At 60.0% G+C, this 56,442-nt stretch carries 55 protein-coding genes, 1 tRNA gene and 1 riboswitch (1 of these 57 only partly in view); of the genes, 31 read left to right on the forward strand and 25 right to left on the reverse strand.

Going from position 1 to position 56,442, the window contains the following annotated elements; all coding sequences use genetic code 11:
* Positions 1–159: 159 nt before the first annotated feature.
* The gene (locus tag MOV63_RS12750) at positions 160–696 is read right to left on the reverse strand and encodes a GcrA family cell cycle regulator (protein WP_247034057.1); all 537 of its coding nucleotides are present in this window, start codon (positions 694–696) and stop codon (positions 160–162) included.
* Between the two features lie 408 nt (positions 697–1,104).
* Between MOV63_RS12750 and MOV63_RS12755 the strand changes: the two genes are divergently transcribed.
* From MOV63_RS12755 to MOV63_RS12765, 3 genes are all read left to right on the forward strand, one after another.
* Positions 1,105–2,301, forward strand: coding sequence for an aspartate aminotransferase family protein (locus MOV63_RS12755; RefSeq protein ID WP_247034058.1), 1,197 nt, complete (start codon positions 1,105–1,107; stop codon positions 2,299–2,301).
* Between the two features lie 54 nt (positions 2,302–2,355).
* Positions 2,356–3,273, forward strand: a complete 918-nt coding sequence (argF, locus tag MOV63_RS12760; RefSeq protein WP_247034059.1) for an ornithine carbamoyltransferase — start codon at positions 2,356–2,358, stop codon at positions 3,271–3,273.
* A 213-nt stretch (positions 3,274–3,486) separates the two neighbouring features.
* Positions 3,487–4,476 carry an Hsp33 family molecular chaperone gene (locus tag MOV63_RS12765; protein WP_247034060.1) on the forward strand — a complete coding sequence of 330 codons (990 nt, stop codon included), beginning with the start codon at positions 3,487–3,489 and terminating at the stop codon, positions 4,474–4,476.
* Between the two features lie 38 nt (positions 4,477–4,514).
* On the opposite strand, the gene MOV63_RS12770 is transcribed toward MOV63_RS12765, so the two are convergent.
* The 3 genes from MOV63_RS12770 to MOV63_RS12780 all read right to left on the reverse strand — a co-directional run bounded on the left by MOV63_RS12770 (position 4,515) and on the right by MOV63_RS12780 (position 7,951).
* Positions 4,515–6,101 (reverse strand): tannase/feruloyl esterase family alpha/beta hydrolase, encoded by a 1,587-nt coding sequence (locus tag MOV63_RS12770; protein WP_038539453.1) that lies wholly within the window; start codon positions 6,099–6,101, stop codon positions 4,515–4,517.
* A 112-nt stretch (positions 6,102–6,213) separates the two neighbouring features.
* Complete coding sequence (gene apaG / locus MOV63_RS12775) at positions 6,214–6,606, reverse strand: Co2+/Mg2+ efflux protein ApaG (protein WP_038539456.1); 393 nt, start codon at positions 6,604–6,606, stop codon at positions 6,214–6,216.
* 160 nt (positions 6,607–6,766) lie between these two features.
* A complete protein-coding gene (locus MOV63_RS12780; RefSeq protein ID WP_247034061.1) occupies positions 6,767–7,951 on the reverse strand; it encodes an O-succinylhomoserine sulfhydrylase in 1,185 nt (394 codons plus the stop codon).
* 44 nt (positions 7,952–7,995) lie between these two features.
* A riboswitch (SAM riboswitch) is annotated at positions 7,996–8,074 on the reverse strand.
* A gap of 73 nt (positions 8,075–8,147) precedes the next feature.
* Between MOV63_RS12780 and MOV63_RS12785 the strand changes: the two genes are divergently transcribed.
* Both MOV63_RS12785 and MOV63_RS12790 read left to right on the forward strand, forming a co-directional pair.
* Positions 8,148–9,242, forward strand: a complete 1,095-nt coding sequence (locus tag MOV63_RS12785; RefSeq protein WP_247034062.1) for a 2'-deoxycytidine 5'-triphosphate deaminase — start codon at positions 8,148–8,150, stop codon at positions 9,240–9,242.
* 53 nt (positions 9,243–9,295) lie between these two features.
* A tRNA-Gly gene (locus MOV63_RS12790) sits at positions 9,296–9,369 on the forward strand.
* Positions 9,370–9,640: 271 nt separating this feature from the next.
* Here MOV63_RS12790 and MOV63_RS12795 read toward each other — a convergent pair.
* The 9 genes from MOV63_RS12795 to MOV63_RS12835 form a co-directional block, all read right to left on the reverse strand.
* Positions 9,641–11,371 carry an ABC transporter substrate-binding protein gene (locus tag MOV63_RS12795; protein ID WP_038583558.1) on the reverse strand — a complete coding sequence of 577 codons (1,731 nt, stop codon included), beginning with the start codon at positions 11,369–11,371 and terminating at the stop codon, positions 9,641–9,643.
* Positions 11,372–11,445: 74 nt separating this feature from the next.
* Positions 11,446–11,727 carry a DUF2160 domain-containing protein gene (locus MOV63_RS12800; protein ID WP_151040729.1) on the reverse strand — a complete coding sequence of 94 codons (282 nt, stop codon included), beginning with the start codon at positions 11,725–11,727 and terminating at the stop codon, positions 11,446–11,448.
* A gap of 16 nt (positions 11,728–11,743) precedes the next feature.
* Positions 11,744–12,571, reverse strand: a complete 828-nt coding sequence (locus MOV63_RS12805) for a carbohydrate ABC transporter permease (RefSeq protein WP_247034063.1) — start codon at positions 12,569–12,571, stop codon at positions 11,744–11,746.
* A 16-nt stretch (positions 12,572–12,587) separates the two neighbouring features.
* On the reverse strand, positions 12,588–13,454 hold the full coding sequence (locus MOV63_RS12810) for a carbohydrate ABC transporter permease (RefSeq protein WP_247034065.1): 867 nt from the start codon (positions 13,452–13,454) through the stop codon (positions 12,588–12,590).
* Between the two features lie 3 nt (positions 13,455–13,457).
* The gene (locus tag MOV63_RS12815; RefSeq protein ID WP_247034066.1) at positions 13,458–14,528 is read right to left on the reverse strand and encodes an ABC transporter ATP-binding protein; all 1,071 of its coding nucleotides are present in this window, start codon (positions 14,526–14,528) and stop codon (positions 13,458–13,460) included.
* 11 nt (positions 14,529–14,539) lie between these two features.
* A complete protein-coding gene (locus tag MOV63_RS12820) occupies positions 14,540–15,610 on the reverse strand; it encodes an ABC transporter ATP-binding protein (protein ID WP_247034067.1) in 1,071 nt (356 codons plus the stop codon).
* Positions 15,611–15,650: 40 nt separating this feature from the next.
* Positions 15,651–17,165 (reverse strand): glycerol-3-phosphate dehydrogenase, encoded by a 1,515-nt coding sequence (glpD, locus tag MOV63_RS12825; protein ID WP_247034068.1) that lies wholly within the window; start codon positions 17,163–17,165, stop codon positions 15,651–15,653.
* 101 nt (positions 17,166–17,266) lie between these two features.
* Positions 17,267–18,049 carry a DeoR/GlpR family DNA-binding transcription regulator gene (locus MOV63_RS12830; RefSeq protein WP_247034069.1) on the reverse strand — a complete coding sequence of 261 codons (783 nt, stop codon included), beginning with the start codon at positions 18,047–18,049 and terminating at the stop codon, positions 17,267–17,269.
* A gap of 106 nt (positions 18,050–18,155) precedes the next feature.
* Complete coding sequence (locus MOV63_RS12835) at positions 18,156–19,034, reverse strand: aldo/keto reductase family oxidoreductase (protein ID WP_247034070.1); 879 nt, start codon at positions 19,032–19,034, stop codon at positions 18,156–18,158.
* A 96-nt stretch (positions 19,035–19,130) separates the two neighbouring features.
* Between MOV63_RS12835 and MOV63_RS12840 the strand changes: the two genes are divergently transcribed.
* From MOV63_RS12840 to MOV63_RS12850, 3 genes are all read left to right on the forward strand, one after another.
* Positions 19,131–20,039 (forward strand): LysR family transcriptional regulator, encoded by a 909-nt coding sequence (locus MOV63_RS12840; RefSeq protein ID WP_247034071.1) that lies wholly within the window; start codon positions 19,131–19,133, stop codon positions 20,037–20,039.
* Between the two features lie 141 nt (positions 20,040–20,180).
* Positions 20,181–20,756, forward strand: a complete 576-nt coding sequence (locus tag MOV63_RS12845) for a cysteine hydrolase family protein (RefSeq protein WP_247034073.1) — start codon at positions 20,181–20,183, stop codon at positions 20,754–20,756.
* A 245-nt stretch (positions 20,757–21,001) separates the two neighbouring features.
* Entirely contained in the window at positions 21,002–23,125 is a 2,124-nt protein-coding gene (locus tag MOV63_RS12850; protein WP_405029330.1) for an EAL domain-containing protein, read from the forward strand.
* A gap of 25 nt (positions 23,126–23,150) precedes the next feature.
* Here the strand turns inward: MOV63_RS12850 and MOV63_RS12855 are convergent, their stop codons facing one another.
* From MOV63_RS12855 to MOV63_RS12880, 6 genes are all read right to left on the reverse strand, one after another.
* Complete coding sequence (locus tag MOV63_RS12855; RefSeq protein WP_247034077.1) at positions 23,151–24,773, reverse strand: PAS domain-containing sensor histidine kinase; 1,623 nt, start codon at positions 24,771–24,773, stop codon at positions 23,151–23,153.
* A gap of 181 nt (positions 24,774–24,954) precedes the next feature.
* Positions 24,955–25,710 (reverse strand): glycosyltransferase family 2 protein, encoded by a 756-nt coding sequence (locus MOV63_RS12860; protein WP_247034079.1) that lies wholly within the window; start codon positions 25,708–25,710, stop codon positions 24,955–24,957.
* A 294-nt stretch (positions 25,711–26,004) separates the two neighbouring features.
* A complete protein-coding gene (locus tag MOV63_RS12865; RefSeq protein ID WP_038539647.1) occupies positions 26,005–26,442 on the reverse strand; it encodes a hypothetical protein in 438 nt (145 codons plus the stop codon).
* 208 nt (positions 26,443–26,650) lie between these two features.
* Complete coding sequence (locus tag MOV63_RS12870) at positions 26,651–28,219, reverse strand: SpoVR family protein (RefSeq protein WP_247034080.1); 1,569 nt, start codon at positions 28,217–28,219, stop codon at positions 26,651–26,653.
* Entirely contained in the window at positions 28,216–29,493 is a 1,278-nt protein-coding gene (locus MOV63_RS12875; protein WP_247034082.1) for a YeaH/YhbH family protein, read from the reverse strand. The genes MOV63_RS12870 and MOV63_RS12875 overlap by 4 nt, the downstream gene beginning before the upstream one ends.
* A 186-nt stretch (positions 29,494–29,679) precedes the next feature.
* A complete protein-coding gene (locus MOV63_RS12880; protein ID WP_038539656.1) occupies positions 29,680–31,623 on the reverse strand; it encodes a PrkA family serine protein kinase in 1,944 nt (647 codons plus the stop codon).
* A gap of 308 nt (positions 31,624–31,931) precedes the next feature.
* On the opposite strand from MOV63_RS12880, the gene MOV63_RS12885 reads away from it, so the two are divergent.
* The 14 genes from MOV63_RS12885 (at position 31,932) to visR (ending at position 45,026) form a co-directional block, all read left to right on the forward strand.
* The gene (locus tag MOV63_RS12885) at positions 31,932–32,498 is read left to right on the forward strand and encodes a DNA-3-methyladenine glycosylase (RefSeq protein ID WP_247034084.1); all 567 of its coding nucleotides are present in this window, start codon (positions 31,932–31,934) and stop codon (positions 32,496–32,498) included.
* A gap of 464 nt (positions 32,499–32,962) precedes the next feature.
* Positions 32,963–34,570 (forward strand): globin-coupled sensor protein, encoded by a 1,608-nt coding sequence (locus MOV63_RS12890; protein ID WP_247034086.1) that lies wholly within the window; start codon positions 32,963–32,965, stop codon positions 34,568–34,570.
* Entirely contained in the window at positions 34,570–34,863 is a 294-nt protein-coding gene (locus tag MOV63_RS12895) for an STAS domain-containing protein (RefSeq protein ID WP_038539662.1), read from the forward strand. The genes MOV63_RS12890 and MOV63_RS12895 overlap by 1 nt, the downstream gene beginning before the upstream one ends.
* 2 nt (positions 34,864–34,865) lie before the next feature.
* A complete protein-coding gene (gene cheY1 / locus MOV63_RS12900) occupies positions 34,866–35,231 on the forward strand; it encodes a chemotaxis response regulator CheY1 (RefSeq protein ID WP_038539665.1) in 366 nt (121 codons plus the stop codon).
* A gap of 16 nt (positions 35,232–35,247) precedes the next feature.
* Positions 35,248–37,524, forward strand: coding sequence for a chemotaxis protein CheA (locus MOV63_RS12905; RefSeq protein ID WP_038539668.1), 2,277 nt, complete (start codon positions 35,248–35,250; stop codon positions 37,522–37,524).
* A 6-nt stretch (positions 37,525–37,530) separates the two neighbouring features.
* Positions 37,531–37,998: a chemotaxis protein CheW gene (locus tag MOV63_RS12910; protein WP_038539671.1), complete on the forward strand. Its 468-nt coding sequence runs from the start codon at positions 37,531–37,533 to the stop codon at positions 37,996–37,998.
* Complete coding sequence (cheR, locus tag MOV63_RS12915) at positions 37,995–38,903, forward strand: protein-glutamate O-methyltransferase (RefSeq protein ID WP_247034088.1); 909 nt, start codon at positions 37,995–37,997, stop codon at positions 38,901–38,903. The genes MOV63_RS12910 and cheR overlap by 4 nt, the downstream gene beginning before the upstream one ends.
* The gene (cheB, locus tag MOV63_RS12920) at positions 38,900–39,940 is read left to right on the forward strand and encodes a protein-glutamate O-methylesterase CheB (RefSeq protein ID WP_038539676.1); all 1,041 of its coding nucleotides are present in this window, start codon (positions 38,900–38,902) and stop codon (positions 39,938–39,940) included. The genes cheR and cheB overlap by 4 nt, the downstream gene beginning before the upstream one ends.
* On the forward strand, positions 39,941–40,330 hold the full coding sequence (locus tag MOV63_RS12925) for a response regulator (protein ID WP_007759259.1): 390 nt from the start codon (positions 39,941–39,943) through the stop codon (positions 40,328–40,330).
* Positions 40,327–40,884 (forward strand): chemoreceptor glutamine deamidase CheD, encoded by a 558-nt coding sequence (cheD, locus tag MOV63_RS12930; protein WP_247034089.1) that lies wholly within the window; start codon positions 40,327–40,329, stop codon positions 40,882–40,884. The genes MOV63_RS12925 and cheD overlap by 4 nt, the downstream gene beginning before the upstream one ends.
* Before the next feature lie 29 nt (positions 40,885–40,913).
* Positions 40,914–41,303 carry a hypothetical protein gene (locus tag MOV63_RS12935; RefSeq protein WP_038539684.1) on the forward strand — a complete coding sequence of 130 codons (390 nt, stop codon included), beginning with the start codon at positions 40,914–40,916 and terminating at the stop codon, positions 41,301–41,303.
* A 163-nt stretch (positions 41,304–41,466) separates the two neighbouring features.
* A complete protein-coding gene (gene fliF / locus MOV63_RS12940) occupies positions 41,467–43,137 on the forward strand; it encodes a flagellar basal-body MS-ring/collar protein FliF (protein ID WP_038539686.1) in 1,671 nt (556 codons plus the stop codon).
* A gap of 412 nt (positions 43,138–43,549) precedes the next feature.
* Positions 43,550–44,266, forward strand: coding sequence for a transcriptional regulator VisN (visN, locus tag MOV63_RS12945; protein ID WP_244447468.1), 717 nt, complete (start codon positions 43,550–43,552; stop codon positions 44,264–44,266).
* Positions 44,267–44,279: 13 nt separating this feature from the next.
* A complete protein-coding gene (visR, locus tag MOV63_RS12950) occupies positions 44,280–45,026 on the forward strand; it encodes a transcriptional regulator VisR (RefSeq protein WP_051899639.1) in 747 nt (248 codons plus the stop codon).
* 43 nt (positions 45,027–45,069) lie between these two features.
* On the opposite strand, the gene MOV63_RS12955 is transcribed toward visR, so the two are convergent.
* From MOV63_RS12955 to motA, 6 genes are all read right to left on the reverse strand, one after another.
* Positions 45,070–45,504 (reverse strand): hypothetical protein, encoded by a 435-nt coding sequence (locus MOV63_RS12955; protein WP_038539694.1) that lies wholly within the window; start codon positions 45,502–45,504, stop codon positions 45,070–45,072.
* 5 nt (positions 45,505–45,509) lie between these two features.
* A complete protein-coding gene (gene flhB / locus MOV63_RS12960; protein ID WP_038539697.1) occupies positions 45,510–46,589 on the reverse strand; it encodes a flagellar biosynthesis protein FlhB in 1,080 nt (359 codons plus the stop codon).
* Positions 46,590–46,802: 213 nt separating this feature from the next.
* Positions 46,803–47,855, reverse strand: a complete 1,053-nt coding sequence (gene fliG / locus MOV63_RS12965) for a flagellar motor switch protein FliG (RefSeq protein WP_038539700.1) — start codon at positions 47,853–47,855, stop codon at positions 46,803–46,805.
* Positions 47,856–47,883: 28 nt separating this feature from the next.
* Complete coding sequence (fliN, locus tag MOV63_RS12970; protein WP_247034090.1) at positions 47,884–48,483, reverse strand: flagellar motor switch protein FliN; 600 nt, start codon at positions 48,481–48,483, stop codon at positions 47,884–47,886.
* A gap of 73 nt (positions 48,484–48,556) precedes the next feature.
* A complete protein-coding gene (locus tag MOV63_RS12975; RefSeq protein WP_038548690.1) occupies positions 48,557–49,507 on the reverse strand; it encodes a FliM/FliN family flagellar motor switch protein in 951 nt (316 codons plus the stop codon).
* Positions 49,507–50,376, reverse strand: a complete 870-nt coding sequence (gene motA / locus MOV63_RS12980) for a flagellar motor stator protein MotA (protein ID WP_038539704.1) — start codon at positions 50,374–50,376, stop codon at positions 49,507–49,509. Before motA ends, MOV63_RS12975 begins: the two co-directional genes overlap by 1 nt.
* A gap of 200 nt (positions 50,377–50,576) precedes the next feature.
* Between motA and MOV63_RS12985 the strand changes: the two genes are divergently transcribed.
* The 9 genes in view from MOV63_RS12985 to flgA are tightly spaced (at most 53 nt apart) and all read left to right on the forward strand, a layout consistent with a single transcriptional unit that may run on beyond the window.
* Complete coding sequence (locus tag MOV63_RS12985) at positions 50,577–51,356, forward strand: DUF1217 domain-containing protein (RefSeq protein WP_247034091.1); 780 nt, start codon at positions 50,577–50,579, stop codon at positions 51,354–51,356.
* Position 51,357: 1 nt separating this feature from the next.
* Entirely contained in the window at positions 51,358–52,095 is a 738-nt protein-coding gene (flgF, locus tag MOV63_RS12990) for a flagellar basal-body rod protein FlgF (RefSeq protein WP_038539710.1), read from the forward strand.
* A gap of 22 nt (positions 52,096–52,117) precedes the next feature.
* Entirely contained in the window at positions 52,118–53,515 is a 1,398-nt protein-coding gene (gene fliI / locus MOV63_RS12995) for a flagellar protein export ATPase FliI (protein ID WP_247034092.1), read from the forward strand.
* A 7-nt stretch (positions 53,516–53,522) separates the two neighbouring features.
* A complete protein-coding gene (locus MOV63_RS13000) occupies positions 53,523–54,095 on the forward strand; it encodes a hypothetical protein (RefSeq protein WP_038539713.1) in 573 nt (190 codons plus the stop codon).
* Between the two features lie 53 nt (positions 54,096–54,148).
* A complete protein-coding gene (gene flgB, locus MOV63_RS13005) occupies positions 54,149–54,535 on the forward strand; it encodes a flagellar basal body rod protein FlgB (RefSeq protein ID WP_038539716.1) in 387 nt (128 codons plus the stop codon).
* Between the two features lie 4 nt (positions 54,536–54,539).
* A complete protein-coding gene (gene flgC / locus MOV63_RS13010; protein WP_038539720.1) occupies positions 54,540–54,959 on the forward strand; it encodes a flagellar basal body rod protein FlgC in 420 nt (139 codons plus the stop codon).
* The gene (locus tag MOV63_RS13015; protein WP_038583646.1) at positions 54,956–55,294 is read left to right on the forward strand and encodes a flagellar hook-basal body complex protein FliE; all 339 of its coding nucleotides are present in this window, start codon (positions 54,956–54,958) and stop codon (positions 55,292–55,294) included. Before flgC ends, MOV63_RS13015 begins: the two co-directional genes overlap by 4 nt.
* Positions 55,295–55,311: 17 nt before the next feature.
* Positions 55,312–56,100 carry a flagellar basal-body rod protein FlgG gene (gene flgG / locus MOV63_RS13020; protein ID WP_038539731.1) on the forward strand — a complete coding sequence of 263 codons (789 nt, stop codon included), beginning with the start codon at positions 55,312–55,314 and terminating at the stop codon, positions 56,098–56,100.
* 20 nt (positions 56,101–56,120) lie between these two features.
* Positions 56,121–56,442 carry the 5' portion of a flagellar basal body P-ring formation chaperone FlgA gene (gene flgA / locus MOV63_RS13025; RefSeq protein WP_038539734.1) on the forward strand. The gene runs 161 nt beyond the window's last position, so the window shows 322 of its 483 coding nt (coding positions 1–322); the start codon lies at positions 56,121–56,123; the stop codon falls past the right edge of the window.

Genomic DNA, 56,442 nt, shown 5'->3' on the forward strand with positions numbered 1-56,442 from the left:
ACCCTCGAGCGTCACCATCTCAAGAGCCGTCTGGCAAGGGGCAGGTTTCTTCAACATGTCCCAATGAATCACAAACCCCCGGACCACGCCAGGGGTTTGTCAGCAGTCTGAGCGGGCCTTGAGCCCGCCTTCGATTTCGCCCTCGTGTCGCGCCGCCGCTCAGACCCGAGCGGCAACTTTGCGGCGCTCGTTGACCGGCTGGTAGGCGAGCTTTGCGTGGTAACCGCAATAGGGCGATGCATCCGGGGATTCACAGCCGCAGAAGTGGAAGTCTTCCTTGAGCGGGTCGCCGACCGGCCATTTGCAGGTGCGCTCGGTGAGTTCCGTCAATGCAAGGCGGCGGGAGATCGGCACGACTACGTTGGAGGCGGGACGATATTCCATCTCCTGGTAGGGTTCGATCTCGATCTCTTCCTTGACCATCGTCGCGCCGACGGCGCGGGTAACGGTCCGGGTCGTGACCCGCGACGCATAGTTCGGAGCCCGCGGCGCCGATGTCGTGCGCTTGGCAGCCGATGCGCGGCCGGTCGCAACCGTACCGCCTGCTTTCGCCCGGCCCGGCAGGCTGAGACGATGCACCTTGCCGATCACGGCATTTCGGCTTACGCCACCAAGTTGTGCTGCGATCTGGCTGGCGCTCAGGCCCTCCGACCACAATCTTTTGAGCTTCTCGACACGCTCGTCTGTCCAGTTCATGCCCGTTCTCCGCCTTTGAACGTTGCTGGCATGCAGAATCCTTCCACCTTTGCTGCGAAAATCATTTCGCAGCACCCACTATATCTATGCTTGAGGTGACTAGTTCCGCCGCATGCAGTCTAGTAATTGATCATTAACCTAGTGTGAGGCTGACTCCGTGGCAAGAGTCGGAGGAATCTGCGGGATTCGATTTCGTGGTTTTCCCCAACTTGCTGTGATGGAGAGTCATTTTTGTCACAGAAGCCAGTACCTGTCGGTTTCCGGTCGAAACACGCGTAAAACGCCGAGCTTTGTTGACATTGGCGGCCTAAACCCCGATAGTGCCCCCGCCGCCCAGTGGGCGGCATTTTTGGTTTTTCTGGCCGGTTTTGTCGGCCTTTTTTGACTGCCTAGAGGAGTGATGTCGCCATGGCTGAAGCCGCGCTTTTCGACACGTTTGCCCGGGCTCCGCTGCGTTTTGAACGCGGCGAGGGCGTATGGCTTGTGACGGAAAGTGGAGAGCGATATCTCGACTTCGGCGCGGGCATCGCCGTCAACTCGCTCGGTTACGGCCATCCGCACCTCGTCGGCGCGCTGAAGGCACAGGCCGACAAGGTCTGGCACACATCAAACCTCTTCGAGCAGCCCGGCCAGGAGACGCTGTCGCGCCGCCTCGCCGACAACTCTTTCGCGGATAAGGTGTTCTTCACCAATTCCGGTGCGGAGGCGCTCGAATGCGCCATCAAGACCGCGCGCCGCTACCAGTTCGTGAAGGGCCATCCGGAACGCTTCCACATCGTCACCTTCGAGGGCGCCTTCCATGGCCGCACGTTGGCGACCATCGCTGCCGGCGGCCAGGCGAAATATCTCGAAGGTTTCGGCCCCAAGGTCGAAGGCTTCGATCAGGTGCCGTTCGGCGATATGGACGCTCTGAGGGCTGCGATCACCGATGCGACCGCCGCGATCCTCATCGAGCCGATCCAGGGAGAGGGCGGCATCCGGCCGGTTCCAAAGGAATTCCTGGCTGCGCTGCGGCAGATCTGCGACGACAACGGCCTGCTGTTGATCTTCGACGAGGTCCAGACCGGCGTCGGCCGCACCGGCAAACTGTTCGCCTATGAATGGACGGGCGTTTCGCCCGACATCATGGCGCTCGCCAAGGGCATCGGCGGCGGGTTCCCGCTCGGGGCCTGCCTTGCCACGGCGGAAGCCGCCTCCGGTATGACAGCTGGCACCCACGGCACCACCTACGGCGGCAACCCTCTGGCCATGGCGGTCGGCAATGCCGTGCTCGACGTGATCTTGGGGGACGGCTTCCTGGAAAATGTCCGCGACGTCACGTTGGTCTTGCGGCAGGGGCTAGCCAGCCTCAAGGATCGTTTCCCCAGCGTCATCGAGGATATCCGCGGCGAAGGCCTGCTGCTCGGCGTGAAGGCCAAGGTGCCGGCGGGCGACTTGGTTGCCGCCATGCGCGGCGAACATATGCTGGCCGTTCCGGCCGGTGACAACGTGGTGCGTCTCCTGCCACCGCTCACAGTCACGGCGGAGGAAGCTCGCGAGGGTCTCTCCCGCATCGAGAAAGCGGCGGAAAAGCTCTCCGCCTCGGAAATGAAGAAATCGGCCTGAGCGGGCAAAAAGGGGGATGCCGTTGTAGGTTTCCCGCGTCACAGGGAACATCACATGGCATCTCCCAAGCATTTCCTCGACCTTTCCGCCGTTTCCCCGGCTGATCTGCGCAGCATTCTCGACGACGCGAAGACCCGCAAGCAGGCCACCAAGGCCGGCACGGCGGAAAAGCCGCTGGCGGGCAAGATGCTGGCGATGATCTTTGAAAAACCTTCCACCCGCACCCGCGTATCCTTCGATGTCGGCATGCGCCAGCTCGGCGGCGAGACGCTGTTCCTGTCGGGCACCGAAATGCAGCTCGGCCGCGCCGAGACGATCGGCGACACCGCCAAGGTTCTGTCGCGTTACGTCGATGCCATCATGATCCGCACCACGGATCACGCCCGTATGCTGGAGCTTGCCGAACACGCGACCGTACCGGTCATCAATGCCCTGACCGACGACACGCATCCCTGCCAGATCATGGCCGACATCATGACTTTCGAAGAGCATCGCGGACCGATCGCCGGCAAGACGGTTGCCTGGACCGGCGACGGCAATAACGTGCTGCATTCCTTCGTCGAAGGTGCTGCCCGTTTCGGCTATCGGATGAACATGGCTGTGCCGATGGGTTCGGAACCCGCCGACAAGTTCCTCAACTGGGCGCGCAACAACGGTGGCAACATCATGCTTTGCCATGATGCCGAAAAGGCGGTTGCCGGCGCCGATTGCGTCGTCACCGACACCTGGGTCTCGATGAACCAGGAGCACAAGGCGCGCGGCCACAACGTCTTCCAGCCCTTCCAGGTCAATGCCGACCTGATGAAGCGGGCCGACAAGGAGGCGCTGTTCATGCACTGCCTGCCGGCTCATCGCGGTGAGGAAGTTACCGACGAGGTCATCGACGGCCCGCAGTCGGTGGTCTTCGACGAGGCTGAGAATCGCCTGCACGCGCAGAAATCCATTCTCGCCTGGTGCTTCGGCGCGATCTGAACGCAATGTCCCGGACGGTGCGGATGTGAAGAGCGGCGGCGATCGAACCTTGATTTCCGCCCCGCAATCCCCCATCTGTCGGCTTTCAACAATACGCCGTCTTCTGGACTGGCGTTTCAACACACATCGTCGACGTCTTTTCCTCCGGCCAGCGGTTCCGCTCGGGCTGGCGCTTGTGTAAAGGTTTTTGGGTCGGCGCGAAGGAGTGAAGGCATGGCGGAAGCGACTGTGGAACTCAATGAACTCGACTTTGCCGGAGATGACCGGGTCGTTCCCTTTCAGGTGGACGGTCTCGACGTGCGTGGCCGGGCGGTCCAGCTCGGGCCGCTGCTCAACTCCATCCTTAGCCGCCATGATTATCCAGGCCCGGTCGCGCGGCTGCTTGCCGAGGCGATCGTCCTGACCGCTCTGCTCGGCACATCGCTGAAATTCGATGGCAAGTTCACGGTGCAGACCAAGGGCGACGGTCCCGTCGACCTGTTGGTCGCGGATTTCTCGACGCCCGACAGTCTTCGCGCCTACGCCCGCTACGACGAGGAGGCTCTGGCGGCCGCCGTCACGGAAGGCAAGACTTCGCCGGCCGACCTCCTGGGGCACGGCGTACTTGCCTTCACCATCGACCAGGGCCGCGGCATGCAGCCCTATCAGGGCATCGTGCCGATGGACGGCTCATCGCTGGAGGAGATCGCCGGCGTCTATTTCCGCCAGTCGGAGCAAATCCCGACCAGGGTGCGCCTCGGCGTTGCCGAGCTCTTCGATCGCGATGCCGATGGTAAGCCGCGCCACAACTGGCGGGCAGGTGGTCTGGTCGCGCAGTTCCTGCCGCAGGCACCCGAGCGCATGCGGCAGCCGGACCTGCATGGCGGCGACGGCGATGAGCGCGATTTCGAATTCCCCGAGGACGATTCCTGGGCCGAAGCCCGCACGCTGGTGGAAACGATCGACACTGACGAGCTGACCGACCCGCGGGTTGCGATCGAGCGTCTGCTGTTCCGCCTTTTCCACGAGCGCGGCGTCCGGGTTTACGCGCCGCACCCGGTGTTCGACCGCTGCAGCTGTTCGCGCGACAAGATCAAGGGCGTCCTCTCGGGTTTTTCCGCCGAGGAGATTGAGGCAAGCGAGGAAGACGGCGAGATCGCCGTCACCTGCGAGTTCTGCTCGACCACCTATCGCTACAAGGCGGATGAATTCGCTGCAGCCTGAAAATCAGACGGCGGGAGTTTCCTCCCGCCGCTTTCGTTTCAGGGCATCTTGCATTCGAAGTTCGCTCCATCCTTCACATCGCCGTTGCCGGAGTATTTGGCCGATTGCGGGTAGGGGCAGAGCGGCCGGGTCATCGCCTGTTTGCCATCTTTGATCTGGCTTGCCTGGATCACCGTCGGCGCTTTGCCGTTTTCCACCCAGTCCATCAGCGGCGTGAAGGCGTCGAAGACATCGGTGCCGTAGCCCGCGGTGCAATGGAACATGCCGGGCACCATGAACAGCCGGTAGAATTCCGCGGTCCGATCGGCACCCATCTGCTTGCGGACGGCTTCATAATAGTTCACGCCCATCATCGGGTTCAGCGCCGGATCCGACCAGCCGAAATAGGTGATCATCCGCCCGCCGCGTTTTTGGAACTCGCTGAGGTCGGGATTGGTCGCGTCGACGATCTCTCGGATCGCGCCGATCTTCGGATATTCGGCATCGAAGTCGAAGGTTTTCCAGTCGATCGCCTTTCCGGAGGCGGGCAGCATCGCCATGTTCTTGACGAAGGTCTCGCCATAGGCCAGCTGCCGGCTTGGTCCCTGTTCGGACACCATCCACATGTCCCAGCCGCTGACCCCGCTCGGATCGACACCCTCGGTGCCGAACTGCACGCCGGGGAAAATCGTCTCTCCCTTGATCTTCACACCGCCCGCCAGCGCCTTCAGCGTGTCCACCTGCGCAGGCGTGAAGCAGTCCGAACCGCCGGCCTCGCAGGTCTTCAGGTCCTTGGCCGGATCGAAATTGCATTGGCGCGGATCGGCGATCAGCCCATCCTTGGCACCGTCGATCGCATCGCATTTGTCCATAACCGCCTTGGCGAGCACCGGAAGCTGGGCGCGGCTGATCGGCGCCTTGAGGAGCGCTCGCGCATTCCAGACGCCCCAGATCTGCGTATTGGTGAGATCGAGGACCGGCGCTCCAGCGAGAATGCCATCGAAATCGCCCGGATAGCGTTGCGCCGCCATCAGCCCCTGGCGTCCGCCGGTCGAGCAGCCGTCCCAATAGGAGAAGGAGGGATGCCGGTCATAATAGCGTGCGGCGATCGCCTTGGCCGTGTCGACCGTCACATGCACGGCTCGTGATCCGTAGTCGATCAAGAGGCCGAGGTCCTGTGCAAAATCCCCGAGCTTATAGGTGACCGCATCATGGCCGGTATTCTGCTGGACGGTGAGAAAGCCTTTCGTAAGTGCGGCATTGCGGGTGGTGATCCGCGACGCCGCGGCAAGGTCTTCGCCGGCATACCCGCCATTGCCGAACATGTAGAGCCGGCGGTTCCAGTTGTCCGGAAGGGTGATTTCGAAACGGACCTGCGGCCGGATATAGCCGGTCACCTGGCAATGGCCCGGCACGTTTCCGACGCTCGCGACATGCGTGGCTTTCAGCGTCGCGACCTCGGCAAAGGATTGGCTGTTCAACATACCGCAGGCGATCTGCGGCGAGACCGTGGCGGAAGCGAAATCCGGCCGGTCCTTCTGGTCGATGAAACTGCTTTTGTTTTGTGCGAGCGCCGGCGTAAAGGCCGTAAGCGTCGTGAACGCGCAGGACGCCAGCAGAATGACCGGCAAAGCGGAACGTGCCATCAAGTACTCCTCCCAAAGACCGTTTGACGGTGCCAAGATGCCGCAGGAGGAAAGGGGTAACAAATAGAAAAACCGCCGCCACCCATAACCTGTAGGTTGTCGGCAGCGCCGTCTAGTTGAGGACGCGCATCAGGCCTGGTGAATCCAGCGAGAAAGCCGGGATCGTCACCTCGAAGGTTTCGCCGTCGTCGGTCTGCATGTCGTAGTGGCCGAACATCAGGCCGGACGGGGTGTCGAGCGGACATCCTGAAGAATACTCGTAGCTGTCGCCGGGCTTCAGCCGCGGCTGCTCACCGATGACACCAGGCCCGTCCACTTCGTCGACGATTCCGTTCTGGTCGGTAATGTTCCAGTAGCGATGCACGAGCTGCACAGTGAGCGTCGAATGGTTTTCGATGACGATACGATAGCCCCAGACATAACGGCTCTCTTCCGGATTGGATTGCTCCTCCAGATAATAAGGCTCGACGGCGACATCGATATCTCTTGTCCGGGCGCGATACATGCGACACCTCAACAAATCCAACTTGGTTCGATATTGTACAGAGGCGCCGCAACGTCAAGAATTCTCGCGGTTTGAACAACCAAGTGTGGGCATTAGTTGAAGTTAAGGATAACCGGGATGGTGAATATCTGATCGATCCACCACCCCGCAAAGCCAATGCTTACATGCCGGCCTTTGAAAGCGCCCGAGCGAAATCCTCGATCAGGTCGTCGGTATCCTCGATGCCGGCCGACAGACGCACGGTGCCGGGCGAGATGCCGAGTTCGGCACGGGCCTCGTCCGTCAGGTTCTTGTGCGTCGTGGTCGCCGGATGGGTGATCAGGCTCTTGGAATCGCCGAGATTGTTGGAAATCCTGACGATCTCCAGCGCGTTCTGCAGCTTGAAGGCCGCGTCCTTGCCGCCCTTCAGTTCGAAGCAGACGAGCGTCGAGCCGGCCTTCATCTGCCGGGCGATGATATCGGCCTGCGGATGGTCCTTGCGGCCAGGATAGATGACCTTTGCGACCTGCTTCTGCTCGGCGAGGAAGTCGGCGATCTTCGAGGCGCTCTCGGTCTGCTGCTTGACGCGCAGCGGCAGGGTTTCGATGCCCTTCAGCAGCGTCCAGGCATTGAACGGCGACATGGCCGGGCCCGTATGACGGAAATAGTCGTGCAGGTTCTCGTCGATCCAGGCCTTGTCGGAGAGCACGACGCCGCCGAGGCAGCGGCCCTGGCCGTCGATATGCTTGGTGGCCGAATAGACGACGATATGCGCGCCGAGTTCCAACGGCTTCTGGTAGAGCGGGGTCGCGAACACGTTGTCGACGACGACCTTGGCGCCGATCTGGTTGGCGAGCTTGGCGACACCGGCAATGTCGACCACTTCGAGCGTCGGATTGGTCGGGCTTTCCAGGAAGAACACCTTGGTCTTCGGCGTGATCGCCTTTTCCCAGTTCTCGAGGAAGCGGCCGTCGACCAGCGTGCATTCGATGCCATATTTCGGAGCGAGCGTCTCGACCACCCAGCGGCAGGAGCCGAACAGGGCGCGGGCCGCGACGATATGGTCGCCGGCCTTCAGCTGGCAGAGGATCGCGGCGGTAACGGCAGCCATGCCGGATGCTGTGGCGCACGCATCTTCGGCGCCTTCCAGCATGCACATGCGCTTTTCGAACATGTCGTTGGTAGGGCTGCCGTAACGGGCGTAGATGAAGCCGTCGGTCTCGCCCTTGAAGCGGGCTTCCGCCGCTTCCGAGGTGTCATAGACGAAACCCTGGGTCAGGAAGATCGCTTCCGACGTTTCGCCATATTGCGAGCGCAGCGTGCCGCCGTGTACGAGTTGAGTTGCCGGGCGCCAATTCTTAGTCATGCGTGTTCCCCATTCAGAACAAAAAAACCGGTCGCATAAGCAGACCGGTTTCGCACCCGGTCTTTTTAGCCACTTATTTAACGTGGCTGCAAGCCGACCGGCCAAATCACCACGGGATAAGAGTGGCATAGCGCCGCGTCCCGCTTGCGTCAATGGCTCGCATTTGGTTTTGTCGCCTCGTAAACTTGAGAGAGACATGATGGCTCGCGAAACAGGAATTTTGGCAGACCGCGCGATCGCGGCGCTTTTCGACAGTGGACGGCTGATTTCCGAACGTGAACTGGACCGGGACCAGGTCCAGCCGGCAAGCCTGGACCTGCGCTTGAGTGCCAAGGCTTTTCGCGTCCGCGCCAGCTTCATGCCGGGCCCGACGAGCCTGGTCTCCGATAAGCTCGATCGGCTGAAGCTGCACGTTATCGATCTTTCCGAAGGCGCCGTGCTGGAAACCGGCTGCGTCTATATCGTGCCGCTGATGGAGCGGCTCGATCTGCCGGCCAATATGTCTGCCTCCGCCAATCCGAAAAGCTCCACCGGCCGGCTCGACATCTTCACCCGCGTCATCACCGACTACGCCCAGGAGTTCGACAAGATTCCGACCGGTTATTCCGGGCCGCTCTATCTCGAAATCTCGCCTCGTACGTTCCCGATCGTGGTGCGCCGCGGCTCGCGCCTGTCGCAGATCCGCTTCCGGGTCGGCAATGCGCTGCTGAGCGAGCCCGACCTCCTGCAACTCCACAACGACGAGACCCTGGTCGCATCCGCCAAGCCGAATGTCTCGGGCGGTGGAATCGCCCTGTCGATCGATCTGTCCGGCGATAGCGTCGGCCTGATCGGCTATCGCGGCAAACACCACACGGCCGTCGTCGACGTCGACAAGAAGGCGCAGCACGACATCTTCGATTTCTGGGAGCCGCTTTACAGCCGCGGCCGCAACGAACTGATCCTCGATCCGGACGAATTCTATATCCTCGTCTCGCGCGAAGCGGTGCACGTGCCGCCGCTCTATGCCGCCGAGATGACGCCCTTCGATCCGCTGGTCGGCGAGTTCCGCGTCCACTATGCCGGTTTCTTCGATCCGGGCTTCGGCCACGAGGCGGCAGGGGGACGGGGCAGTCGCGCGGTGCTCGAAGTGCGCAGCCACGAGGTGCCCTTCATCCTCGAAGACGGCCAGATCGTCGGCCGCCTTGTCTATGAACACATGATGGAAAAGCCCGAAGGCATGTACGGCACGGGCCTCGGCTCCAACTATCAGGCCCAGGGCCTGAAACTGTCCAAGCATTTTCGCGCCTGACCTCACCTCCGGCTTGACAGGCGAGGCCGTCTGTTGGAAGTCTGAAACCTGACGCGGGTGTAGCTCAATGGTAGAGCAGCAGCTTCCCAAGCTGAATACGAGGGTTCGATTCCCTTCACCCGCTCCAGCTACCCCTTTGTCTTAACCGTAGGCGTCCAGCGATTTTCCCGTGGCTTGGTGGTGGTGCCGGAAGCACGCATCACCAGCCTCCATGTCGCGGAGGCACGGTCGATGGCCGAGGCATGGAGGCGATTTTCGCGAAGGCGTGTCTGGCGCGGAGGCGAGCGGGGCCTATCGGATTGTGTACTGGAGCTTTTCGCGAGCACCGGAGCTTTCACGCGAGCCAGGCATTTTGCAGTCGGTGGTCGCCGGGCGCCTTGAGCGCCCGGCGAACCGGCTTACTTCTTGGTGTCAGCCCAGCTCTTTACGAGTTCGTCGTAGTTGACGGTAACGGGCTTTTCCTTCTCGGCTGCGATCTTGAGCTGCGGAGCGAGGTTGCCTTTCGCGACGGCATCCTTGTTCCAATATGCGAGATCGTGTTCTTCGGCGAGCTTCGGTCCGATGTCGCCCTGGACCTTGGCGCGCTCCAGGCGCTGCAGGACCTTTTCCTGCTCGGAGCAAAGCGAGTCCATGGCCGCCTGGGCGGTCTTGGCGCCCGACGACGCATCGCCGATTGCCTGCCACCAGAGCTGCGCGAGCTTCGGATAGTCAGGCACGTTCGTGCCGGTCGGCGACCACTGGACGCGAGCCGGGGAACGGTAGAACTCGATCAGACCACCGAGTTTAGGCGCGCGATCCGTGAAGCTCTTGTGGCGGATGGTGCTCTCGCGGATCAATGTCAGACCGACATGGCTCTTCTTGACGTCCACCGTCTTCGAGGTGACGAACTGGGCATAGAGCCAGGCCGCCTTGGCGCGGTTGGTGGGCGTGGACTTCATCAGCGTCCAGGAGCCGACGTCCTGATAGCCGAGCTTCATGCCGTCCTTCCAGTAGACCCCGTGCGGAGACGGAGCGAAACGCCATTTTGGCGTGCCGTCCTGGTTCATGACAGGCAGGCCTGCCTTGACCATGTCGGCGGTGAAGGCCGTGTACATGAACATCTGCTGGGCAATCTCGCCCTGAGCCGGCACCGGTCCGGATTCCGAGAAGGTCATGCCCTGGGCGGCGGCCGGTGCATAGGCCTTCAGCCAGTCGAGGTATTTCTGGATGGAGTAGACCGCGGCCGGGCCGTTCGTATCGCCGCCGCGGGCGACGCAGGAGCCGACCGGACGGGATTTCTCGTCGACCTTGATGCCCCATTCGTCGACGGGCAGGCCGTTCGGCAGGCCTTTGTCGCCGTTGCCCGCCATGGAAAGCCACGCATCGGTGAAGCGCCATCCGAGCGAGGGGTCCTTCTTGCCGTAGTCCATGTGACCATAGACCTTCTTGCCGCCAACCTCGCGGCCGGTGAAGAAGGCGGCAATGTCCTCATAGGCGGACCAGTTCACCGGAACACCAAGATCGTAGCCGTATTTCGCCTTGAAATCGGCCTTGTTCTTCTCGTCGTTGAACCAGTCGTAGCGGAACCAGTAGAGGTTCGCGAACTGCTGGTCCGGCAGCTGGTAGAGTTTCTTGTCCGGCGCCGTGGTGAACTTGAGGCCGATGAAGTCCTCAAGATCGAGGCCGGGATTGGTGACGTCCTTGCCTTCTCCCGCCATCCAGTCGGTGAGCGAGCGGGCCTGCTGATAACGCCAATGCGTGCCGATCAGGTCGGAGTCGTTGACATAGGCGTCGTAGATGTTCTCGCCCGACTGCATCTGCGTTTGCAGCTTTTCGACGACGTCGCCTTCGCCGATCAGGTCGTGGCTGACCTTGATGCCGGTGATTGCGGCGAAGGCTTGCGCCAGAACCTTCGATTCATACTCGTGCGTCGTCAGGGTTTCGGAAACGACCTTGATGTCCATGCCGGCAAAAGGTTTCGCCGCATCGATGAACCACTGCATTTCCTTTTCTTGTTCGGCACGGGAAAGCGTCGAGAGTTCGCCGACTTCTTTGTCCAGGAATTGCTTTGCCTCATCCATGCCGGCATAGGCGGAACCGGTCAGAGCCAGCAGCATTGCCGCTGTCGTTGTCATAAGATGCCGTCGCATTTTATCCTCCCAGAGTTTTGCGATTGCAATTTCCGTATCGGGCGGCGGTTTTCCCGCCACCTTTTCAGCTTGCCTTAAACGAAGCGGAAGACGCCGATGGCGTAGACCACTGCAAGGGCAAGAGCCCACCACAGGTTGGGGCCAATCAGCCCCAGCCATGCAAGATGAATGAATGCCGCGCCGAGCAGCGAGATGAAGAGCCGATCTCCCCGCGTCGTCTCGAAACGCAGGATGCCGATCCTGGGCGAACCGCCCGGCGCAAAATATTCCCAGATGCTCATGCCGACGAGCAGGGCGAGGATCGTCAGAAAGAACAGCGCCGTGGGAAGCGTCCAGGCCATCCATGAAAAGTTCATGCGTGGTTCCTCCTTGTCAGACCCGCCCGAGGGCAAAGCCCTTGGCGATGTAGTTGCGGACGAAATAGATGACGAGGGCGCCAGGAACGATCGTCAGCACGCCGGCCGCTGCCAGCACGCCCCAGTCCATGCCGGAGGCAGAAACGGTGCGCGTCATGATGGCGGAAATGGGCTTGGCGGCAGTCGTCGTCAGCGTCCGGGCGAGCAGCAGTTCCACCCAGGAAAACATGAAGCAGAAGAAGGCGGCGACCCCGATGCCCGAGGCGATCAGCGGCATGAAGATCTTCACGAAGAACCGCGGGAACGAATAGCCGTCGATATAGGCGGTCTCGTCGATTTCCTTCGGTACGCCCGACATGAAACCTTCCAGGATCCAGACGGCAAGCGGCACGTTGAACAGGCAATGGGCGAGGGCGACCGCGATATGCGTGTCGATGAGACCGAAGGCGGAATAGAGCTGGAAGAAGGGCAGGGCGAAGACGGCGGGCGGCGCCATGCGATTGGTGAGCAGCCAGAAGAACAGATGTTTGTCGCCGAGGAACCGATAGCGCGAAAACGCATAGGCAGCCGGCAAAGCCGCCAGCACCGAAATCAAGGTGTTCAGCACCACATAGATGATGGAATTGATATAGCCGTTGTACCAGGAAGGATCGGTGAAGATCACCATGTAGTTCCTGAGCGTCGGGTTCTGCGGCCAGAGCGAGAATGCACCAGTGATCTCGGCATTCTCCTTGAAGCTCATGTTGACGAGCCAGTAGATCGGCAGGAGCAGGAAGATGATGTAGATCGTCGAGACCAGCCAGGAGAAATTGCCTGCAGGCTTGTATTTAATCGTCTTCGCCATGGTTTTCCTCCCTCCTTCAGGTGTCTGCGTCGCTGCTGGTCATCACGGTGTAGAAGATCCATGACAGCAGCAGGATGATGAGGAAGTAGACGATCGACATGGCGGCGGCCGGCCCGAGGTCGAACTGCCCGACCGCCGTCTTGACGAGATCGATCGACAGGAAGGTCGTCGAGTTTCCCGGGCCGCCACCGGTCACCACGAAAGGCTCGGTGTAGATCATGAAACTATCCATGAAACGCAACAGGACGGCGATCAGCAGCACCCGCTTCATCTTCGGCAGCTGGATGTAGCGGAACACCGACCACCTGGATGCACCATCGATCTTGGCCGCCTGATAATAGGCGTCCGGAATGGAGACGAGGCCGGCGTAGCACAAGAGCACGACGAGGCTCGTCCAATGCCAGACGTCCATGACGATGACCGTGATCCAGGCATCGAGAGGATCGCGCACGTAATTGTAGTCCACACCGAGCGCCGCCAGCGTGTGGCCGAGGAGCCCGATATCGACGCGGCCGAAAACCTGCCAGATCGTGCCGACGACGTTCCACGGAATGAGAAGCGGAAGAGCCATCAGCACCAGGCAGACCGGAACGCCGATACCCTTCTTCGGCATGTTCAGGGCAATGAAGATGCCGAGCGGAATTTCGAGCGCAAGGATGATGAAGGAGAAAAGCAGATTGCGCTGCAGAGCTTCCCAGAAACGGGCAGAATGCAGGATTTGGTCGAACCAGTCGGTGCCGGCCCAGAAGAACGCGTTGTTGCCGAACGTATCCTGAACCGAATAATTCACCACGGTCATCAGCGGAATGGCTGCCGAAAAGGCGACGAGCAGGAGCACGGGAAGCACCAGAAACCAGGCCTTGTTGTTCCACGTCTTTTCCATGGTTCAGGCCTCCCTGCCAATGCGCCACGAATTGGCATAGATATTCAGCGCAGCGGGATCGAAGGTGACGCGAGGCTCAGCCGGAATCTCTGCATCCTCGGAAACGACAATCGCCATCGGTTGCCCCGCAAGGCTCGCGCGGACGATCCTGCGCCGGCCGATATCTTCGATGCGCGTTATCGTGACAGGCATTCCCTCCCGGCCGATGCGAATGAATTCTGGTCGAATGCCGAGCTCGACCCGGTCTCCAGCAGTAATCTTTGGTGCATGGTCGAGGGCGATTGTCTCACCACCGAGCGTGATCGTGCTGCCATGGACCTCGGCGGGCATCACGTTCATGCCGGGCGAGCCGATGAAATAACCAACGAACGTATGGCTCGGTCGCTCGAAGAGTTCGGCCGGCGTTCCGATCTGAACGATCTGCCCGTCGTACATCACGACAACTTTGTCCGCGAAGGTGAGCGCCTCCGTCTGATCATGGGTGACATAGACCATGGTGAAGCCGAATTGCTTGTGGAAGCGCTTCAACTGGGAGCGGAGCACCCATTTCATGTGCGGATCGATGACTGTCAGGGGTTCATCGAAAAGGATCGCGTTGACGTCGTTGCGGACGAGACCTCTTCCGAGCGAAATCTTTTGTTTCTGATCGGCCGTGAGCCGCTGGGCCTTGCGGTTCGACCAGTCGGAGAGATCGATGATGTCAAGCATCTCGCGGACGCGGCGATCGACATCCGGCTCGGCGATGCCTCGGTTGCGCAAGGGAAATGCCAGGTTGTCGTAAACGGTCATCGTGTCGTAGATTACCGGAAACTGGAAAACCTGGGCGATGTTGCGTTCCTGCGTGGAAAGATTGGTGACGTCGTTGCCATCGAACAGAATACGACCGTGGGACGGCTGCAGCAGGCCGGAAATGATGTTCAGCAGGGTGGTCTTGCCGCAGCCGGAGGGGCCGAGCAGGGCGTAGGCACCACCATCGGCCCATTCGTGATCGACTTCGCGCAGCGCGTAGGCCGCGTCGGATTTCGGATTGGGACCGTAGGCGTGGCGGATGTGATCGAGCGTGATGCGTGCCATGTTCCCCTCCTTCAAGCCGCCGCCGCGATGGCGCGGCCGTCTGTTCCGAAAGCCATCAGATGACGGGTATCCAGGAAGAGCTCGATTTCGGTATCCGGGTCGATGTCGTGGATGCCGGGAGCGAGCATGACCCAGCGCACGCCATTATAGTGCATGTGCACGAAGCTTTCGGAGCCGGTGATTTCCGAGATCTGCGTTTGAGCCTTGAGCCTCGCTGCGTTGCCTGTCTGCGCCGTGAGCCCCAGGTGATGGGGATGAAAGGCGATCGTCACCGGGCCGTCCGGCACACTGGAGAGATGCGACGGCACGGCAAGGCTGTCTGTTCCCTGATACTGGAATGAGCCGCCGGACTTGATCACATCGATGAAGTTAAGTGGGGGATCGGCAAATGTCTTGGCAGTCACGAGGTCTGCCGGGCGACGATAGACCTCGATCGTCGGCCCGAACTGCGTGATCCGTCCTTCCGAGAGTGTCGCCGTATTGCCGCCGAGCAGCAAGGCTTCGGAGGGTTCGGTCGTCGCATAAACGAAGATGGCACCGGATTGCGCGAAGATCTTCGGTAATTCCTCACGCAATTCTTCGCGAAGCTTGTAGTCGAGATTGGCCAATGGCTCGTCCATCAGCACCAGGCTGGCATTCTTGACGAGGGCGCGGGCAAGCGCCGTCCGCTGCTGCTGCCCACCCGAAAGATTGAGCGGCGTCCGATCGAGATAAGGCGTCAATCTCAGCAGTTCCGCCGCCTTGCGGACTTCGCGGTCGATCGTCGTTGCGTCCTTGCCTGCAATCCGCATTGGCGAAGCGATGTTTTCGTAAACGGTCAGGGCCGGATAATTGATGAACTGCTGATAGACCATCGCGACATTGCGCTTTTGCACCGCAATCCCGGTGACGTCGACGCCGTCGAAATACACGGAGCCGCTGGTGGGACGGTCCAGCCCGGCCATCAATCGCATGAGTGACGTCTTGCCCGACAGCGTCGGGCCAAGCAATACGTTCAGCGAGCCGCGATCCAGTGCAAGATTGGTCGGATGAATATGATATTCACCACCCACCATCTTGGCGACGTTGCGCATTTCCAGCATTCGAGTTCCCGTGCCTCCTCACACCGGGAACACATGCCGCTTATCCGGCCATTTTTGCCGGTATAGCGGCCATGTACTCCTCCAGATACTCTTTCTCAGTTTCGCTCAGCCGCAAACCGTCTTTGGTTCTCCTCCAGAGCACGTCCTGCGCACTCATGGCCCATTCCCGGTCGATAAGATATTTGACCTCCGCTTCGTAGAGATCGCCGCCGAAGTGGTGGCCAAGATCCTCCATCTTGGCCGCCCTGTCGAGGATCATCCCGGCGCGGGTTCCATACCGGCGCACCAGTCGCCGCGCATGCCGTTCCTCCAGAAATGGATAGCGTGCCTTGAGTTTCGCTACTTCTTCCTCGTAACCCTGGGCCTCAAAATCGCCGCCCGGCAGGTGGCTCTTCGCCGTCCAGGGCCGGCCTTTTGCTCCGATCGCTTCGGCGATCTTCTCGAGCGCATGTTCCGAAAGCCGGCGATAGGTGGTCAGCTTGCCGCCGAACACGTTGAGCAACGGCGCGCCCTGGGTGTCGTCGAGCTTCAGCACATAGTCGCGCGTTGCTTCCTGCGCCTTTGAGGCGCCGTCGTCGAAAAGCGGGCGAACCGCCGAATAGGTCCAGACGATGTCTGCCGGCCGCACCGGCTCCCGAAAATACTCGCTCGCTGCATTGCAGAGATAGGTCGTCTCCTCTTCGGAGATTTTCACGTCTCTCGGATTGCCGGAATAGTCCCGGTCGGTGGTGCCGATAAGGGTGAAGTCGTTTTCGTAAGGGATCGCGAAAATGATGCGATTGTCCCGGTTCTGAAAGAAATAGGCCCGGGATCCTTCGAACTTCTTTTTCACCACGATATGGCTGCCCTGGACAAGGCGGACATGACGGGCGTCATTGTCGCCGAGCGCTTCGCGGATTACCTGATCCACCCACGGACCTGCGGCATTCACCAGCATGCGGGCCTTGTAGGTCTCTGTCCTTCCCGTGCGGGCGCCGACGGTCTCGATCATCCAGAGGCCGCCTTCCCGACGGGCGGCAACCACGCGGGTGCGCGGCAGGATCAAAGCGCCGCGATCGGCCGCATCCCGAGCGTTCAGCACCACCATCCGGGCATCGTCGACCCAGCCGTCGGAATATTCGAATGCCTTGGTAAAAAGCGGCTTCAGAGGCTTTCCGGCCGGATCGGTACGCATGTCGAGCACGGCCGTCGGCGGCAGCAGCTTTCGACCGCCGAGATGATCGTAGAGAAACAGGCCGAGCCGGATCAGCCAAGCCGGGCGGATACCGCCCTTGTGGTATGGTAGGACGAAGCGCAGCGGCCAGATGATGTGCGGTGCCATCGCCCAGAGGGTTTCGCGCTCCATCAGCGATTCCCGCACCAGCCTGAATTCGTAATGTTCGAGATAACGCAGGCCGCCATGGATGAGTTTGGTGGCGCCGGAGGAGGTGCCCGAGGCAAAATCGTCCATCTCCGCAAGTGCCACGGAATAACCGCGCCCGGCCGCATCACGTGCAATGCCGCAACCGTTGATGCCGCCGCCGATCACGAAGATGTCGTGGATTTCCTCGCCCATCATTCCCCTCGCTGAACCGAAATGGACAGCAATCCACAAACGTTGTGAACCTAAAGTGGATTAAATCGAAAATATTCCGAATGTCAAATGAAACCCCGGGGCTATAAATCCAATTCCTCGTCTTTCGAAGTTTCCACGAGGGCCACACCGTTCACGAGGCATACATCTCGGATCGACGGCGAAGGGCAACGGTCGGTGATAAAGGTTTGAACCTGCGAGATCTGTCCGATGCGCACGGGTGCGGTGCGCTCGAATTTTGTCGAGTCGGCGACCAGGATCACGTGTCTGGCATTGGCGATGATTGCCTGGGCAACCTTCACTTCGCGAAAATCATAATCGAGAAGGGCACCATCCGGATCGATCGCCGAAACGCCGATGATCGCATAGTCGACCTTGAACTGGCGAATGAAGTCGACTGCGGCTTCACCTACAATGCCACCGTCTGACTGACGAACGACACCACCGGCAATGACCACCTCGATTTCGTCCAGAAGGCGCAACCTGTTGGCAACGTTGATGTTGTTGGTGATCACCATCAGTTCTCGATGATTGACCAGCGCCTCGCTGACCGCCTCCGTGGTGGTGCCGATATTGATGAAGAGCGAGGCGTTGTCCGGAATGAGATTGGCGGCGGCGACGCCGATCGCCTGCTTTTCCGCCGCCGCGATCTGCCGGCGCGCGTCGTAACGGACATTCTCATTGCTGCGGGGAAGGGTGGCGCCGCCGTGGATACGGGTCAGAATTTGCTTGTCGCATAGATCATTCAGATCTTTGCGGATCGTCTGCGAGGTTACCGAAAACGTTGCTGCCAAGTCGTCGACGAGGACCCGACCCGCAGTTTTCGCGCGTTCGACAATCTTCGCCTGGCGGTCCGTAATAAACATCCGACCCCTCCGTTTCGCTTTTCTTTCACTTCTAACGAAAGCGCGCGTGAAGGCAAAGGCCGTAGACCGATTTTTCGGGGTCGGATGCGAGTGCGGTCTGAAGTCTTCAGTCGGCGCGGGCGCCGGATACGCCTTCGAGTTCCGTCATCACGGCGTCCGACAGCTGCAGTTCAGCCGCGGCGAGATTTTCACGCAGGTGGGCCACGGACGAGGTTCCCGGGATGAGCAGGATATTCGGTGCCCGACGCAGCAACCAGGCAAGTGCGACCTGCATCGGCGTCGCGCCCAGGCGCTGGGCAACGTCCGACAGGATCGACGACTGGAGCGGGCTGAAGCCTCCGAGCGGGAAGAACGGCACATAGGCGATACCATCGCGAGCGAGATCGTCGATCATGGCATCGTCTTGCCGATGGGCGAGATTATACTGGTTCTGCACACAGACGATCTTGGCGATCCGCTGACCCTCGGCTACCTGCGTCGGCGTCACGTTGCTGAGCCCGATATGGCGAACAAGCCCCTTGCGCTGCAGTTCGGCCAGAGCCGTCAGGGGCGCTTCGATCGAGCCTTCTGCCGGGCCGTGGACATCGAACATGATACGCAGGTTGACGACGTCCATGGCGTCGAGACCAAGATTGCGCAGGTTGTCGTGGACGGCCTGAGTCAGCTGGTCGGCTGAAAATGCCGGGTTCCATGAACCGTCATCCCCGCGCACGGCGCCGATTTTGGTCACGATCACCAGGTCATCGGGATACGGATGAAGCGCCTCCCGGATGATTTGATTGGTCACATGCGGACCGTAAAAATCGCTGGTATCGATATGATCGACCCCAGCCGCAACCGCTTCGCGCAATACCGCCACTGCTGCGTCGTGATCTTTCGGCGGCCCGAACACACCCTTGCCCGCAAGCTGCATGGCGCCGTAGCCGAGCCGTTTCACGTTGCGGTCGCCGAGGATAAATGTGCCTGCCTGATCAATATTCGACATGGGAATATCTCCTGTTCAAGATGATGTGGATATAGGCCTTGAGAGGCCGCACGAAAATCCGCTACAATCGGCACAGGCCGTGCGGAATTTCGAACGATGAAAATCGACCTAGGTGATCTGAATGCTTTTGTGGCGGTGGCGCGCGCTGGTGGGTTTCGCGAGGGCGCGCGTGCCACAGGCAGCAGCGCATCAGGATTGAGCGAGGCGGTGCGGCGGGTCGAGGCGCAACTGGGGGTGCGGCTCCTCAATCGCACGACACGCAGCGTGGTGCCGACGGAGGCAGGGGCAGGTCTCCTGGCTCGGCTGACCCCGGCGCTTACCGAGGTCGACGCTGCCCTCGACGTCATTAACAGGTTTCGCGACAAGCCTGCCGGCGCGTTGCGTCTCAATGTACCGGTCAGCGCCGCCCGATTGGTGCTCCCGGCGATCATCCCGGCGTTCCTCGCGGCCTATCCCGACATACGGCTCGAAATCGTCGCCGATGACAATTTCGTCGACGTGCTGGCTGCCGGATGCGACGCCGGCATCCGCTACGACGAGCGGTTGGAGCAGGACATGATTGCGGTGCCGATCGGTCCGCGGCTGCAGCGCTTCGCGGCCGCGGCATCCCCGGCATATCTCGATCGCCATGGCCGCCCCGATCATCCCCGCGATCTGCTTGGCCATGCCTGTATCCGCGGGCGTTTTACGAGCGGCGCAATGATGCTGTGGGAATTCGAGCGGGACGGCGAAGTGGTGCGGGTCGATCCGACAGGACCGCTGATCGTGCAGGTGGGTGCGGCAACCGATCTTGCCGTCGATGCAGCGATTGCCGGCGCCGGTGTCATATCGCTGTTCGAGGACTGGCTGCGGCCCCATCTCGACAACGGCTCACTCGAACCCGTGCTCGAGCCATGGTGGCAGCAATTCTCCGGTCCATTTCTCTATTACCCCGGCCGGCGGCTCGTACCAGCGCCGCTGCGGGCCTTCATCGATTTCGTTAAGGTTTCGTCCAGCCAACGGTGACGAGCGCGAAGCGCGTATTTAGCGTCAATCGCAGGACATTTCCGATATCGAATCTCCATTCGCCGGCATCAAATCCTGCTGTCCGTCGCCGACCGGAACCACGTTCCAGATCGGGCGTTGAGGAGGCGCGCGGAGAATGAAATGGCTGGCAATTGGATTCATCTTTGCATCGACATGCAGCGGATGTTCGCTGAAGACACCCCATGGCACGTGCCCTGGATGCGCGAGGTATCGCCGCAGATCCAGGAACTATCCGGCCGCCATCCCGAGAATACCATCTTTACCAGGTTCGTGACGCCGACGCGCCCCGAAACGATGGAGGGGATGTGGCGTGTGTATTATGAAAAGTGGCGGATGATGACGCGCGAGCATCTCGATCCGGGCCTTGTCGACCTGATCCCCTCGTTGAAGCTCTTTGTCCCTCCTGCGGGCATATTTGACAAGATGACTTATTCTCCCTGGGTAAGCGGAGAGTTGCACCGAATGCTGCTGAAGAAGCGTATCGAAACCGTGGTCCTGACCGGTGGCGAGACCGACGTTTGCGTCCTCGCCACAGCGCTTGGCGCCATCGATCTTGGGTACCGCGTGGTCGTGCTGAAGGATGCCGTCTGCAGCGGAGCCGACGACACACATGATGCGTCGCTCGAACTTCTGGGAGACCGCTTCTCCGTTCAGCTGCGCATAGCAACCACCGAACAATTCCTGCGAGAGCTGTAGAGTGCTGGTGCGCCTTGGGAATGTTCGTAGGATGAGAGTTCGCTCTGCGGAACTCCCTCCTGCCATGCCGAGCGGCCTGCCCCATTTCATTACCCGGGGTGAGTTCTCTGTCGAGAGATTAACGAGGTGTTGACTAAGTGCTTTAGCGATTTTTAATATTCGTACATGCTATTGGATCCGTGCAGCGCAATGCGGACATGACGTCTTCTGCAGCCTTGGGCAATTCAATAAAGCTGGGATCTGTCATGCTCGCACGCCGACCGAAGGAGAGCCGTGAAGGCTACTCCGTTTTCATTGCCACCTCGCTACTCCTTCTTGTCGCCGTGATCCTTGGCGGCATGGGTGCTCATGTCGTTGACCGCATGCGCAGTTCTGCAAATGCGCTCGATGACAACAGAGCCATATTGGCGGCAGAGGCTGCCGTCTCGTCCTTCAAGGGGAAACTTGCAGCAACGGTGCGGGACAATGCCGTTTGGGATGAGGCCTACAAGGCGATAACGCAAGGGGATCGCGACGCTTGGACTTATGAGAATTGGGGCAAGACCAGCGCGGACTACGCGCTCTATGACGGGGTCGTGCTGACAGCCCCGGCAGGCGGTAAGAGCATCGCCTATCTTAAAGCCAATATAATAGATCCGAACGAATATCTTGGTGCAAAATTTCGTGGGCAAACGGAATCAGCCGCTCGGCCCGGCATGGACCCTACCGTCAACTTCTTCAGAAACGGCGACGATATCATTGCAGTGGCGTCGGAGGCGGTTCAGCCGTTCGGATCGAAGGTTGAGGATTCGCAGTACTATGTCCTCAGCTTCTTCAAGACCCTGACTTCCGAAGTCGTGGCTGAAATGGCCAAGGATCATCAGCTCCCGGAACTCCACATAACCTACGGTCCGGCGGGTGATCTCCTGAATTTGCCGCTCATGGATGTCGATGGAGTTGAAGTCGTGCGTTTGGCTTGGCCAAGCGCCGCTCCCGGGAATACGATTTTCGATGCGGTGCGCCCCTTTATTGCCGCAGCGATTGCCATCCTTGGCGTTTATTTGGTGGGCGTTCTGTATGCAGGCTGGTCAGAAACGCGTCGCTTGAAGAGTTTGGCCGATCGCGCCCGGCATGAGGCCACGCACGATAGTCTCAGCGGTCTCTTGAACAGGCTCGGTCTGATCGAGGGACTGGACCGGCTGATGCAGGCTAACAAGAGCCAGATGCTGGTTTTGCACCTCATCGATCTCGACGGCTTCAAGGCCGTCAACGATGCCTGGGGGCATGCGATCGGCGATCAGCTGATCAGGCTGGTGGCAGAAGCCCTGCGTGATATTCATCCCGACGCCGCTGGTGTCGCGCGATTGGGCGGCGATGAATTCGCTCTTATCCAGCTGGGCTCCACCAACCTCGCCGAGCTCGACGATCAACTTCTTGAACGTCTCAAAAAGCCGTTTCTCATCGAAGGCCGCACGATCGAAATCGGGGCGAGCATCGGGGTTGCTTCCCGTGACGACGCAGAGGATGCGCATGAACTCCTTCGTCGGGCGGACATGGCCCTTTATGAAGCGAAGGAAACGGGCAGGGGATGCGCGGTCACCTATCATCCGGATCTTGACCGCCAGCGCGAGAAGATCGCGGCGTTGGAAAGTGAGCTTCGGCGCGCACTTCAGAAGGATGAGATCCAACCGGTCTTCCAGCCCCTGGCTTCGGCTGCCTCCGGAGACATCACAGGCGTGGAGGCGCTGGCAAGATGGAGGCGCGCGGAAGGAGCAATCGGCCCGGACGCCTTCATACCGTTGGCGGAGAAATGTGGATTGATCGATACCCTGGGCCTCCAGATGCTTCGAAAGTCCATCGTGGCGTCGAAGGCGTGGGCTCCGCTTTCCTTGTCGGTCAATGTCTCTCCGATCCAGCTGTGCAACCCGAACTTTGCGGGGGACGTGCTCGCCGTTCTGGAAGAGGAAGGGTTTGACCCTTCCCGACTGACACTGGAGATCACCGAAGCGGTTCTGATGTCGAACCCTGAGCAGGCGCGGCGCTCCATCACCGCCCTGAAATCGGCCGGCATCCGTTTTGCCCTCGATGATTTTGGTGCAGGTTACGCCAGTATCGGCACGCTACGTGAATTCGGCTTCGACCGGATGAAGATCGATCGCTCCCTGGTCCAAGCCATGGATGACGGCAGCACTGGCCGGAACGTCCTGACGGCCACGATCTCCTTGGCTATGGCGCTCGGAATTCCGGTCACTGCGGAAGGCATCGAATCCGCCGATCAGGCGGACGCCCTTCGAGTTGCCGGTTGCGATCAGCTGCAAGGCTACCTGGTGGGCAGACCCATGGGACGGGACGAACTTGTATCCTGGCTTGCTTCATCGATTGCTGCGTAAAGGGCTCTTCCCGTGACGCGAAGCCCTACGCCGACTGCTGTTGCCTGACTTCTTCGAACGGCAGATCGACCGTGAAGGTCGTGCCTCGGCCCAGAATGCTCCGGACTGAGATCGACCCTCCGTGCAACTCGACAATTTCCTTGACGATATTGAGACCGATCCCCGTTCCCGCGATTCCGGTGGCGCTGCGGGCGCGAAAGTAAGGTTCGAACAGTTTCGGCAGGTCGTCGGCATCCATGCCGATGCCGGAGTCGGTGACGCCGACAATAACTCGCCCACCGTCCTTCCATCCGCTGACATGAATGTCGGAACCGGCGGGTGAATATTTGACCGCGTTCGACAACAGATTGGAAAAGACCCGCTCTATCGCGTCCCTGTCGATCATCTGCAGCGCTGGAATTGCATCGAGATTGTGGCTGATCGTGTGACTTTTGCTGAGTTCGGCTCGGCTTGCGATGCATTGACGAAGTATAGCGCTGAGCGAACTGGCTTGTTTGTTGATGGCAATGGTCCCGGTCTCCAACCGCCCGGCGGCGAGGATGCTTTCCATCAGCTCGACCATGCGGGCGACTGCGCCCTTGATCTGCAAGGCCTTGCCTTCCAGGAACTGTGGAGTCACAGCCATCTTTGTCCGCGTAAGCCGCTGAGCCGCTCCGTCGATCACGGCCAAAGGCGTCCTGAACTCGTGCGATATCATCCCGACGAAACGGCGCTGCAGCGCATTGATACCCCGTTCGTGCTGGAGAAGTCGGTCCAGCTCAATATTCTTTTCCTGAACTTCCGCCGTTCGGTCCAGAACGATCTTTTCGAGCTCGTCCCGATGCTGGCGCAGTCTCCGCTCGCTGGACTGAAGCGCCTTGAGGGCAAGTTGTCGGTCATGGACGTCTTCAAGGAGCCCATACCAGCGGACGACCCCGCCGTTGCCATCGAGCCGAGCTGCCGCGCGGTTCCGATACCACCGATACCGCCCCCTCGCTGTCCCGATCCTGTAGATCATGTCGAACGGTGCGCCGGTCTTGACCGAGGATCCCCATTTGGCAATGACCTCAGGCAGGTCCTTCGGGTGCAAGGTCTTCTCCCACCCGCGCCCCAGGGCTTCGCCGACTTCCCGTCCGGAGGCGTTCTGCCACCCTGGGCCGACCTCGACGACATTCCCCAGCGCGTCGGCTAACCACGGTGTCTGGGGATGCAGCTCAATGAGAGAGCGATAATGTTCCTCACTTGCCCGCAGGACCTTCTCGGCATGGCGGAGCTCCGTAATGTCGGAAATAACGACAATCAGGACCGGCTTCTTCCCCGCAGCCGTTGGCACGAAGGACCGCCGCTTGTGCGTCAGAAGCGTCCGGGCCGAACCATCCGGACCGGTGACATTCTCCTCGAACAGCCGCTCCTCACCGGTAGCCAGCACTCCCGCATCCATCTCTCGGATCCGTTCGGCTTCGCCTGCGGGCAAGAAGTCGCGGTCGGTACAGCCGAGTATGTCGCCGAGGCCGACGCCGAACATCCCGCACGCCTTGCTGTTGAGGAACAGGAAGCGTGACTCTTCGTCCTTGATGATCGTGGGTCTCGGGGCGCCTTCGAAAAGGTCTTCCAAAAGTTCGCGATGAGATGTGTGCAGATCAGGTCCGATGGCGGAGTCTTGGTTCATTCGCAAGGGTCCAGATCTACTCGCGTAATTTGATCGGTGCCTAATGTACAATCGGAGCGTTACCGAATGCTGAAACCAAGGGGGGCTATTTTAGCCGAAGAGAAATCGAAGAGAGACCTGAATATGGCGGTTTTTCACCCATGCCGAATTGCTCAGGACGTCCTTGTCGTGGCACCTAAAATCATTCCTCGACCCAATAGGAAGTCGTATTCTCGATGACTTTTTTGATCTTGCGGTTGTCTCTCCATTCTCGTCCGGTGTCACGGATGACCGGTGTCTGCCGGGGAGAAAAAATATAGTTCTTATGCGGCGCCGCCAACCGCTCCAGTTCTGCGTTGACGCCGGAATAGAATTGTTTTTCCGGATCTCGCGAGGCGTCCATCAGGCCGGAAGCCTGCCGGGCGAAAGAACCGTGAAGAATGGAAGGCGACGTCGTGAATTTCGGAAAAGTCCGAAACAGCGGGATTTTAATGCCGAGAAACCGTGCATATTCGTTTCTCTCGTGAAGATGGCCGTCTTTCGCGATGTTCCAGTTCTGGTCAGCCGTGTGAAAGGATACCTGCATTACGGCGGGATCTGCAAACGGAGCAAAAATCTCCTCGCCGAGATCCGTCAGCGCGATCCAGTCGTCTTCGAGGTGGAACACGTAATCCGACTGCGTATTGGACCAGAGACGCTTGACCGCAGCGCCAAATCCAGGCTCGCTGGGTCTAAAGAAGGAAGCTGACGGAAGGTAGTTCGAGACGACCCGCAGGCACTCGGCCTCATCCTCTTCGGTTCCGAAGATCGGATCCATGTTGACGAGGACATTCGAGACGGAGAAATGAGCAAAGCAGCGCTTTGAAAAACTTTCCAATGTCTGCTCAAGCAAATCCGGCCTTCTGCCGGCAACGATGCACAAATCCAGACTAAAATTCGCCAACGCAGCATATCCCACTGAAACCGGAGCTCTTTAGAGTTCGGTCCAAATACCATAGTGGCGGCAAGGTCGCCACCTTCTGGGGACATGCAGTCCTCTCGCCCACAACGGTGTGGGTTACGACGCAAACTTCTCACGCCGCGCGTGGTCGCAGCGGTCAAAATGGATCGACAAGGGCCGCACCGGCCGCCTCGTTCTTTCAGGACGCGGCATCAACCATCGGCCGTTCCCGCAACGGCAAGCGGCAACGCCGAGGCATCGGGCAATCGCCCAGCAAGGCGCAGTCTGATCGTGTTCGACGAAGCGACAAGGCTACCTTCTGAAGAAAGAAGCCAGGTATGCAAGGGGGCCGCTGGATCTGCGGGTGGCGATGGACCGCACCTGATGGGCGACGGTGCTTGCGCTCACATGCGCTCCGAAGTGGCAGAAGCAGACCAGTTTGTGGATCTGTCGGTCTGACAGTTCAAAAAACCGCCTGGCTTCCCCATAGGTGTCGTCTCTCATCCCCGCGGCGCGCAGCACGGGATCCCCGAACGCGACAGCAATCGCCGTCCCGTCGCCGCGCATGGCGGCCCTTATTTCATCCGGCTGGTATTCGGTTTCCCGAAATGTCGAAAGGGATCGGTCGGGGTTGAGCTCAAGAATCTCGGCCCACCGTTCGAGCCGTTCGCTGCTGGACATCTGGAAGTCGGGATAGCTGCGGTTTATCCTGGCGATAGTCTTCAGCTGATCGACTGCACGTTGCTCCATTACGGCCTCCTATTTGAACAAAATAGATGCCCGTCGCCCAGACGTTATTTTGATCCTGACCGCTTTTGATGTCCAATCACGATTGTCCATCGGCAGGAGATCCGGCCGCTCCTGTAATCAAAGTTGATGAGCGGGGATCAACGTCGCCATAACGTCCCGCCGCGCCTGGAGTTGCCGGATCGGCAGAGACCTGCCTCGTGCGCTGTCGTCAGGAGAAAAGGTCACCCTTATGAAGGATTTCGCGGGGATGGGCGGCATGTTCCTTCACCACCTTCTCGGCGCTGTCGATTTCCTGCAGCATGACGTCGTATCCCCACAGATCCGCCAGATGTTGCAGAACCTGCCGGGTCTCGCTGTCCTCGAGAACCCAGTCGTTCGGCGCCCGGTGCTGCAGGAGAAGGCGGCGGTCGCCGGCGAGATCGACATCGATGATGTCGATCCTCGGATCGGTCCAGCCGATATCGTATTCGCGCGCCAGCTGGCGGCGGACGCGCTTGTAGCCGCGCTCGTCGTGGATCGCCGAAACCAGAATCCCTTCGCTCATCTGCGGATCGTCGTAGAGCTGGAAAAGGCGCCACTTGCGGATCAGGTGCGGGCTCAGGAACTGGCTGATAAAGCTCTCGTCGCGATAGTCGGCCCAGATGCCGCGCAGGACCTGCATCGGATCTCCGCGGCCGGCGATATCCGGGAACCATTCGCGATCCTCGTCGGTCGGCTTGGTCACGATCCGCTCGATATCCTGCATCATGGCGAAGCCGATGGCATAGGGATTGAAGCCGGAGAAACGCCGATCGTCATAGGTCGGCTGGAACACGACATTGGTATGTGATTTCAGGAATTCGAAATAGTTGCCGTCGCTGATCTGCCCGCGGTCGTGCAGCCTTTCCATGATCTGGTAATGGACATAGGTCGCCGTCCCCTCGTTCATCACCTTGGTCTGGCGCTGCGGATGGAAATATTGTGCGACGTGGCGGACGATGCGCAGGATTTCCCGTTGCCATGGTTGCAGCCGGGGCGAGGACTTTTCCAGGAAGTAGAGCAGATTGTCCTGCGGCAGGCCGAGCGCTGCGCGCCGTCTTTCGAGATCGACATCGGCCGCATCGCGTTTGCGGCCCGTCGGCACCGTGCGCCAGAGATCGTTGAACATCTGTTCTTCATGGGCGCGCCGTTCCAGCTGGCGTTTTTCCTCCTGGCGCAGGTCGAGCCTCGTCTTGCCGGCATAACGGTGTACGCCATGCGACATCAGAGCATGGGCCGCGTCGAGGGTCCGCTCGACGGCTGTTTCGCCGTAACGCTCTTCGCAGCGGGCGATATAGCCCTTGGCGAAATCGAGATAGTCGAGAATGCCCTCGGCATCCGTCCACAGCTTGAAGAGATAGTTGTTCTTGAAGAAATGGTTATGACCGAAGGCCGCATGGGCGATCACCAGGGTCTGCATCGTCGCGGTGTTCTCCTCCATCAGGTAGGAGATGCAGGGCGACGAGTTGATGACGATCTCATAGGCGAGATCCCGCATGCCGCGGCGGTAGAAGGCTTCGTGATGGGCGAAATGTTTGCCGAACGACCAGTGCCGGTAAAACAGCGGCATGCCCGTCGACGAATAGGCATCCAGCATCTGCTCGGCGGTGATCACCTCGATCTGGTTCGGATAGACGTCGAGCCCGAGTTCCCCGATCGCGATTTCCTCGCAGGCATCGTGGATACGCTGGAGCGTCGTGAAATCCCAGTCCGCGCCTTCGAAGAGCAGTCGATCCTTCTGCATAGCCGCCTGAGTCATGGCACCGCCTTCGTCTGTGTCGAACGCTTCTGGAAGAGATCGTGGAAGACCGGAAAAATCTCGTTCTTGCGGCAGACCTTGCGCATCGCAAGCGTTGCCGAACCGGACCGGATGCTTTCATAAAGGCGCCAGAGAGGGGAATTCGATACCGAGGAATCGCCACCCTCTTCATCGACCTCAATATAGGCGAAGTACTGGCAGAGCGGCAAAATCTCGTGTCTCAGCAGATGGCCGGCCGGAGCTTCGTCCCGATAGGAGTTGTCGCCATCCGAGGCCTGCGCGGCGTAGATGTTCCATTCGGTGGGGTCGAAGCGTGAAGCGATGATGGAGCGCATCGCCGCAAGTGCGCTCGATACCAGCGTGCCGCCCGTCGCCTGGCCGTAGAAGAAGGTCTCCTCGTCGACCTCCTCGGCCTTCTCGGTGTGGCGGATGAAGACGATCTCGACCTTCTCGTAACGCTGCGAGAGGAACAGATAGAGCAGCAGGTAGAAGCGCTTGGCCAGATCCTTCATGTGCTCCGACATCGATCCGGAGACGTCCATCAGGCAGAACATCACCGCCTTAGCAACCGGCTTCGGCTCGTTGTCGAAACGACGATAGCGAACGTCGAGCGGATCGACATAGGGAATGCGCCGGATCCTGTCCGTCAGCGACTTGAGTTCCGCCTCCAGCGACAGGCGCGTCTCCTCGTTCTCAGATTCGTCGATCTGGCGCTGCAGCGCCTCGATCTCGGCAGGCTTGGGGCGCTTGAGGGCGATGCGTCGCATCATCGCGAGCCGCGTCGTCCGGTCGATGGAGAGATTGGAAGGGGAGCCCGAAATGGAGTAGCCGGCCCGCACTGGGCTCATCTCCTCGGTCTCGCTGAGCCGTCGCTTGGCGAGTTCGGGCAGTTCGAGGTCATCCAGAAAAACCGAGAGGAATTCTTCGCGCGTCAGAACGAAGCGGAAGCCGTCTTCACCATCGCCCTGGCCGGCCTCCTTGGGTCTGCCGGCACCCTGGCCGGGTGGGCGGGGAATGATATCGCCTTCGACGAAGGCCCGGTTGCCGGGCAGGACATGATCCGTAATCCCGCCTTCGGCCCGGCGAAAACTCGGCTCGCCCATGCCGCCGATCGGGAGGCTGACTTCGCCGCCATCGAGTACATCACGGATACTGCGGCTTTGCAGGGATCGCCTGACTGCTTGCTGCACGGCGTCCTTTGCGCGCCGCAGAAACCGCTGTCGATTTTCCAAACTTTTACCGCGCGGGTTCAGCCGCCGGTCGATGATGTGCATGTTGGCTCCTGCATGAGCATTAGGGTCTGTACTCAACTAGGTTTCGGACGCCGCACAACCCAGTATGCCACAATCCTACGTCCTGTCGTCACACACAATGATGGAGATGACGTCCACCTTTGTGTGTTTAAGGAACTGAACGGTTTTCTTGCATGCTGCGTTCCAAATCCTAATTGAGTACAGACGCTAACCTGCCTGTTTGACCCGCATGTACCACTCCACCAGACGGCGAACCTGTCTTTCGGTGTAGCCGCGCCCCGTCATGCGCGACACGAACTCGCTGTGTTTCTTTTCTGTTTCGCCGTCCTTCTTCGACCCGAAGGAGATCACCGGCAGGAGATCCTCCACCTGGGAGAACATTCTTTTCTCGATCACTTCCCGGATCTTCTCGTAGCTCGCCCAGGACGGGTTCTTGCCGCCGTTATTGGCGCGCGAGCGCAGGCAGAACTTGACGATCTCGTTGCGGAAATCCTTCGGATTGGCGATGCCCGCCGGCTTTTCGATCTTGGTCAATTCCTGGTTCAGGAGTTCGCGATCGAGAAGCTGCCCGGTATCCGGATCCTTGAAGTCGACGTCCTCGATCCAGGCGTCGGCATAGTCGACGTAACGATCGAAAAGATTCTGACCGTAATCGGAATAGGATTCCAGATAGGCCTTCTGGATCTCGTTGCCGATGAACTCCGCGTACCGAGGAGCAAGGTCTGCCTTGATGAACTCGATATACCGCTTTTCGGTTTCCTCCTGAAACTGTTCGCGGCGGATGGCCTGTTCCAGCACATACATCAGGTGAACCGGATCGGCGCCGATATCCGTCGTATCGTGATTGAAGGTCGAAGCTAGAACCTTAAAGGCAAAACGTGTCGATATTCCGTCCATGCCTTCGTCGACGCCGGCCGCGTCCCGATATTCCTGAACACTGCGGGCGCGCGGATCGGTTTCCTTGAGGCTTTCGCCGTCGTAAGCACGCATCTTGGAGAAGAAGGTCGAATTCTCGTGCTTGCGTAGCCGCGAGAGCACGGAAAACCGGGCCAGCATCTCAAGCGTCGCCGGCGCGCAGGAGGCATCCGCAAGCTCCGAACCTTCGATCAGCTTTTCATAGATATGCTGTTCTTCCGTCACCCGCAGGCAATAAGGAACCTTGATGACGCATATGCGGTCAATGAACGCCTCGTTGTTCTTGTTCGCCTTGAAGCTCTGCCATTCCGCCTCGTTCGAGTGGGCAAGGATGACGCCGGAGAAGGGGATGGCGCCGATATTCTCGGTGCCCATGTAATTGCCTTCCTGCGTCGCCGTCAGCAGCGGATGCAGCATCTTGATCGGCGCCTTGAACATCTCGACGAATTCGAGCACGCCCTGGTTGGCGCGATTGAGCCCGCCGGAATAGCTGTAGGCGTCCGAGTCATTCTGGGAATAGTTTTCGAGCTTGCGAATGTCGACCTTGCCGACCAGCGACGAGACGTCCTGATTGTTCTCGTCGCCCGGTTCGGTCTTGGCGATGCCGATCTGGCGCAGTCGCGAGGGCTGCAGCCGCACCACCCGGAAACGAGTTATGTCGCCTCCGAACTCATCGAGCCGCTTCAGGCACCAGGGGCTCATCAGCCCGCTGAGACGCCGGGTCGGAACGCCGTATTGCTCAAGCAGCATCGGCCCCATGGCGACCGGATCGAAGAGGTTGAGCGGGCTTTCGAAGACCGGACTGATATCGTCGCCGGCCTTCAGCACGTAGATCGGATTGGCTTCCATCAGCAGCTTCAGCCGCTCGGCAAGCGACGACTTGCCGCCACCGACCGGACCGAGCAGGTAGAGGATCTGCTTTCGCTCCTCGAGCCCCTGCGCGGCATGCCGGAAGAAGGAAACGATCCGCTCGATCGTCTCTTCCATGCCGAAGAAACCGGAGAAAGCCGGATAGGCCCGGATGGTGCGGTTCATGAAGATCCGGCCGAGCCTGGCATCCTTGGCCGTGTCGACCATCTGCGGCTCGCCGATCGCCGCCAGCAGCCGCTCGGCGGCGTTGGCATAGGCCATCGGATCTTTTTTACAAATCGCCAGATACTCGGCGACAGACATATCTGTCTCGCGCCGCGCTTCGTAGTTCCTGGTGAAGGCATCGAACAAGGATTCACTCGGCATAGGCTACTCCAGTCAGGGTTGCGCTACTGCTCGACTGCCGCAAAGATTGAAAACGCTGCGGCAATCTATTGAGAATCAAGATGTTTCTAAACCTAATACGACACCCGGAGCGTTTTCATGGCAATGCACAAAAATGTGCGTCCACAAATCCGTGCTGACTTGGCAAACAGCAAGTCGGGGCCTGTTGCATCCCCACCACAACGTCTGCGCAACGCTTCGGGTCTTCCGGAAAGTCGCGTCGTCGGCGGGGAAGACAAGCCCTGCTTCGCCGTCTATGGATGCAACCGGCAGCGAGACGGGCGTTTCTTATGGACCAGCAGTTTTTCGATAGAGGCTCCGTAGAGGTGGCGCGTGATCTGATCGGCGTCGAACTCGATGTCTCCGGCGCAGGCGGCGTGATCGTCGAGACGGAAGCTTATGAGCCGGACGAGCCGGCCTCCCACAGTTTTCGCGGGCCCACGCAGAGAAACGCGGTGATGTTCGGGCCGCCGGGACACGCTTATGTCTACCGTTCCTACGGCATTCACTGGTGTCTGAATTTTGTCTGCCGGCCCGGTAGCGCCGTGCTGATCAGGGCGTTGCAGCCGGTCAGGGGCCTTCAGGAAATGGAGAAAAGGCGCGGTCTTGCCGATCCGCTGCTCCTCTGCTCCGGTCCGGGCCGCCTCTGCCAGGCGCTCGGCATCACCATCGAGCACAACGGCCTGCCGCTGTTTGCGCCACCGTTCGAGTTCACGTTGCCGAAAACACCACCCCTGATCGTCACCGGTCGGCGGATCGGCATCTCCCAGGCTGTCGACCTGCCCTGGCGTTTCGGTCTTTCCGGCTCGCTGCATGTCAGCAAGAAGTTCACCGGCAAGGGTGGCATGGCGCTTTGAGTTAAAGCTTATCCGTTGCAGCCGCTCGCCGATATGGGAGACAAGGCGGGTTGGCCGACGTTCAAGCGGCCAATTGAGAAAAACCGTAACCACCGAGCAATGCCGAAGCGAATACCCTGACAGCGGGTAATATGCGCCTGCCTGAAGCAAAACAGGCATGCTTCTACCTTCCATTAACCTTCAGGCAAGGAATTAACCATACATATTAGAGACCACGGCGAAATGGGATGACTGCGGTCCCCCACCAGGCATGAAGCCGCAAAGCCGTACCGGTCCAATCCGGTATCCGCTCATGAAAATCCAGCAAAGCCCGTGGTGACCGCGTTGCCCATGCCCGACGGATATCGATCCGGTTTGGCGAGCATCCCCCGTTCATCCAGGCGCTGGCTGACAGCAGCTTGCATGCCGCTGATCCTCTCCGGGGATTGGCTTGAATAATTTTGGGGACGGTTTTGGTGCAGGAAATGCCATCGGATCAGGCGCGACGTGGCCAGGCAGGCAGCCTGGGCGAGAGACTGGCATTTGCCGGCCTCGACGGCGAACTGCGCGATCTGCTGCGCCGCTGCCGCCCGCAGCTCGACCGGCATCTGAAGACCGGCCTGCGCGATCTCTTCCACCGCTTTCAATCCTTTCCGGAAGCCGCCCGCAATTTCGAAAGCGAGCAGCAGATCGAACGGCTGCACGACCTGCAGGCCTCCCATTGGGGCGTGCTGACCGATGCCCGCTTCGATGCGCTCTACGCCGAGCGGGTGAAGGTTCTCTCCGACGCCGAGAGCCGGATGGGCCTCGACCCGCGCTGGCACGTCGCCGGCCACGCGGTCATGCTCGAACATCTGATCGCCGGCGCGATCGTCGACCTTGCTCCGAAGTCGCTGCTGCCGGGCGGCCGTAAACGGGAGCAGGAATTGCTCGATCTCGTTGGCGCGATCACCCGCCTTGTCATGGTCGATGTCGAGATCGCCGTCTCGCTCCGCTTCAACGAACAGCGCCAGAAGCACCAGCGCGCGCTCGCCGAGCAGCGCGAAGCCGATCATGCGCAGGCGATCGAAACTTTTACCGACGTCATCACGGCACTCGCCGACCGCGATCTGACGGCAGGTCTTGCCGACGACGTGCCGGATGCCTACCGCGAACTCGCCGATCTGCTCAATCAGGCAGTCGCCGGCATGCGCTCGTCGGTCGAGACGGTCGATGGGCATGGTCAGAAGGCCGGGACGCTGACGCAGGCGCTCACCGAGGGCACTCGCTCCTTTGCCGCCGCTTCGGAAGAACAGTCCACCCGCCTCAGGGAGGCGGCACGCGTGCTCCTCGACGTAACCGCCAGGGTTAAGGGCAGCGCTGCCGAGACGGCCGCCGCCGAAAAGGCCGCCGCCGAGACGCGTCGTTCGGTCGAGGCAAGCGGCGAGGTTGTCGGTCGCGCGATCAACGCCATGGCGGATATCGAATCCTCGGCTGAAAAGATCGGCGAGATCATCGGCGTCATCGACGACATCGCGTTCCAGACCAATCTGCTGGCGCTGAACGCCGGTATCGAAGCTGCCCGTGCCGGGGAGACCGGCCGCGGATTTGCCGTCGTTGCCCAGGAAGTGCGCGCGCTCGCCCAGCGCTCGGCCGACGCAGCACGCGAGATCAAGACGCTCGTCAACGGCACCAAGGCCCAGGTGGATGCCGGGGTCGACATGGTTCACCGCACCCAGGACGCGATCGGCGGCATCGTTCGCCAGGTGTCCGACATCAACGACGCGATCGCCGGTATTGCCCGCGACACCGGCGAACAGGCCGTCGGCCTCGACCGGTTGACCGCAGAGATCGGTTCGGTCAGCGAACACGTCGCCTCGAACGCCAGCCTCGCGTTCCGAGCGGGCGAGGGCGCCGACGAACTCCATACCGTTATCCTGGAACTCGGCCGCACGGTCCGCGAGTTCCGGATCGAGCGGCAGAACCGCTATGCGGATGCGCGCCGCCCTGCAGCTCCAAGACCTCAGCCGACTTTGGTCCCGATCGCGCCGATGGCGACTGAGCGGGCGGATGACGGCGAATACCTCTTTCAGAAACGACAAGGAATAAGCTGATGGCAGCAAAGAAGGCTGGAGCTGGAAGTTTGAAGCTGGCCGCAGTGTTGGACCTCAACGAGGCCTCGAACCTGCATGGCAAGCTGGTCTCCATGCGGGGCAGCGATCTCAAGATCGACGCCTCGGGCGTCGAGCGGGTCGGTGTCCAGTGCGCCCAGGTTCTGGTCGCCGGCGTCAAGGCTTGGGAAGAAGACAAGAAGTCCTTTCTCGTCGAGAAGGCTTCGGATGCATTTCAGAAGACGATGCAACTCATCGGCATTAATAACGAAAATTTGGTTGCTAAGGAGATCTAGCAATGAAGAAGAAAGTACTGACCGTGGATGACTCACGGACGATCCGGAACATGCTTCTGGTGACCCTGAATAACGCAGGCTTTGAGACAATTCAGGCGGAAGACGGCATTGAGGGCCTCGAAGTCCTCGAGGGCTGCAATCCGGACGTCATCGTCACGGATATCAACATGCCGCGCCTCGATGGCTTCGGTTTCATCGAAGGTGTTCGCCGCAACGAAAAATATCGCGCCGTTCCGATCCTCGTCCTGACGACGGAAAGCGATGCCGAGAAGAAGAACCGGGCCCGGCAGGCCGGCGCGACTGGCTGGATCGTCAAGCCCTTCGATCCTGCCAAACTGATTGATGCGATCGAGCGTGTAACCGCCTGAGCCAGGAATTCCCCCGATGGATATGAACGAAATCAAAGAGATCTTCTTTCAGGAATGCGAAGAGCAGCTCGCAGAACTGGAGTCGGGTCTTCTCAAGCTGAACGACGGGGATCGCGACCCCGAAACGGTGAACGCCGTTTTCCGTGCCGTTCATTCCATCAAGGGGGGTGCTGGCGCCTTCGGTCTGGACGACCTGGTTTCCTTCGCCCACGTCTTCGAGACGACGCTCGATTGCGTACGCTCCAACAAGCTCGAGCCGACGCAGGACGTCCTAAAGGTCATGCTCAAGTCGGCAGACGTGCTGGCCGATCTCGTCAGCGCATCGCGTGACGGCGGCGGCGTCGACGAATCGAGAAGCCGCAGCCTCGTCAAGGAACTTGAGGCGCTCGCCCATGGCGGGTCGCCCTCTTCCTCCGGCCACGACGCCCCGAAACCGGCCGCAAAGGCTGCCCCGGCTCCCGTGGCGAAAGTTGATCTTCCCAAACCGAGCGACGACAGCGGCTTTCAGCCGGTCCCCTTTTCGTTCGACGGCTTCGGCGAGGACGATGAGCCGGCAATTGAAGGCTCGGTCTACGAAGTCTCGTTCAAGCCGCGTCGCGAACTCTATTCCAAGGGCAACGAGGCAGCGCTCCTGCTGCGCGATCTGTCCCGTCTGGGAGAGATGAGCATCAATTGCGACACGGACGCTCTGCCGACCCTCGACAAGATGGATCCGGAGGCCTCCTATTTCAGCTGGAAGATCTCGATCCGGACCACCAGGAGCGAAGACGACATCCGTGCCGTCTTCGAATTCGCGGAATGGGATTGCGACCTCGAAGTGAAGCTTGCCGAAGAGGCATCTTCCAACGAGGAACTGCCGATGGTCCCGGTTCCGTTCGATCTGTCGATCCTTGATGACTCCGCTGGTGGAGAAGACGAGGAAAAGACCGCCGAACGAGGCGTTTCGGAAGAAACCGTCGCTGCGGCCGTATCCGCTGCCGAGACCGCAAGCAACGTCTCGAGGACGGCCCGTGCCGCCGAGAGGAAGGAATCGGCTGCCGCGGCAGCTGCCGCCCAGAACAATGCCGCTGCCGCAGCAGCCGGCGCTGGCCAGACGATCCGCGTTGATCTCGACCGCGTCGACCGTCTCATCAACCTCGTCGGCGAACTCGTCATCAACCAGGCGATGCTCTCCCAGAGTGTCGTCGAGAACGACGCGACCGGTACATCGGCCGTCAACATGGGCCTCGAAGAGCTGCAGCAGCTCACCCGCGAGATCCAGGACTCGGTCATGGCGATCCGCGCACAGCCGGTAAAGCCGGTCTTCCAGCGCATGTCGCGTATCGTCCGCGAAGTGGCCGACATGGTCGGCAAGTCGATCCGCCTGGTCACCGAAGGTGAAAACACCGAAGTCGACAAGACGGTCATCGACAAGATCGCCGAACCGCTGACCCACATGATCCGTAACGCCGTCGACCACGGCATCGAGTCGCCCGAAAAGCGCGAGGCCGCCGGCAAGGATCCGGAAGGCACGATCAAGCTGACCGCAAAACATCGTTCGGGCCGCATCCTGATCGAACTTGCCGACGACGGCGCCGGCATCAACCGTGAGCGCGTCCGCCAGAAGGCGATCGACAACGACATCATCGCAGCCGACGCCAACCTGTCGGATGACGAGATCGACAACCTGATCTTCATGGCGGGTTTCTCGACCGCCGATAAGATCTCCGACATTTCCGGTCGCGGCGTCGGTATGGACGTCGTCAAGCGCTCGATCCAGGCGCTCGGCGGCCGCATCTCGATCTCATCGCGGCCGGGCTTCGGCTCGACCTTCACCATGAGCCTGCCGCTGACGCTTGCCGTTCTGGACGGAATGGTCGTCACGGTCGCCGGCCAGACGTTGGTGGTGCCGCTGACCGCCATCGTCGAGACGCTGCAGCCGGAGGCTGCCGCCATCCATTCCTTCGGCGCCAATCAGCGGCTTATCTCGATCCGCAACTCGTTCTGCCCGCTGGTCGACGTGGGCCGGGTCCTCAACTACCGCGCCACCCAGGCCAATCCGGTCGAAGGTGTCGCGCTGCTGGTCGAATCGGAAGGCGGCGGCCAGCGCGCCCTGATGGTCGATGCCATCCAGGGCCAGCGCCAGGTCGTCATCAAGTCGCTCGAGGCAAACTACACGCACGTTCCGGGCATCGCCGCAGCCACCATTCTCGGTGACGGCCGCGTCGCTCTCATCCTCGACGTCGATGCGGTCGTCGCAGCGTCTCGAGGCCAGTCCATGAAACCTGAAATGTCGTTAGCCGCCACGGGTTGAGTTGTTATGTCGTATGCCGTGAAAAATCTGGTCCCGGGAAGCAAGGAGCTGATCGCTTTTCGCATCAGCGATCAGGAATTTTGCGTGAACATCATGTCCGTCCGCGAGATTCGCGGATGGACCCAGGCAACCCCGCTGCCGCATGCGCCCGCCTATGTCATGGGTGTCATCAATCTGCGCGGCGCGGTCCTGCCGATTGTCGATCTTTCGGCCCGGCTTGGCATGAAGGATGCCGAGCCGACGGTACGCCATGTGATTATCGTGGCGCAGATGAAGGCCAAGATTGTTGGTCTCCTCGTCGAGGCCGTTTCCGATATCCTTACGATTACCGACGAGAATATCCAGCCAGTACCGGAAGTCTCCTCCGATCTGGAGAGACAATATGCCCGGGGGATTCTCGCCATCGATAAGCGGATGATCTGCATGATCGAGTTGGACGCCCTCTTCCCCGACCAGGAAAGCGACGCTGCATGAAGCCCTTGGGCGCCATAGAAAGCCGACAATCACCGGATGAGGTGCTCGCAAGCGGAGAATATCCGCTGACGCGCCGCGACCTCACCGACATTTCGGCGATGATCTACTCGGATGCCGGAATCTATCTCAACGATTCCAAGGCCTCGCTCGTCTATTCCCGCCTTTCCAAGCATATTCGGGCCTTGGGTCTGCGCGGCTTCAAGGATTATTGCGTTCTGGTGGCCTCACCCGAAGGTGCCGCCGCCCGCCGCGAGATGCTGTCGCATCTGACGACCAACTTCACCCGCTTCTTCCGCGAAAACCATCATTTCGAGCACCTGCGCGACGAGGTTCTGCCGGGTCTTATCAACCGCGCCAAGAGCGGCGGCCGCGTGCGCATCTGGTCGGCCGCCTGTTCGGATGGGCAGGAGCCCTATTCGATTGCGCTGACCGTACTGTCGCTGCTTCCCAACGCGGCCGATCTCGATTTCCGTATCCTGGCGACCGATATCGACCCGAAGATCCTGGCCGCGGCCCGTACCGGCCTCTACGACGAGAACGCGCTCGAAACGATGACGCCGGCCATGCGCAAGCAATGGTTCCGCGAAGTCGATGCCGGCGGGCGCCGCAGGTTCCAGATCGACGACCGCGTCAAGAAACTGATTACCTTCAACGAATTGAACCTGATGGCGCAGTGGCCCTTCAAGGGCAATTTCGACATCATCTTCTGCCGCAACGTCGTTATCTACTTCGACGAACCGACGCAGGTGAAAATCTGGTCCCGCTTTGCTTCGCTCCTGCCCGAAGGCGGACATCTCTATATCGGCCATTCCGAGCGTGTTTCCGGCGACGCCAAAAACCTGTTCGATAATATCGGTATCACCACCTATCGTTATACCGGTAAGGGCGCGGGGAGAAAAGCATGAGCGCTCCGGCACGAGTCCTGGTCGTTGACGATTCACCCACCATGCGCGGGCTGATTACGGCCATCCTGAATTCCGACCCGGAAGTGAATGTCGTTGGCCAGGCTGGCGATGCGCTGGAAGCACGCGTCGCGATCAAGCAGCTCAACCCCGATGTCGTTACCCTTGATATCGAGATGCCCAACATGAATGGGCTGGAATTTCTCGAAAAGATCATGCGCCTGCGTCCGATGCCGGTAATCATGGTCTCGGCAATGACCCATCAGGGTGCCAATGCGACGTTGGCTGCTCTTGAGATCGGCGCGTTCGATTGCGTCGGCAAACCGGCTCCCGGCGATGTCCGCCCGTTCATGGATCTTGCCGAAAAGGTGAAGGCTGCAGCCCGGTCCGGACCCCGCCGGAATGGGCCGACGCCTTTCATCGCCGCCTCTCCCGCTGCGGAATACCGGGTGGGTCGGAAGGTTGTGGCTATAGGGTCGTCAACTGGAGGTGTTGAAGCTCTTATCGCGGTATTACAAAAGTTCCCGCAAAATTGTCCGCCGACCGTAATTACTCAACATATGCCTTCCACGTTTACCAAAAGTTTTGCCGAACGCCTTAATCGTATCTGCGCTCCTGTGGTGCAGGAAGCCACCGATGGCGCGCGGCTGGAGATCGGCAGGATCTATCTGGCGCCCGGTGGCGAACGACACTTGCAGGTGGTCAATCCGTCGGCGCCATGTTGCCGGCTGATCGAAAAGGAGCCGGTAAACGGTCACAGGCCCTCAGTGGACGTCCTTTTCGACTCGGTCGCCGACCTGGCAGGTCGCAATGCGGTCGGGGTCATCCTGACGGGCATGGGCCGCGATGGAGCTGCAGGTTTGCTCAGAATGCGTAGCGCGGGCGCACGCACGATCGGGCAGAACGAAAAGACCTGTGTGGTCTACGGCATGCCGAGGGTTGCCCATGAAATGGGGGCTGTCGAGCAACAACTGCCGTTAGGCTCCATAGGAGAAGAAGTGTTGAAGTTAACTGCTGCCCGAAAAGAAGGTACCGAATAAATGTCTATCGCTGAAAAAATCAAAGTTCTGATCGTCGACGATCAGGTCACCAGCCGCCTGCTGCTCAGCGACGCCCTGACACAGCTCGGCTTCAAACAGATCACTTCTGCCGGCGATGGCGAGCAGGGCATGAAGATCATGGCCGAGCAGCCGCACCATCTCGTCATTTCGGATTTCAACATGCCGAAAATGGACGGTATCGGTTTCCTGCAGGCCGTTCGCGCCAATCCGAACACGAAGAAGGCCGCATTCATCATCCTGACGGCCCAGGGCGACCGTGCCCTGGTTCAGAAGGCTGCATCGCTCGGCGCCAACAACGTTCTCGCCAAGCCGTTCACGATCGAAAAGATGAAGGCCGCTATCGAAGCGGTGTTTGGAGCATTGAAATGAATGACGCCGCTGCAGTCAGGCGTGTCCATATTATCCAGGGGGAATTTAAGGTCCTGAACGACCCGAATGCTGTTCTCTCCACGATTCTGGGCTCATGCGTGGCTGCGTGTCTTCGCGATCCTGTCGCCGGTATCGGCGGCATGAACCACTTCCTGCTTCCGGGATCCGCCGGTTCCATGGCCTCGGGCGGCGATGCGACGCGTTACGGCGTGCATCTGATGGAACTGTTGATCAATGGTCTTTTGAAGCAGGGAGCCCGGCGAGACCGGTTGGAAGCGAAGATTTTTGGCGGCGCCAAGACAATTGCCAGCTTTTCGAATGTCGGCGAACAGAATGCCGCATTCGCTATGGAATTTCTAAAGGACGAAGGTATTCCGGTGGTCGGCTCCTCAACGGGCGGGGAGCACGGGCGCAAGCTGGAGTTCTGGCCCGTAAGCGGTCGGGCTCGTCAGTATCCGCTGACCGGCGCCGAAACTCAACGGACCGTGGCGATGGAGCAGCGTCCGGTACGCATGCCGACGAAGCCGGTCGAGAGCTCAATCGAGTTCTTCTAAAAAAATCATTTCTCGGGGCGAAGATAGCCATGAACGACATCGTCAAGACGCCAATCGCTCCGTTTGAGGAATCTCTTCCAGAAGTCCTGATGCGCCTGGTCTCGGAGCTTCATGACGTGGCATACCTGATCGAACGGGTCGAGCCGCAGCTTCTGGAACTCGGCGGAGAAACAATCCTGCAATCGCCGGACAGCCTGAAAGTCCTGCAGGGCATCGACCTTGCCGTGCAGAAGACGCGCGGCCTTGCGGAATTCGTCGACACCATCACCGGCGGCATTCCGAGCGAATGGATGGTCGATGTCTCGACCGCGCTCAATCTCGTCAAGCTTGCCGACATGCAGAAGGCGCTGACCAACGGCATGCGCCACGGCCATTCCCAGCCTTTGAGCAAGGCAGCCGGCGATTTCGATTTCTTCTGATCGCCAGCCCTGACATGCATGTTTCGGCCATGATGGCCGATTACCCAGCCAGCCCTCCATAGTCGCCAGAATCCCTGCGCTCGCGAAACGCTCGCACAAGCTTCGCTTTCTAAGGTGCGACTGGGCATGGGCTCGAATACCTAGTTGGCGATGTGGGAACAGAATGAATCTGTTGGCTCAATTTTCACAAGTCTTTAGAAATCTGGCCGGTTTAGGCCAGACGAGACTTATTGCTTTAGGCGCTGTCGGCGTCATTTCAGTTGCGATCGTTATTGCGGCGGCCCTCTTCGTTAACAAGCCGGCTTACGAAACGCTCTATGTCGGGCTTGATAAGGCCGACCTCAACCAGGTGAGTATTGCGCTGGCAGAGGCTAACATGCCTTTCCAGGTCGGTACGGACGGTTCGAGCCTTCAGGTTCCGGCCGGCTCGACGAGCAAGGCGCGGCTTCTGCTGGCCGAGCGCGGTCTACCGAACAGCTCCAACGCCGGTTATGAACTCTTCGACAACGTCGGCTCGCTCGGCCTGACCTCCTTCATGCAGGAAGTCACCCGCGTTCGGGCCTTGGAAGGCGAGATCGGCCGGTCGATCCAGCAGATCAACGGCGTCAACGCCGCTCGCGTCCATATCGTGATGCCGGATGTCGGCAACTTCCGCAGGGGTGAACAGAAGCCGACCGCATCGGTGATGATCCGGGCCAGCTCGACGACGGGCCGCAAGGCGACGTCGTCCATTCGTCACCTTGTCGCTTCCGCAGTCCCGGGCCTCGACGTCGATGACGTGACAATTCTCGACTCCACCGGTCAGTTGCTCGCATCGGGCGACGAATACGGCGGCAGCGAAATGAATAAATCGCTGAGCATCGTCCAGAACGTTCAGCAGGAAATCGAGAACAATATCGACAAGGCGCTGGCGCCTTTCCTCGGCATGGACAATTTCCGTTCGAGCGTCACGGCGTCTTTGAACACGGACAGCCAGCAGATCAACGAGACGGTCTTCGATCCGAACTCCCGCGTCGAACGTTCGGTCCGGACCACCAAGGAAGCGTCCAAGTCGCAGCAGACCCAGGACGACAACGCTACGACCGTCGAGCAGAACGTGCCGCAGGCCGCTCCGCCTCCGGGTGGTGCCAATGGTCCGAAATCGACTGATCAGTCCGACAAGAAGGAAGAACAGACCAACTACGAAATCAATCAGAAGACGGTCGCCACGACGCGCAACAGCTATCAGATCGAGAAAGTCTCGGTCGCGGTGGTCGTCAACAAGGGCCGCGTCGCCAAAATGATCGGCGAGCCGGCTGACCAGGCCAAGGTCGATGCCTATCTCGCCGAGATGCAGAAGATCGTGGCATCCGCGGCAGGCATCAATTCGGGCCGCGGCGATGTCGTCACCCTGACGGCCATGGACTTCCTGGAGAACCAGCTTCTGAGCGAGGCCTCCAGCGGTCCGGGCATGATGGACATGCTGAGCCGGAATGTCGGAGGCATCATCAACTCGCTCGCCTTCGTCCTGGTTGCTTTCCTGGTGGTCTGGCTCGGTCTTCGCCCGCTCATCCGCACCGTCAGCGGCACCAATGTCGCCGGCGAAGCGGCAGAGGGTGCAGGTCTCGAACTTCCCGACTTCTCGCCTACGACCGGCAGCCCGGCTCTCATGGACGGCTTCGGTTCCGATTTCGGTTTCGACAGCTCGAACGACATGCTGGGCGGTGGCGACGATGAGGGCTTCAACCGCCGCGTCAAGGAAGGCCCCGAAAAGCGGCTTGCCCGGATGGTCGAAATCTCCGAAGAGCGCGCCGCGAAGATTCTCCGCAAGTGGGCGCTCGAAAAGGCAGCGTGACAAGGTATCACGAAAATATGATTGCGATGGGCCGGACCTTGTCCGGCCCATTTCTTTTCAGCCCCGCCGCACACTTGGCGGATTTATCCATTAGCGAATCAGTGAACAATATGGCGCAACTGGGGAAATCCGGTGTCGAGGCGATGGTAATTCGTAATGCGTCTCCTACAATGGCCTTGATTCGTACAATGGCTTCCGAGGTCCCGTGGAGGGTGGGGCTGGCTGGAAATTCCGGTGTGGACGACGAATGAGAGCGGCTACCAACAGTATTCCTTGAAGAATTCGTCTAACTCGGGATCGTTTCGGCCCAAGAGGGGTTGTATGAAATCGCAGCATGCCGCGGCGCGCGCATTCATGATGGATGCGCCACGTGGCGGGGAGCAGATCGCGAATGGAGTTGTCGGGGGTAGAAATGATGACGGAGGGGCGCTCCTATACGGAGTCTGCCGGCTCCCGGGGACTATCGCGTGAGCAATTGGTTCGCCGTCTTTCTGTTCTGGCGGGATCCAACAACGTTCAGGCAGTCATGCGCCTGCTTGCCGATTACGTCGGCGCTTCTCATTTTCTGCTGGCCCGCTACGACCTTATCCAGGAGCAGGGCCTCGATTTTATCGTAGCGTCCAACTGGCCGTTCGATCTCGTCCGGCGCCTAGGCTCGGAGCTTGCGAGCGGTTACGCCCGTTCCACCGAACTCGAAAAATGTCTCTCGCTGCTGACCCCGAGCTTTGCGCTGTTGCCGGACGACATCGTGCCGCCGGACGACATCAGCCGGCAGTATTGCGCGCTGACGTTCTGTGTCGGCCGGACGCGCTTCTCGCTGATGCTGCTGTTTCTGGACGGCATCATCCTGTCGCAGGAACGGTTGAGGGAAGTAGGGCTGTTCGCCGCCTACGGCTCCAGTTTCGGAGAGAATGCCGACGCCAGGACGGAACGTGATTTCGAACTGACCGAACGCGAGCTGGAATGTCTCTTCTGGATTGCCGAGGGCAAGACCAGCGACGAGATCGCCGTGATCCTCGGCATATCTCGCAACACGATCAACAATTACATTACCAGCGTGATGCGCAAGACGGCAACCAAGACTCGTTCCGAGGCGATTGCCTACGCCGTTCGCAACAATCTAGTTTAGGAAAATAATTTCAATGGGTTATTCGCGCAGCGGCACGGCAGATGGACCTGGAAGCATCCAGTATCTGCGCCTCCAGCGCGCATCGAGCCGGTCGGACATCTTCCCGAAGCTCATCGCCATGCAGAAGAACCTGAAGGCGCGGAATTTTGCGGTTTTCCGCATCGCAGGCGCCGGGTTGCCCAACAAGCGCAAGCTCGTATGCGAGCTTGAAAACTGGGGAGCAGGCGCACTCGAAAGCAGCAACCAACTCATCAGCGCTTATGGCGAGGCGCTGCTGGACCATATCGAGACGTCACTCCTGCCGCTGATCTGGAACGGTTCGGAGAACACGAGTTTTGCCGATGCCGGCGAATTCTCGCCATTGACGCATCGTCTGGATGCCGGCGCCGTTCCCTTTTCGGGGATAGCATTCCCCGTACGCCTTGGCGCCCTCGGCAATGGTTATGTTGCTTTCTTCGGGACGTCGATGGAACTGGTGAGCGATGTCATTATCGACCAGCACGTCAAAAGCTGTCAGGTCGTCATGGACCTGCTGGCACTCGACGAACGCCGGAGCGTACCCGCGGAATCCCTGAGCGAACGCGAGATTGCCTGTCTTCAATTGGCCGGCGACGGCCGCATCAGCGAAGAGATCGCCGAAAAACTCGGCCTCTCCGTCCACACCGTCAACGCCTATCTCGGCTCTGCTACCGTCAAGCTCGATTCGGTCAACCGCATCCAGGCGATCGCCAAGGCGATCAGGCTCGGCTATATCCATTGACCGAGCCGACCGGGAACGCGTCTCTTACGCTTCGGCGGCAGCCTCACATCTGCGAGTTGCTGGTCTTTACGAATTTGGCTTCCTGAAGGCTTTGTGCAAGGAACGCGGTGTTGTCGTGCGGGTCCTCGAAAGGGGCCTGGAATGCGATATGGTCGATCTCAAGCGCCGCCAGTTGGTCCGCCAGCGTCAGGCGCGCATAGACCGAAACGCCGCGCGGCTTAATTTCGAGGTCAAGGACGACTTCCGGCTTGCCGTTCCATTCGAGCTTGTAGTCGCCGCCGGCGCCGAAACTCACGGTCCCGGGGTGGAAATAAAGCTCGGCTGCCGAAGATACGAGGTCGGCGAGGCTGCTGTGGCACTCTAGACGGAGAAGCGAGATGAGGTCACCGGCATCGAGCAGGCGAAGTTCCGAAGCCACCGGGCTGATTGCTTGTGCGACGATTTCTTCTCGTTCGGTGGAGTAGGTGCATTTCTTCATGACGCTCAGCGTGTCCGTTTTTTTTGCGACCGGGAGGCGTAGACCCGGTGCACGAGTTCTGCCACAGCCTTATAAAAGACTGGCGGAATGACACTATCCACTGAGACTTGCGCAAACATGGAGCGTGCCATGGGCGGATCTTCAAAAACGGGGATGCCGTTTTCCTCTGCAATTTCGCGGATCTTGAGCGCAATCAGGTCCTGGCCCTTGGCGACGACGACCGGGGCGTCGTTTTCTTCGCGCACGTATCGCAGCGCCACCGCAAAGTGAGTCGGGTTGGCGATCACCAGCGTCGCACGGGGGACGTTGTTGATCATGCGCCGGCGGGCACGGTCGCGCGCCACCGATTTCTGGCGCTGCTTGACGATCGGGTCGCCCTGCGCCTGCTTGTATTCGTCCTTGACCTCCTGCTTGGTCATCTTCAGTTCGTTGTACCAGTGATACCGCGTCCAGAGGACGTCGACGACGGCGAGGATGCCCGCCGACATGACGACAACGATCACCATTCGGCGGATAATTGCGTCCAGTTTGACGAGAATGATCTGAGGATCCGAGAACATTGCGTCGAGTGAGGCGAAATATTCGCTGCGCAGCGCGAAATACATGATCACCGCCACGATCAGGATCTTGAAGATCGACTTTGCGAATTCGACGAAGCCGGGGACGCTGTAAATCCGTCCAAAGCCCTTGGTCGGTGAAACACGGGCAATCTGCGGCCGCACGCGTTCGAGGACCAGCGACGGCATGTTCTGCGCGAACGAGGAGCCAAGCCCGAAAATGATGAAGAGCAGCATCACCGGAACGAGGAATGCGGCGATGGCCCAGCCAAGATGGACGCTCAGCGAGACGACATCCGTCGAATTTTCGAGCCGCCACTGATCCGGCTGCTCGAAAAGGTCTTTCAGCGTCTCGGCCATCTTTGCGATGCCGGAGGGAAGGAAGAAGACGAGATACACATAGAAAGCCAGGATCGAGGCAAAAAGCGGCACTTCGCGGGAGACCGGGACGTTACCCCTGTCTGCCGCTTCCGACATTCGTTTGGCGGTCGGGTTTTCTGTTTTACTGTCTTTATCGTCGTCGGACACGGCTTTGAACCAATCGGTCTTCCGGTTGCGAGGACGTGGCTCAAACGAATCGGCCGCCGCCGCTCGCGATGTTACCGCATCGCCTGCTAGCCGCTAATCGAGTCAACAAAAAGACTGTGGGTGGCCGGAGAATAACGGCGAAAGGTGGCTTGAAACGAAAACGGAGCGAGATGTTTCCCGCTCCGCTTCTTTTGTGGTGTCTCAATAGGCAGCTCAGGCGGCCTCGGCCGGCTTGTCGCCATCCTTCTTTTCTTCCTTGAGGAGGATTTGGCCGGAATTGGCGAGCCGGATCGCTTCCTGTGCGATCGCGCGGCGGGCAATCGCCACTTCGCGCGGATTGAGGTTCATGTTCTGGACCGCCAGATCGCTTTCGATCATGCGGCGCTGGCGCGGGCTGATCGCCGAGAGGACACATTCCTTGATCTCGTTGGTCGCACCGCGCAGCGCCATTGTGAGGATGTCGCCTGCGACGTCGTTGAGCAACATGACGCGGCTGCGCTGCGGCATGAACATGAGGTCTTCGAAGAGGAAGATCTTCGGACGGACCTTGTTGACGGACTCCTTGCTGATCGTCTCGAGGGAGCTGAGCAGGGTATCGACCTGGTTCTTGTCGAGCTCGTTCATAAGCTCGGCGACCTTGTTCGAGCCGTTGGAGTTGCGTTCGGCTTCGATTGCCGCAATCAGTTCCATTACCCGGTTCTCGATGATCTGGGCTGCCTTGGGGCTGACTTCCTTCATGTTGACGGCGCGGTTCATGATATCGGCGCGGCGGCTGTCGGGAAGCTGAAGCAGGACCTTCGCACCGAAGATCGACGGCATCTGCGAAAGAATGTAGGCGACGGTCTGAGGATGTTCACGCGACAGGAATTTGCCCACGAATGCCGGATCGGCATCCTGCAGGCGGTCCCAGATATTGGCTTGGTAATCGTCGAACGCGGTGCGGCGGCCGAGCAGGCCGTCAACTTCTTCCGGTGTCAGGCCCGCTTCGAGAATGCCCTCGATCGCTGCGGCATTGTCCATAAGGCCGGTGCCCTCGGTGAACAGGTCCTCGAACTCGTTGACGAGTTCGAGTAGTTCGTCCGGCGGGATCGCGCGCAGCGTCTGAGCACAGGCAATGATATTCTGCAGCTCGCTCTGGGTGAAATACTTGAGAAGCTTGCCAGCGACGCCCTTGCCCATAGCCAGGAGCACTGCCGCGGCCTTTTCGGCCTTGGACAACGGTTTCGTAGATAAGGCGCTGCCACCGAAATCCTCAAAGTCCATCATGGTCTTCCTTTTCTGTCCCAAACAGGGATCAGGTTCTTCTCGTGCTCAGTACTTCCGTCAGTCTCACACCGAAGCGCGTGTCGTCATTTTCCAGCACGGTGATCTCACCCTTGCCGATGCGGCGTCCGTTGACCACGATCTCAACCGGCTCGCCGATCTTCTTGTCGAGCGCGATCGTCGCACCCTCTTCGAGCGTCATCAGGCCCGAGACCTGCATGCGGCTGGTTCCGAGCACGATCTCGACGTCGATCGGGATATCCATGATCAGGTCGAGATTGGCATTGAGCGCGCTGCCCGGCTCCTGATAGGCGGCGCTGCTGGATGTCGAGCTGCCGAAATCGTTGCCGCCGAAGCTTTTTGCACCGCCAAGGCCAGCGCTACCGCCGCCGAAGCTTCCGCCGCCGAACGTATCGGCCTGGGCTTCGAAGCCGCCTCCGAACGATGGGGCGTCGGACGAAAAGTCGCTGGTTGCGGATGCGCCGAAATCAGCATCGAAGCCAGGCACGCCGCCGTCGGCGTCCGTCTTCAAGACGCCGCGCAGATCGTCGATAGCCTGATCCAGATCGACATCATTGCCGAGGGGCATCAGTGAATCGTCATCGGTGAGAGGTGTCTTCTTCGTAGCCATGCGGTGATTATTCCCGTTGAAACTTGCGTCAGCCTGCCTTTGCGAAAACGCCGGCGGCAGGCTCGCCGCGGATCTAGCCTATCAGGTGTTGGAGAATCTCGTCGTCCGTGCTGATGTTATCCTTTACGCGGACTGTATACCGCTCGCCGGACCGCCCGAATTCGCAAGAATACATATCCCGGCCATTGGCACTGACCTGAACCTGGACATCGCGCTTGTCCTGGAAAGCAATCACGTCGCCGGCGGCCAGCCGCGAGATCGTCCCGAGTGTCAGCTTCTGCAGCCGGATACGGGCCTCGAGGGTCACATGCGAACGGCGGACCTGGTCATTCATGCGGTCCGTCCATTCTTGCTTGGCCTTGACTTGAGCCTTCGCCCGCGGAGCGGTGACTTTGGTCTTCAGGAAGGCACGTTGAGGGATGACCAGGGCAAATTCGGACATGACCGAGCCGAGCTCGAATGCCATGCGGATGGAGACCCCGAATTCCGGGCGTGCCAGATCATCCGATTTCGGCCTGTCCTCGGCGTTATGGGGTCGTTCAAGGTTTGCTTCGAACCCTCCCTGCGAATTGACGCCGGAGCGCAGCACGTTGGCGATCCGCTCGAAAACCATCGCTGCGAGGTCGAGCTCGATATCCGAGAGCGGACGTTCGATCGGCTGCATGATCGTGTCGGCTGCCGAGCCCAGCATCAATTCCATGAGCGCGATCACGAAGCTGTTGCCGCAACCGAGCACGAAATTCGGGGACCAGTTGCGCAAGGATCCGTCAGAAAGCGCAAACCCATCGCCCAGATCGGCGATGAGGTCGGTCATCAGGCCGGACGTGCAGCTCACATACGAGACGCCGATCCGGATGCCCGTTTCGCTGTGGAAGACGTCTGGCAGGAATTCCGCGTAGAGTTGCGCGAATTCGCTGCTGATCTTCTCGACGGTTTTCTTGTCGCCGAGACCCCCGGTCAGTTTTGCGAGGAGCGCCAGGTCCATGCCCGACGCCGGTGATTGGTTTGCTTGGTTCGACGTCATCATGCCGCCTTTTCTCCACCAGGATTCATCATTTCCTGCTCGACCGAGTCGATCGAGGGCCGTTCTTTGTTGGAAATAGTCTTACGTCCGTATTCGAGCGCAACCTGCGGCACGGAGCCGTTCATGTAGGCAAGCAGGGTCTGCTTGACGATGATGTACAGGCGGTGCTGCTTGGTGCGGACGATCTTGATCTGCGAGGTCAGCGGGTTGCAGACCGAATAGGACAGGAAGATGCCGAGCATGGTGCCGACGAGAGCCGCACCGATGAGGCCACCGAGAACTTCCGGCGATTCGTTGATCTTGCCCATCGCCTTGATAACCCCGAGAACGGCGGCGACGATACCGATGGCCGGGAAGGAGTCCCCCATCGCGGTGATCGCGTGATAAGGCTTCATCTTGTCGGAGAACATCGTGTTGAGTTCTTCGTCCATCAGCGCCTCGATCTCGTGGGAGCGGGCGTTGCCGATGATGATGAGGCGCACGTAGTCGCAGATGAAGGCGGTCAGTTCCTTGTTCTTCAGGACCGTCGGAGCAGTCTGGAAGATCGGCGATTCATCCGGGTTGTCGATATGGGCTTCGATTTCGTTGCGCGACTTGGTTCTGAGGTCGCGCATCAGCGAATAGAGCACGCCGAGAACGTCGAGGTAGTTGCGCTCCTTCGGTACGGCATTCTTGAAGGCTTCTCCAAGCGCCTTGCCGCTATCCTTCACCACCTTCATCGGGTTGGCCATGATGAAGCCGCCAAGACCGGCGCCGCCGATGATCATCAGCTCGAAAGGCTGGATGAGAACGTTGATATGGCCACCCATGGCCATGAAGCCGCCGAGAATACAGCCAACGGTGATGACAAAGCCGATAATAATATTCATCGCGTACCTGTGCCCGATCGTTTTCGTTTGTCTTGGGGATAAGGCTTCTGGCTTGCGTGAGGCTGGCTGTGAAGACGCTAATAAAAGCGGGTGCCGAACAGTTTCGCACAAGTCTTCGGGGCTAGTTCTGCCTACGATCGGACCGGATTGCCGGCTCCGCAGCGACGTTCGCCGCTTCCGCGGACTTAGGTAGAGCTACCGTGATCACGACTTACACCAGCTACGCAATGATCAGTCGCGACATGTCGAAGTCGCTGGAGCGTGTCGCCGAAAAGCCGGAAGTTGCGCGCGAGACCGAATACTATCTTTCCAAGATCGGCAGCATCAAGAACATCGACGACTTCATGGCCGATACGCGTCTCTATAACTACGCGCTGAAGGCACACGGTCTCGAGGATATGGGCTACGCCAAGGCATTGATCCGCAAGGTCCTGACGGAAGGCACCGACAACAAGGCCGATTTCGCCAACCAGCTGTCCGACAGCCGTTATGCGCAACTGGTCGAATCCCTGAATTTCGCAGCTTTCGGTGCGACCGCCACGTCGTTCGACAAGGCCCAGAAAGGCGTCGTCGACAAGTTCCAGCGCCAGACGCTGGAAGAGGATGCCGGTGCCGACAATATGGGCGTTCGGCTGGCTCTCTATTTTGAGCGCACTGCGCCGACGATCAAGTCCGGCATGGAAGTCCTGGCCGACGACGCGCTTTCGGAAGTCATGCGCACCGCGCTTGGCATGCCGGATGAGATGATTGGTGCCGACCTCGATCGTCAGGCCAAGTACATCGAAGACATGGTCAAGATCGAGGATTTCCAGAATCCGACCAAGGTCAACAAGTTCCTCGAGCGGTTCACCGCCATGTGGGAGATCAGCAATCCCACCGACACTTATGACCCGCTCGCCGTCTTCAATTCCCCCGCGTCGAGCGGGATTTCAACAGATCTTCTGATCTCGATCAACAATCTGAAACTCGGAGGCAAATGATATGCAGTCCGGACTTTACGTCGGCATCTCTTCCCAGATCGCGCTTGAGCGTCGCTTGAACACGATCGCCGACAACATGGCCAACATGAACACGGTCGGCTTCCGCTCCACGGAGGTCAAGTTCGACGAGGTTCTGAGTAAGACCCAGAACGATATCGGCGCAAAGGTCGCGTTCGTCACCCAGGGCAACGACTACCTGTCGACACGTACGGGTGAAATGCAGCGCACGGGCAACCCGCTCGACTTTGCCATCAAGGGCGACGCCTGGTTCGCGATCGACACGCCTGCCGGCAAGGTATTGACCCGTGACGGCCGTTTCACGATGGATGAGCTCGGCCAGCTCCGCTCGATCCGCGGTTATGCGGTCCTCGATGCAGGCGGAGCGCCGATCCAGCTCAACCGTGACGGCGGTCCTCCGACCGTCGGCTCCGACGGCATCATTCGTCAGAACGAACAACCGGTGGCCAGCCTCGGTCTGTTCACGGCTGATGTCACCAAGGGCTTCGTGCGCCACGATAACTCCGGCGTCATCACCGTCGACACCCCGCAGCCGGTTCTCGAGGGCATCAAGAATTCCGTCGTCCAGGGTTATATCGAAGGGGCCAACGTCAACGGCATCAGCGAGATGACCCAGCTCATCCAGGTCAATCGCGCTTTTGAAAGCATTTCGTCGCTGATGCGCGACAGCGAGACTTCGCTGGACGCCGCGATCAAGACGCTCGGTGGTTCCAACGCTTAAACGATAGGAAAGAGGGCCCACCATGATGGAAGCGGCTATCCTCGATGCAGTCAACGGCGGCAAGCTGGGCCAGCTTGCCGGGCTCTCGGCGCGTTACGCCGATCCGGCCTTCTCCGTCGCCCACGGTGGTCATGTCAGGACCATCGCTGCAGGACATTATACGGTCGCGGGCTTGTCGAAACATGTGCGGCTCGGCGAATTCGTCGCCCATCGCAGCGCGACCGGCATCCATCTCGGCGAAGTGGTTCGGGTCGAGCCGGACATCATCTATGTCTGCCCCATCGAACCCGGCGAGCCGATCGGCATCGGCGATACCGTCATTCGCAAGGGCGCCTTTCGTGTCGCGCCCGACGAGAGCTGGTGCGGGCGCACGATCAATTCGCTCGGCGAGCCGATCGACGGCAAGGGGCCGATCGCGCGCGGCCTTCATCCCCGTTCGATCGCCAATACGGCGCCACCGTCCATGACGCGCAGCCGCGTTGAAAAGGGTTTCAGGACCGGCGTCCGGGCAATCGACATCTTCTCGCCGCTCTGCCTCGGCCAGCGTCTCGGCATTTTCGCCGGCTCCGGCGTCGGCAAATCCACGCTTCTGTCGATGCTCGCCAGAGCCGACGCGTTCGACAAGGTGGTAATCGCGCTGGTCGGCGAACGCGGCCGTGAGGTGCGCGAATTCATCGAGGATACGCTCGGCGAGCACATGTCGAAGTCAATCGCAATCGTCGCGACCAGCGACGAAAGCCCGATGCTCCGCAAGATGGCGCCATTGGTGGCGATCACCGTCGCCGAACATTTCCGCGACCAGGGCGACAACGTCCTGTTCATCGCCGACAGCGTTACACGTTTTGCCCATGCGATCCGCGAGGTCGCTGTCGCGGCCGGAGAACCGCCGATCGCACGTGGGTATCCTGCATCCGTCTTCACCGAACTGCCGCGTCTGCTTGAACGTGCCGGCCCGGGCGTCGAGGGCACGGGCACGATCACCGCGATCATCTCGATCCTGGTCGACGGCGACAACCACAACGATCCGATCGCCGACTCGACCCGCGGCATTCTCGACGGTCACATCGTTCTCGACCGTTCGCTTGCCGAAGAGGGCCGTTATCCGCCGATCAATCCGCTCGCCTCGATCTCGCGTCTTGCCCGCAAGGCCTGGACCGAGGATCAGGAAAAGCTGGTCTCGCGCCTGAAATCACTGGTGCACCGCTACGAAGAAACCCGCGATCTGCGCCTGATCGGCGGTTATCGCGCTGGCAGCGATCCGGATCTCGACATGGCGATCAAGCAGGTGCCGGTCATCTACGAAGTCCTGAAGCAGACGCCGGGAGAAAAGCCGACGCTTGATGCCTACGCGGACCTGGCCAATGCGCTCCGGGCGGCGGCGGGGCAGGGCAATCCGCAGTCGGCCATAGCAAGAAGGTGATTATTCGATGAGCGACAAGAACAATCAGGACGCGGCGGCTCAATCGAAGTCGGAGGAGGCACAGTCGCGACTGGGGGATAAGATCCTCGTCGCGACGGGCATCACGCTGGCCGCCGCCTCCGCCTTCTTTCCCTGGTACGTCTTCTTGAATGCCGACAAGTTCGGCATCCGCACGGAAGCACTCGGCCGCACCCGCGATCTGCCTCCCGGCGTCGCTCGCTCGGTCGTCACCGTATCGCCTCTCGCCATGACCGACAGTTCGAAGGACGACTGGCCGAAGCCCGTCGAGCCGACAGACGCCCTGACCACCGCCACCACCTCGTCGCTCGGCGAGACCCGCAACACCGGTAGTGTCCGGGAAGAGCAACCCTTTCCGGGCAAAGGCAATTTCCGGCTGCTTCATGTCGCCAACGGCCGCGCGCTCATCGAAGACGGTTCCGGGATGTACATGGTCCGGGTAGGCTCGATCCTGCCCAACAACAGCAGGCTCGCCACGCTCGAACAACGGGACGGCAAGTGGGTAATCATTACTTCGAGCGGAGAAGTTTATCGTGACACGGGCGTCAGCGCGCGCCCGTAAGTCCGACGCAAGCTTACTGGCATAGTCTCCAGACAGAAGATGGAGACAACCCTATGCAACCGATTCAATTGTTCGAAATGGCATCCCGGCAGGCCGATTGGCTCTCGGTGCGTCAGGAAGTTGTTGCGGGCAATATCGCGAATGCCAACACGCCGAAGTTCAAGGCGAAGGATATCACGCCTTTCAACTCGGTGCTGGACCGCACGCATGTTCCGATGGCTCGCACCAATCCGGGCCATTTCGCGAGCAACGACCTCAGCGATGAGATCGACATCAAGCCATCGGAACTGAACGACGAAATCGGCGTCCAGGAATCCGGCAATACCGTCTCGCTGGCCGACGAGCTGACGAAGACGGGCGAAATCAAACGCCAATACGAATTGAGCACAGGACTAGTGAAATCGTTTCACAGCATGATGCTGACGTTAGTGAAGAGGTAAGCAAATGGATCCGCTTTCAGCCTCCTTGAAGATCGCTGGATCGGGAATGGAGGCGCAGTCGACACGTCTGCGCATCGTTTCCGAAAACATTGCCAACGCCCGCTCTACCGGCGACACGCCCGGCGCGGACCCCTATCGCCGCAAGACGATTACCTTCGGCTCCGAGCTCGACAGGGCGAGCGGCGTAGACGTGGTGCAGGTGAAGAAGCTCGGCAACGACAGCTCGAAGTTCATCGAGGAGTATGATCCGGACCATCCGGCGGCCGACGCGAAGGGCATGGTCAAGCTGCCCAACGTCAACATGCTGATCGAAATGGCCGACATGCGTGAAGCCAATCGCTCCTATGACGCGAACATCCAGACCATCAAACAGACGCGCGAACTGATCGCTGCGACGATTGACCTTCTGAAGGCCGGACAATGATCGATAAAATTCAAAATGTTAGTTCTCTGTCGCTGTCGAACGGCATCGACGAGGTCGGTTCCACAAACAGCTCCGTGCTCGCCGGCGGCATCGCAACGACGCCCGGCCAGAACACCGGAATGGATTTCGGCAGCGTCATGGCCAACATGGCGACGGACACGATGAACAGCCTGAAGGGCGCGGAATCGATGTCGTTCAAGGCCATCCAGGGCAAGGCCAACACCCGTGAAGTCGTAGATGCGGTCCTTGAAGCGCAGCAGTCGCTCCAGACCGCCATGGCGCTGCGCGACAAGATCGTGTCCGCCTATCTCGAAGTCACGAAAATGCAGATCTAGAGTTTGAGGACGAAGACATGAGAGCGCTTTCCGTCGCAGCAACGGGCATGGATGCCCAGCAGACCAATCTCGAAGTCATCGCGAACAATATCGCGAACATCAACACGACAGGTTACAAGCGCGCCCGCGCCGAGTTTTCCGATCTGCTCTATCAGAGCGAGCGTGCCCAGGGCGTGCCGAACCGGGCCAACCAGGCGATCGTGCCGGAAGGTGCCAATATCGGCCTCGGCGTTCAGACGTCCGCCGTGCGCAACATCCATACGCAGGGTGAACTGACCCACACCGAGAACGATCTCGACGTCGCGATCGTCGGACGCGGCTGGTATCAGATCCAGACGCCGGATGGCCAGACGCTCTATAGCCGCGCCGGCGCCTTCAACAAGAATGCCCAGGGCCAGCTGGTCACGATCGACGGCTATGCGGTCGTGCCGAACATCACCTTCCCGGCGGATGTCAGCGAAACGCAGATCACCCGCACCGGCCAGGTCATGGTCCGCGTTGGCAAATCTGCGGATTTCACCGAAATCGGCCAGCTCACCACGGCCAACTTCGTCAACGAAGCCGGCCTGCAGCCGCTCGGTGACAACCTGTTTGCGCAGACCGCCGCATCCGGCGAGCCGATCGTCGCAGCCCCCGAGGATCCGGGCTTTGGTTACCTGAAGCAGGGCTATCTGGAAAGTTCCAACGTCGACGCCGTCCGCGAGATTACCGATCTGATCTCCGCCCAGCGCGCCTACGAAATGAACTCCAAGGTCATCACCACTGCCGATGAGATGGCTACGATCGTCAGCAAGAACCTGAAATAATAAACAGGAGACGGGCAGACATGAAGTTTCGCCGGAAAAATGCGATTGGCGCCAGGCTGGCCTTGCGGCTCCTGGCAGCTCTTCTCGCCGCAACGGGCTCGCCGGTCCTGGCCGGCATGGGGACGGCCGTCGTGCCGACCCAGACGATCTATCCCGGCGAAGAGATCACCGAGGGCAAGGTCGAAGAAGTCCAGGTGACCAATCCGAATCTGGCCGGCGACTATGCCCGCAAGACCAGGGAAGTCGTGGGCATGGTGGCAAAGCGCACGCTGCTGGCCGGGCGTACCGTTCCGGTCTCGGCGCTTCGCGAAGCCTTCGCGGTCACCCGCGGCAAGGCGGTTC

The organism is Neorhizobium sp. SHOUNA12A (assembly GCF_023006505.1).
GTDB lineage: Bacteria > Pseudomonadota > Alphaproteobacteria > Rhizobiales > Rhizobiaceae > Neorhizobium.

Bases quoted from the DNA above. Each gene is read 5' to 3' on its own strand.
- MOV63_RS13000 (WP_038539713.1), top strand. From the start codon at position 53,523: ATGAGCGACAAGAACAATCAGGACGCGGCGGCTCAATCGAAGTCGGAG.
- flgG (WP_038539731.1), top strand. From the start codon at position 55,312: ATGAGAGCGCTTTCCGTCGCAGCAACGGGCATGGATGCCCAGCAGACC.
- MOV63_RS12795 (WP_038583558.1), bottom strand. From the start codon at position 11,371: ATGCGACGGCATCTTATGACAACGACAGCGGCAATGCTGCTGGCTCTG.
- MOV63_RS12820 (WP_247034067.1), bottom strand. From the start codon at position 15,610: ATGCTGGAAATGCGCAACGTCGCCAAGATGGTGGGTGGTGAATATCAT.
- cheR (WP_247034088.1), top strand. From the start codon at position 37,995: ATGAAGCCCTTGGGCGCCATAGAAAGCCGACAATCACCGGATGAGGTG.
- MOV63_RS12845 (WP_247034073.1), top strand. From the start codon at position 20,181: ATGGCTGGCAATTGGATTCATCTTTGCATCGACATGCAGCGGATGTTC.
- MOV63_RS12815 (WP_247034066.1), bottom strand. From the start codon at position 14,528: ATGGCACGCATCACGCTCGATCACATCCGCCACGCCTACGGTCCCAAT.
- MOV63_RS12840 (WP_247034071.1), top strand. From the start codon at position 19,131: ATGAAAATCGACCTAGGTGATCTGAATGCTTTTGTGGCGGTGGCGCGC.
- MOV63_RS12830 (WP_247034069.1), bottom strand. From the start codon at position 18,049: ATGTTTATTACGGACCGCCAGGCGAAGATTGTCGAACGCGCGAAAACT.
- MOV63_RS12885 (WP_247034084.1), top strand. From the start codon at position 31,932: ATGGACCAGCAGTTTTTCGATAGAGGCTCCGTAGAGGTGGCGCGTGAT.
- visN (WP_244447468.1), top strand. From the start codon at position 43,550: ATGATGACGGAGGGGCGCTCCTATACGGAGTCTGCCGGCTCCCGGGGA.
- fliN (WP_247034090.1), bottom strand. From the start codon at position 48,483: ATGGCTACGAAGAAGACACCTCTCACCGATGACGATTCACTGATGCCC.
- MOV63_RS12955 (WP_038539694.1), bottom strand. From the start codon at position 45,504: ATGAAGAAATGCACCTACTCCACCGAACGAGAAGAAATCGTCGCACAA.
- argF (WP_247034059.1), top strand. From the start codon at position 2,356: ATGGCATCTCCCAAGCATTTCCTCGACCTTTCCGCCGTTTCCCCGGCT.
- flgC (WP_038539720.1), top strand. From the start codon at position 54,540: ATGGATCCGCTTTCAGCCTCCTTGAAGATCGCTGGATCGGGAATGGAG.
- flgF (WP_038539710.1), top strand. From the start codon at position 51,358: ATGCAGTCCGGACTTTACGTCGGCATCTCTTCCCAGATCGCGCTTGAG.
- glpD (WP_247034068.1), bottom strand. From the start codon at position 17,165: ATGGGCGAGGAAATCCACGACATCTTCGTGATCGGCGGCGGCATCAAC.
- motA (WP_038539704.1), bottom strand. From the start codon at position 50,376: ATGAATATTATTATCGGCTTTGTCATCACCGTTGGCTGTATTCTCGGC.
- MOV63_RS12880 (WP_038539656.1), bottom strand. From the start codon at position 31,623: ATGCCGAGTGAATCCTTGTTCGATGCCTTCACCAGGAACTACGAAGCG.
- MOV63_RS12755 (WP_247034058.1), top strand. From the start codon at position 1,105: ATGGCTGAAGCCGCGCTTTTCGACACGTTTGCCCGGGCTCCGCTGCGT.
- MOV63_RS12835 (WP_247034070.1), bottom strand. From the start codon at position 19,034: ATGTCGAATATTGATCAGGCAGGCACATTTATCCTCGGCGACCGCAAC.
- MOV63_RS12935 (WP_038539684.1), top strand. From the start codon at position 40,914: ATGAACGACATCGTCAAGACGCCAATCGCTCCGTTTGAGGAATCTCTT.
- MOV63_RS12975 (WP_038548690.1), bottom strand. From the start codon at position 49,507: ATGACGTCGAACCAAGCAAACCAATCACCGGCGTCGGGCATGGACCTG.
- fliG (WP_038539700.1), bottom strand. From the start codon at position 47,855: ATGATGGACTTTGAGGATTTCGGTGGCAGCGCCTTATCTACGAAACCG.
- MOV63_RS12785 (WP_247034062.1), top strand. From the start codon at position 8,148: ATGATGGCTCGCGAAACAGGAATTTTGGCAGACCGCGCGATCGCGGCG.
- MOV63_RS12800 (WP_151040729.1), bottom strand. From the start codon at position 11,727: ATGAACTTTTCATGGATGGCCTGGACGCTTCCCACGGCGCTGTTCTTT.
- MOV63_RS12765 (WP_247034060.1), top strand. From the start codon at position 3,487: ATGGCGGAAGCGACTGTGGAACTCAATGAACTCGACTTTGCCGGAGAT.
- fliF (WP_038539686.1), top strand. From the start codon at position 41,467: ATGAATCTGTTGGCTCAATTTTCACAAGTCTTTAGAAATCTGGCCGGT.
- MOV63_RS12905 (WP_038539668.1), top strand. From the start codon at position 35,248: ATGGATATGAACGAAATCAAAGAGATCTTCTTTCAGGAATGCGAAGAG.
- fliI (WP_247034092.1), top strand. From the start codon at position 52,118: ATGATGGAAGCGGCTATCCTCGATGCAGTCAACGGCGGCAAGCTGGGC.
- MOV63_RS12925 (WP_007759259.1), top strand. From the start codon at position 39,941: ATGTCTATCGCTGAAAAAATCAAAGTTCTGATCGTCGACGATCAGGTC.
- MOV63_RS12895 (WP_038539662.1), top strand. From the start codon at position 34,570: ATGGCAGCAAAGAAGGCTGGAGCTGGAAGTTTGAAGCTGGCCGCAGTG.
- apaG (WP_038539456.1), bottom strand. From the start codon at position 6,606: ATGTATCGCGCCCGGACAAGAGATATCGATGTCGCCGTCGAGCCTTAT.
- visR (WP_051899639.1), top strand. From the start codon at position 44,280: ATGGGTTATTCGCGCAGCGGCACGGCAGATGGACCTGGAAGCATCCAG.
- MOV63_RS12910 (WP_038539671.1), top strand. From the start codon at position 37,531: ATGTCGTATGCCGTGAAAAATCTGGTCCCGGGAAGCAAGGAGCTGATC.
- MOV63_RS12890 (WP_247034086.1), top strand. From the start codon at position 32,963: ATGCCATCGGATCAGGCGCGACGTGGCCAGGCAGGCAGCCTGGGCGAG.
- cheY1 (WP_038539665.1), top strand. From the start codon at position 34,866: ATGAAGAAGAAAGTACTGACCGTGGATGACTCACGGACGATCCGGAAC.
- MOV63_RS13015 (WP_038583646.1), top strand. From the start codon at position 54,956: ATGATCGATAAAATTCAAAATGTTAGTTCTCTGTCGCTGTCGAACGGC.
- MOV63_RS12875 (WP_247034082.1), bottom strand. From the start codon at position 29,493: ATGCACATCATCGACCGGCGGCTGAACCCGCGCGGTAAAAGTTTGGAA.
- MOV63_RS12805 (WP_247034063.1), bottom strand. From the start codon at position 12,571: ATGGCGAAGACGATTAAATACAAGCCTGCAGGCAATTTCTCCTGGCTG.
- MOV63_RS12750 (WP_247034057.1), bottom strand. From the start codon at position 696: ATGAACTGGACAGACGAGCGTGTCGAGAAGCTCAAAAGATTGTGGTCG.
- cheB (WP_038539676.1), top strand. From the start codon at position 38,900: ATGAGCGCTCCGGCACGAGTCCTGGTCGTTGACGATTCACCCACCATG.
- cheD (WP_247034089.1), top strand. From the start codon at position 40,327: ATGAATGACGCCGCTGCAGTCAGGCGTGTCCATATTATCCAGGGGGAA.
- MOV63_RS12770 (WP_038539453.1), bottom strand. From the start codon at position 6,101: ATGGCACGTTCCGCTTTGCCGGTCATTCTGCTGGCGTCCTGCGCGTTC.
- MOV63_RS12780 (WP_247034061.1), bottom strand. From the start codon at position 7,951: ATGACTAAGAATTGGCGCCCGGCAACTCAACTCGTACACGGCGGCACG.
- MOV63_RS12870 (WP_247034080.1), bottom strand. From the start codon at position 28,219: ATGACTCAGGCGGCTATGCAGAAGGATCGACTGCTCTTCGAAGGCGCG.
- MOV63_RS12810 (WP_247034065.1), bottom strand. From the start codon at position 13,454: ATGGAAAAGACGTGGAACAACAAGGCCTGGTTTCTGGTGCTTCCCGTG.
- MOV63_RS12850 (WP_405029330.1), top strand. From the start codon at position 21,002: ATGCTCGCACGCCGACCGAAGGAGAGCCGTGAAGGCTACTCCGTTTTC.
- MOV63_RS12855 (WP_247034077.1), bottom strand. From the start codon at position 24,773: ATGAACCAAGACTCCGCCATCGGACCTGATCTGCACACATCTCATCGC.
- MOV63_RS12865 (WP_038539647.1), bottom strand. From the start codon at position 26,442: ATGGAGCAACGTGCAGTCGATCAGCTGAAGACTATCGCCAGGATAAAC.
- flgB (WP_038539716.1), top strand. From the start codon at position 54,149: ATGCAACCGATTCAATTGTTCGAAATGGCATCCCGGCAGGCCGATTGG.